Source organism: Streptomyces sp. NPDC058620 (assembly GCF_042717135.1).
Classification (GTDB): Bacteria; Actinomycetota; Actinomycetes; order Streptomycetales; family Streptomycetaceae; genus Streptomyces.
This window is the reverse complement of record NZ_JBHXQO010000026.1, coordinates 1-49,420: the sequence shown is the minus strand read 5'-3', so window position 1 is coordinate 49,420 and position 49,420 is coordinate 1. Positions and strand designations below refer to the sequence as shown.

Annotated in this window: 52 protein-coding genes; 22 read left to right on the top strand and 30 right to left on the bottom strand. The window is 71.4% G+C overall.

Translation table 11 applies throughout. The features are described 5' to 3' along the window. Positions 1-160 precede the first annotated feature (160 nt). The 7 genes from ACFWSK_RS22825 to ACFWSK_RS22795 all read right to left on the bottom strand — a co-directional run bounded on the left by ACFWSK_RS22825 (position 161) and on the right by ACFWSK_RS22795 (position 8,455). Positions 161-1,801: an ABC transporter ATP-binding protein gene (locus ACFWSK_RS22825; protein ID WP_383789160.1), complete on the bottom strand. Its 1,641-nt coding sequence runs from the start codon at positions 1,799-1,801 to the stop codon at positions 161-163. Next, on the bottom strand, positions 1,798-2,787 hold the full coding sequence (locus ACFWSK_RS22820; protein WP_383789237.1) for an ABC transporter permease: 990 nt from the start codon (positions 2,785-2,787) through the stop codon (positions 1,798-1,800). Before ACFWSK_RS22820 ends, ACFWSK_RS22825 begins: the two co-directional genes overlap by 4 nt. 5 nt (positions 2,788-2,792) lie before the next feature. After that, the gene (locus ACFWSK_RS22815) at positions 2,793-3,782 is read right to left on the bottom strand and encodes an ABC transporter permease (RefSeq protein ID WP_383789158.1); all 990 of its coding nucleotides are present in this window, start codon (positions 3,780-3,782) and stop codon (positions 2,793-2,795) included. Between the two features lie 2 nt (positions 3,783-3,784). Continuing rightward, positions 3,785-5,512 carry an ABC transporter substrate-binding protein gene (locus tag ACFWSK_RS22810; protein ID WP_383789156.1) on the bottom strand — a complete coding sequence of 576 codons (1,728 nt, stop codon included), beginning with the start codon at positions 5,510-5,512 and terminating at the stop codon, positions 3,785-3,787. 211 nt (positions 5,513-5,723) lie between these two features. Continuing rightward, positions 5,724-5,819, bottom strand: coding sequence for an Ms4533A family Cys-rich leader peptide (locus tag ACFWSK_RS22805; protein WP_328905709.1), 96 nt, complete (start codon positions 5,817-5,819; stop codon positions 5,724-5,726). A gap of 123 nt (positions 5,820-5,942) precedes the next feature. Continuing rightward, entirely contained in the window at positions 5,943-7,505 is a 1,563-nt protein-coding gene (locus ACFWSK_RS22800; RefSeq protein ID WP_383789153.1) for a DUF3152 domain-containing protein, read from the bottom strand. Continuing rightward, on the bottom strand, positions 7,490-8,455 hold the full coding sequence (locus tag ACFWSK_RS22795; protein WP_383789151.1) for an alpha/beta fold hydrolase: 966 nt from the start codon (positions 8,453-8,455) through the stop codon (positions 7,490-7,492). Before ACFWSK_RS22795 ends, ACFWSK_RS22800 begins: the two co-directional genes overlap by 16 nt. 110 nt (positions 8,456-8,565) lie before the next feature. Here ACFWSK_RS22795 and ACFWSK_RS22790 point away from each other — a divergent pair, with 110 nt between their 5' ends. The 4 genes from ACFWSK_RS22790 (at position 8,566) to ACFWSK_RS22775 (ending at position 10,446) form a co-directional block, all read left to right on the top strand. Next, complete coding sequence (locus ACFWSK_RS22790; protein WP_383789149.1) at positions 8,566-8,781, top strand: hypothetical protein; 216 nt, start codon at positions 8,566-8,568, stop codon at positions 8,779-8,781. Between the two features lie 168 nt (positions 8,782-8,949). Beyond that, positions 8,950-9,591 (top strand): TetR/AcrR family transcriptional regulator, encoded by a 642-nt coding sequence (locus tag ACFWSK_RS22785; protein ID WP_173315720.1) that lies wholly within the window; start codon positions 8,950-8,952, stop codon positions 9,589-9,591. A 153-nt stretch (positions 9,592-9,744) separates the two neighbouring features. After that, entirely contained in the window at positions 9,745-9,972 is a 228-nt protein-coding gene (locus tag ACFWSK_RS22780) for a DUF3107 domain-containing protein (protein ID WP_173315718.1), read from the top strand. Positions 9,973-10,173: 201 nt separating this feature from the next. After that, positions 10,174-10,446 carry a hypothetical protein gene (locus ACFWSK_RS22775; RefSeq protein WP_383789146.1) on the top strand — a complete coding sequence of 91 codons (273 nt, stop codon included), beginning with the start codon at positions 10,174-10,176 and terminating at the stop codon, positions 10,444-10,446. A gap of 25 nt (positions 10,447-10,471) precedes the next feature. Here ACFWSK_RS22775 and ACFWSK_RS22770 read toward each other — a convergent pair whose 3' ends face one another. After that, positions 10,472-11,215 carry a ferritin-like fold-containing protein gene (locus tag ACFWSK_RS22770; RefSeq protein WP_383789143.1) on the bottom strand — a complete coding sequence of 248 codons (744 nt, stop codon included), beginning with the start codon at positions 11,213-11,215 and terminating at the stop codon, positions 10,472-10,474. A gap of 439 nt (positions 11,216-11,654) precedes the next feature. Between ACFWSK_RS22770 and ACFWSK_RS22765 the strand changes: the two genes are divergently transcribed. Both ACFWSK_RS22765 and ACFWSK_RS22760 read left to right on the top strand, forming a co-directional pair. Then, positions 11,655-13,700: a DEAD/DEAH box helicase gene (locus ACFWSK_RS22765; protein WP_383789140.1), complete on the top strand. Its 2,046-nt coding sequence runs from the start codon at positions 11,655-11,657 to the stop codon at positions 13,698-13,700. 104 nt (positions 13,701-13,804) lie between these two features. Next, on the top strand, positions 13,805-14,653 hold the full coding sequence (locus tag ACFWSK_RS22760) for an alpha/beta fold hydrolase (protein WP_383789138.1): 849 nt from the start codon (positions 13,805-13,807) through the stop codon (positions 14,651-14,653). A 70-nt stretch (positions 14,654-14,723) separates the two neighbouring features. Here ACFWSK_RS22760 and ACFWSK_RS22755 read toward each other — a convergent pair whose 3' ends face one another. Further along, on the bottom strand, positions 14,724-15,635 hold the full coding sequence (locus ACFWSK_RS22755) for an NYN domain-containing protein (RefSeq protein ID WP_383789135.1): 912 nt from the start codon (positions 15,633-15,635) through the stop codon (positions 14,724-14,726). A gap of 210 nt (positions 15,636-15,845) precedes the next feature. On the opposite strand from ACFWSK_RS22755, the gene ACFWSK_RS22750 reads away from it, so the two are divergent. After that, positions 15,846-15,998 (top strand): hypothetical protein, encoded by a 153-nt coding sequence (locus ACFWSK_RS22750; RefSeq protein WP_383187436.1) that lies wholly within the window; start codon positions 15,846-15,848, stop codon positions 15,996-15,998. 79 nt (positions 15,999-16,077) lie between these two features. Here ACFWSK_RS22750 and ACFWSK_RS22745 read toward each other — a convergent pair whose 3' ends face one another. From ACFWSK_RS22745 to ACFWSK_RS22730, 4 genes are all read right to left on the bottom strand, one after another. Further along, positions 16,078-16,683, bottom strand: coding sequence for a MarC family protein (locus tag ACFWSK_RS22745; protein ID WP_383789132.1), 606 nt, complete (start codon positions 16,681-16,683; stop codon positions 16,078-16,080). A gap of 144 nt (positions 16,684-16,827) precedes the next feature. Continuing rightward, complete coding sequence (locus ACFWSK_RS22740; RefSeq protein WP_383789129.1) at positions 16,828-17,694, bottom strand: PHP domain-containing protein; 867 nt, start codon at positions 17,692-17,694, stop codon at positions 16,828-16,830. An 86-nt stretch (positions 17,695-17,780) separates the two neighbouring features. Continuing rightward, a complete protein-coding gene (locus tag ACFWSK_RS22735) occupies positions 17,781-18,425 on the bottom strand; it encodes a DUF6758 family protein (RefSeq protein ID WP_383789127.1) in 645 nt (214 codons plus the stop codon). Between the two features lie 296 nt (positions 18,426-18,721). Further along, the gene (locus tag ACFWSK_RS22730; RefSeq protein ID WP_383789124.1) at positions 18,722-19,306 is read right to left on the bottom strand and encodes a suppressor of fused domain protein; all 585 of its coding nucleotides are present in this window, start codon (positions 19,304-19,306) and stop codon (positions 18,722-18,724) included. Positions 19,307-19,716: 410 nt separating this feature from the next. Between ACFWSK_RS22730 and ACFWSK_RS22725 the strand changes: the two genes are divergently transcribed. Both ACFWSK_RS22725 and ACFWSK_RS22720 read left to right on the top strand, forming a co-directional pair. After that, a complete protein-coding gene (locus tag ACFWSK_RS22725; protein WP_383789122.1) occupies positions 19,717-20,832 on the top strand; it encodes a magnesium and cobalt transport protein CorA in 1,116 nt (371 codons plus the stop codon). Between the two features lie 13 nt (positions 20,833-20,845). Further along, the gene (locus ACFWSK_RS22720; protein ID WP_383789119.1) at positions 20,846-21,367 is read left to right on the top strand and encodes a hypothetical protein; all 522 of its coding nucleotides are present in this window, start codon (positions 20,846-20,848) and stop codon (positions 21,365-21,367) included. Positions 21,368-21,388: 21 nt separating this feature from the next. Here ACFWSK_RS22720 and ACFWSK_RS22715 read toward each other — a convergent pair whose 3' ends face one another. Next, complete coding sequence (locus ACFWSK_RS22715; RefSeq protein WP_383789117.1) at positions 21,389-22,150, bottom strand: hypothetical protein; 762 nt, start codon at positions 22,148-22,150, stop codon at positions 21,389-21,391. A 177-nt stretch (positions 22,151-22,327) separates the two neighbouring features. Between ACFWSK_RS22715 and ACFWSK_RS22710 the strand changes: the two genes are divergently transcribed. The 3 genes from ACFWSK_RS22710 to ACFWSK_RS22700 are packed head-to-tail and all read left to right on the top strand — an operon-like array spanning position 22,328 to position 25,329. Continuing rightward, positions 22,328-23,602, top strand: a complete 1,275-nt coding sequence (locus ACFWSK_RS22710) for a magnesium transporter MgtE N-terminal domain-containing protein (RefSeq protein ID WP_383789114.1) — start codon at positions 22,328-22,330, stop codon at positions 23,600-23,602. After that, a complete protein-coding gene (locus tag ACFWSK_RS22705) occupies positions 23,592-24,152 on the top strand; it encodes a DUF1003 domain-containing protein (protein WP_383789111.1) in 561 nt (186 codons plus the stop codon). The genes ACFWSK_RS22710 and ACFWSK_RS22705 overlap by 11 nt, the downstream gene beginning before the upstream one ends. A 43-nt stretch (positions 24,153-24,195) precedes the next feature. Beyond that, positions 24,196-25,329 (top strand): Mrp/NBP35 family ATP-binding protein, encoded by a 1,134-nt coding sequence (locus ACFWSK_RS22700; protein ID WP_362835586.1) that lies wholly within the window; start codon positions 24,196-24,198, stop codon positions 25,327-25,329. A gap of 89 nt (positions 25,330-25,418) precedes the next feature. On the opposite strand, the gene ACFWSK_RS22695 is transcribed toward ACFWSK_RS22700, so the two are convergent. The 5 genes from ACFWSK_RS22695 to sigE form a co-directional block, all read right to left on the bottom strand. Then, positions 25,419-26,078, bottom strand: a complete 660-nt coding sequence (locus ACFWSK_RS22695) for a hypothetical protein (RefSeq protein WP_383789108.1) — start codon at positions 26,076-26,078, stop codon at positions 25,419-25,421. A gap of 175 nt (positions 26,079-26,253) precedes the next feature. Continuing rightward, a complete protein-coding gene (locus ACFWSK_RS22690) occupies positions 26,254-26,718 on the bottom strand; it encodes a sec-independent translocase (protein WP_383789105.1) in 465 nt (154 codons plus the stop codon). A gap of 110 nt (positions 26,719-26,828) precedes the next feature. Then, positions 26,829-28,634: a trypsin-like peptidase domain-containing protein gene (locus tag ACFWSK_RS22685; protein ID WP_383789103.1), complete on the bottom strand. Its 1,806-nt coding sequence runs from the start codon at positions 28,632-28,634 to the stop codon at positions 26,829-26,831. Between the two features lie 90 nt (positions 28,635-28,724). Further along, positions 28,725-29,729: an anti-sigma factor family protein gene (locus ACFWSK_RS22680; RefSeq protein ID WP_383789100.1), complete on the bottom strand. Its 1,005-nt coding sequence runs from the start codon at positions 29,727-29,729 to the stop codon at positions 28,725-28,727. Continuing rightward, the gene (sigE, locus tag ACFWSK_RS22675) at positions 29,726-30,487 is read right to left on the bottom strand and encodes an RNA polymerase sigma factor SigE (protein ID WP_383789097.1); all 762 of its coding nucleotides are present in this window, start codon (positions 30,485-30,487) and stop codon (positions 29,726-29,728) included. The genes ACFWSK_RS22680 and sigE overlap by 4 nt, the downstream gene beginning before the upstream one ends. Positions 30,488-30,665: 178 nt before the next feature. Between sigE and ACFWSK_RS22670 the strand changes: the two genes are divergently transcribed. Further along, the gene (locus tag ACFWSK_RS22670; protein ID WP_383789095.1) at positions 30,666-31,331 is read left to right on the top strand and encodes an O-methyltransferase; all 666 of its coding nucleotides are present in this window, start codon (positions 30,666-30,668) and stop codon (positions 31,329-31,331) included. Positions 31,332-31,478: 147 nt separating this feature from the next. On the opposite strand, the gene ACFWSK_RS22665 is transcribed toward ACFWSK_RS22670, so the two are convergent. Continuing rightward, complete coding sequence (locus ACFWSK_RS22665) at positions 31,479-31,646, bottom strand: DUF3117 domain-containing protein (RefSeq protein ID WP_003966491.1); 168 nt, start codon at positions 31,644-31,646, stop codon at positions 31,479-31,481. Positions 31,647-31,962: 316 nt separating this feature from the next. Between ACFWSK_RS22665 and ACFWSK_RS22660 the strand changes: the two genes are divergently transcribed. Further along, the gene (locus tag ACFWSK_RS22660) at positions 31,963-32,775 is read left to right on the top strand and encodes an enoyl-CoA hydratase/isomerase family protein (RefSeq protein ID WP_383789092.1); all 813 of its coding nucleotides are present in this window, start codon (positions 31,963-31,965) and stop codon (positions 32,773-32,775) included. Here the strand turns inward: ACFWSK_RS22660 and ACFWSK_RS22655 are convergent. Both ACFWSK_RS22655 and ACFWSK_RS22650 read right to left on the bottom strand, forming a co-directional pair. Continuing rightward, positions 32,772-33,362 (bottom strand): DNA-3-methyladenine glycosylase I, encoded by a 591-nt coding sequence (locus ACFWSK_RS22655; protein ID WP_383789089.1) that lies wholly within the window; start codon positions 33,360-33,362, stop codon positions 32,772-32,774. The genes ACFWSK_RS22660 and ACFWSK_RS22655 overlap by 4 nt on opposite strands. Further along, the gene (locus ACFWSK_RS22650; protein WP_383789234.1) at positions 33,359-33,742 is read right to left on the bottom strand and encodes a DivIVA domain-containing protein; all 384 of its coding nucleotides are present in this window, start codon (positions 33,740-33,742) and stop codon (positions 33,359-33,361) included. Before ACFWSK_RS22650 ends, ACFWSK_RS22655 begins: the two co-directional genes overlap by 4 nt. Positions 33,743-33,834: 92 nt before the next feature. Here ACFWSK_RS22650 and folP point away from each other — a divergent pair, with 92 nt between their 5' ends. Next, the gene (folP, locus tag ACFWSK_RS22645) at positions 33,835-34,707 is read left to right on the top strand and encodes a dihydropteroate synthase (RefSeq protein ID WP_383789087.1); all 873 of its coding nucleotides are present in this window, start codon (positions 33,835-33,837) and stop codon (positions 34,705-34,707) included. Between the two features lie 51 nt (positions 34,708-34,758). On the opposite strand, the gene ACFWSK_RS22640 is transcribed toward folP, so the two are convergent. Beyond that, positions 34,759-35,544 carry a TIGR00730 family Rossman fold protein gene (locus tag ACFWSK_RS22640; protein WP_383789085.1) on the bottom strand — a complete coding sequence of 262 codons (786 nt, stop codon included), beginning with the start codon at positions 35,542-35,544 and terminating at the stop codon, positions 34,759-34,761. Between the two features lie 85 nt (positions 35,545-35,629). Next, positions 35,630-36,709 carry a succinyl-diaminopimelate desuccinylase gene (gene dapE, locus ACFWSK_RS22635; RefSeq protein WP_383789083.1) on the bottom strand — a complete coding sequence of 360 codons (1,080 nt, stop codon included), beginning with the start codon at positions 36,707-36,709 and terminating at the stop codon, positions 35,630-35,632. Positions 36,710-36,769: 60 nt separating this feature from the next. Here dapE and ACFWSK_RS22630 point away from each other — a divergent pair, with 60 nt between their 5' ends. Continuing rightward, positions 36,770-37,705: a hypothetical protein gene (locus tag ACFWSK_RS22630; protein ID WP_383789081.1), complete on the top strand. Its 936-nt coding sequence runs from the start codon at positions 36,770-36,772 to the stop codon at positions 37,703-37,705. A 276-nt stretch (positions 37,706-37,981) separates the two neighbouring features. Continuing rightward, positions 37,982-38,431 carry an ATP-binding protein gene (locus ACFWSK_RS22625; protein ID WP_383789079.1) on the top strand — a complete coding sequence of 150 codons (450 nt, stop codon included), beginning with the start codon at positions 37,982-37,984 and terminating at the stop codon, positions 38,429-38,431. Between the two features lie 81 nt (positions 38,432-38,512). On the opposite strand, the gene dapC is transcribed toward ACFWSK_RS22625, so the two are convergent. Together dapC and fdxA are read right to left on the bottom strand one after the other, a co-directional pair. Continuing rightward, entirely contained in the window at positions 38,513-39,610 is a 1,098-nt protein-coding gene (dapC, locus tag ACFWSK_RS22620; RefSeq protein WP_383789077.1) for a succinyldiaminopimelate transaminase, read from the bottom strand. A 153-nt stretch (positions 39,611-39,763) separates the two neighbouring features. Further along, complete coding sequence (gene fdxA, locus ACFWSK_RS22615; RefSeq protein ID WP_156692533.1) at positions 39,764-40,084, bottom strand: ferredoxin; 321 nt, start codon at positions 40,082-40,084, stop codon at positions 39,764-39,766. Between the two features lie 117 nt (positions 40,085-40,201). On the opposite strand from fdxA, the gene ACFWSK_RS22610 reads away from it, so the two are divergent. Both ACFWSK_RS22610 and ACFWSK_RS22605 read left to right on the top strand, forming a co-directional pair. Beyond that, positions 40,202-41,203: a GNAT family N-acetyltransferase gene (locus ACFWSK_RS22610; protein ID WP_383789075.1), complete on the top strand. Its 1,002-nt coding sequence runs from the start codon at positions 40,202-40,204 to the stop codon at positions 41,201-41,203. A 17-nt stretch (positions 41,204-41,220) separates the two neighbouring features. Next, the gene (locus ACFWSK_RS22605; RefSeq protein WP_383789073.1) at positions 41,221-42,081 is read left to right on the top strand and encodes a transglutaminase-like domain-containing protein; all 861 of its coding nucleotides are present in this window, start codon (positions 41,221-41,223) and stop codon (positions 42,079-42,081) included. A gap of 5 nt (positions 42,082-42,086) precedes the next feature. Here ACFWSK_RS22605 and ACFWSK_RS22600 read toward each other — a convergent pair whose 3' ends face one another. Both ACFWSK_RS22600 and ACFWSK_RS22595 read right to left on the bottom strand, forming a co-directional pair. After that, entirely contained in the window at positions 42,087-43,751 is a 1,665-nt protein-coding gene (locus ACFWSK_RS22600) for an amidohydrolase (protein ID WP_383789071.1), read from the bottom strand. Positions 43,752-43,801: 50 nt separating this feature from the next. Continuing rightward, complete coding sequence (locus ACFWSK_RS22595) at positions 43,802-45,235, bottom strand: purine-cytosine permease family protein (RefSeq protein ID WP_383789069.1); 1,434 nt, start codon at positions 45,233-45,235, stop codon at positions 43,802-43,804. A 175-nt stretch (positions 45,236-45,410) separates the two neighbouring features. Here ACFWSK_RS22595 and ACFWSK_RS22590 point away from each other — a divergent pair, with 175 nt between their 5' ends. After that, a complete protein-coding gene (locus ACFWSK_RS22590; RefSeq protein WP_383789068.1) occupies positions 45,411-46,016 on the top strand; it encodes a TetR/AcrR family transcriptional regulator in 606 nt (201 codons plus the stop codon). Positions 46,017-46,051: 35 nt separating this feature from the next. Beyond that, positions 46,052-46,453, top strand: a complete 402-nt coding sequence (locus ACFWSK_RS22585; protein WP_383789065.1) for a nitroreductase/quinone reductase family protein — start codon at positions 46,052-46,054, stop codon at positions 46,451-46,453. 18 nt (positions 46,454-46,471) lie between these two features. Here ACFWSK_RS22585 and ACFWSK_RS22580 read toward each other — a convergent pair whose 3' ends face one another. Beyond that, complete coding sequence (locus ACFWSK_RS22580) at positions 46,472-47,269, bottom strand: MBL fold metallo-hydrolase (protein ID WP_383789062.1); 798 nt, start codon at positions 47,267-47,269, stop codon at positions 46,472-46,474. A 129-nt stretch (positions 47,270-47,398) separates the two neighbouring features. On the opposite strand from ACFWSK_RS22580, the gene ACFWSK_RS22575 reads away from it, so the two are divergent. Then, complete coding sequence (locus tag ACFWSK_RS22575; RefSeq protein ID WP_383789061.1) at positions 47,399-47,860, top strand: hypothetical protein; 462 nt, start codon at positions 47,399-47,401, stop codon at positions 47,858-47,860. Positions 47,861-47,998: 138 nt separating this feature from the next. Here the strand turns inward: ACFWSK_RS22575 and ACFWSK_RS22570 are convergent. Continuing rightward, positions 47,999-49,420: hypothetical protein (locus tag ACFWSK_RS22570; protein WP_383789058.1), on the bottom strand; the 1,422-nt coding region annotated here is incomplete at its 5' end.

Sequence of the window (49,420 nt, the reverse complement as noted above, 5' to 3'; positions counted from 1 at the left end):
CGGCGGGGGTGGGGGCCCCGCGCGCGGCCCCGCCCGTCCCGGGCCCGGGGGGGGCGGCGGGGGGGGGGCCCCCCCCCCCCCACCGAAAGGGGTGAACCGTCGTAACTTTCCTGCTCCCGTGGCGTTCCGTCGCGATAAGGAGTCGTTGAGTTACTCAGGGTCAGGCTGCGGCCAGCTCCTTGCGGGCCTTCCGGCGCACCGCCGCTAGCCCCGGATCGAGCGCGGGCACGGCGGCCAGGAGCTGTTCGGTGTACGCGTCGCGGGGATTGCCGTACACCTCGTCGGCCGGCCCCTGCTCCACGATCCGGCCCTGCCGCATGACCGCGACCCGGTCGCTGACCTGCCGTACGACCGCGAGGTCGTGGGCGATGAAGACGAGTCCGATGCCCAGCTCGCGCTGGATTTCGGCGAGGAGCGCGATGACCTGGGCCTGGGTCGTGACGTCGAGCGCCGATACCGGCTCGTCGCAGACGATCACCTTGGGTCCGGCGGCGAGCGCGCGGGCGATTCCGACCCGCTGGCGCTGGCCGCCGCTGAACTCGTGCGGATAGCGTTCGTACCGGTCGGGGTCGAGTCCGACCCGCTCCAGCAACTCACCCACCCGGGCCCGGATGCGCTCCTCGTCGCCCTCCCCCGCCGCCCGGAGCGGGTCGGCCACGGATTCGCCGATCGAGCGCCGCGGGTTGAGCGAGGACACCGGGTCCTGGAAGACCATCTGGAGGTCCCGCCGGTACGGGCGCATCGCCTTCCCGGACAGCGAACCGATCTCCGTCCCGCCGTAACGGAGCCGCCCGGAGCTCGGGTCGAGCAGCCGTACGAGCATCCGCCCGAGCGTCGTCTTGCCACTGCCGCTCTCGCCGACGATGCCGAGGGTCTCGCCCGCGTGGACGGTGAGCGAGACCCCGTCCACGGCGGCGACCCGGTCGCGTCCCCGGCCGAACTCGCGTCGCAGGTCAACCGCTTCGAGCAGGGGCACCGCGTCGGCGTCCGCCCGGGGGCGAGGGACGGGCGTCACCCGTGGCGCGTCCACCCGCGGCACCGCCGAGAGCAGTTCCCGGGTGTACGGCTGCCGGGGCGCGCCCAGCACCTCGGCGACGGGGCCGCGTTCGACCTCCCGGCCCGCCCGCATGACCAGCACCTCGTCGACGCTCTCCGCGGCGACGCCCACGTCATGGGTGACCAGCAGAAGCCCCATGCCCGTCTCGTGGCGCAGGCCGTGCAGGAGGTCCAGGATCTGGGCCTGCACGGTGACGTCCAGGGCGGTGGTCGGTTCGTCGGCGATCAGCAGCCGCGGCTCGCAGGCCAGGGCCATCGCGATCAGGGCGCGCTGCCGCATCCCGCCGGAGAACTCGTGCGGCCGGGAGTGTGCCCGCCGGGCCGCGTCTGGGATGCCGACCCGGTCCAGGACCTGCACGGCCCGCGCCCGGGCCGCCCGCCTCGTAGCGGAGGTGTGCACCCGGTAGACCTCGGCGATCTGGTCGCCGACCGCGTAGTACGGGTCGAGCGAGGACAGCGGGTCCTGGAAGACCATGGCGGCCTGCGCCCCCCGCAGGGCCCGCAGCGCACGGTCGTCCGCGGCGCCCACGTCCGTACCCGCGACGCGGACCGTTCCGCAGACCCGGGCCCCCGTGCCGCGGTGCAGGCCCAGCAGGGCGTACGCGGAGGCGCTCTTGCCGGAGCCGGACTCGCCCACGACGCCGAGTGCGGCGCCCGCTTCCAGGGTGAACGAGAGGCCGTCCACGGCCCGTACGTCACCGAAGTCGATGGTGAGGTCCTCGACCTCCACCAGGGGCTGTGTCATGACAGGACCACCCGTCGGTCGGCCAGCGCGTACAGCAGGTCCGCGAGGGCATTGGCGAGCACCACGAAGAAGCCGGTCACCAGCACCATGCCGACGACCACCGGCAGGTCGACGACCTTGACGGCGTGGACGAGTTCGCGCCCGATGCCCGGAATCCCGAAGAGCGACTCGGTGAGCACCGCGCCGCCGAACATGGTGCCGACGTCGAGGGCGCTGAGCGCGATCACGGGCGCCAGCGCCCCGCGCAGCGCGTGCCGCCCGATGATGGCGCGTTCTGCGACCCCGTAGGCGCGGAAGGTGCGCACATGGTCGTCGGCGAGCGTCTCCAGCATCGAACTCCTGGTCAGCCGCGCGTACTTGGCGGCCTCGATGAGCGTCAGCGACACCCAGGGCAGCAGCAGCCCCCAGGCCCACTGCTCGGGGTTCTCGGTGAAGGGCACGTACGTCGGCGACGGGAGCCACTGGAGCGTGGAGCAGAAGACGATGATGAGCAGCAGCCCGATGACGAAGACGGGTGTGGCGGTGCCCGCGAGGGTCAGCCAGGTCAGCACCCGTTCGGTGATCCGGCCCCGCCGCCACACGGACAGCACGCCCGTTCCGACGCCGAGCACGACGTACCCGGCGAAGGCGCCGATGACGAGCGACCCGGTGGCGGGCAGCTTGGCCAGGATCAGCTGGGTGACCTGCTGATCGCTCTGGTACGAGACGCCGAGGCAGGGCGCGGAGCAGTGCTCGGTGCCGGTGCCGGTGGAGAAGTCGCGACCGGCGACGAGGCCCTGGAGGAAGTGCCCGTACTGCACGTACACCGGGTCGTTCAGCCGTAGTTGCTCGGTGACCTGGGCGACCTGGGCGGGTGAGCAGCGTGGGCCGCAGGCGATCTGGGCGACGTCACCGGGGGCGACGTAGAAGATCGCGTACAGGAGGACGGTGAGCGCGAGGAGCACGAAGACGGCGCCCCCGAGCCTGCGGAGTACGAATCCGGTCATGGGAGTCATGAGGACTGTTCCTTCTTCCGTCCGGTGCCGACCCGCAGCCGCGACGCGGCACGCGGGTCGAGTGCCGTGCGCACGCCCTCGCCGAGGACGGTCAGCGCGAGCACGGTGACGAAGAGCAGCCCGGTGGGGAGCAGCAGATAGGTGGGGGCCGCCTGGTACCAGGTGTCGGCCTCGGTGAGCATCTGGCCCCAGGACGGGGTCGGCGGTTTGATGCCGACGCCGAGGAAGGACAGAGCCGCCTCGACGACGATGTTGGCGGGGAACATCAGGGCCGCGTAGGTGATGACGGGCGCTGCGAGCGAGGGCAGGAGCTCGCGCCTCGCGATGCTCCAGGTGCCTCGTCCGCCGAGCCGGGCCGCCGAGACGAAGTCGAGGGACTTCAGGGCGAGTGCCTGGGCCCGCACGATCTTCGAGGTGCCGGCCCAGTTGATCCCGCCGATGACGAGGGCGATCAGGACGGGCCGGGGGAAGGACTCCGGGACGATGGCGAGGAGCGCCAGCGCGGTCACCATGATCGGCAGGGCGACGTTGATGTCGGTGATCCTGCTGAGGACCTGGTCGACCCAGCGGCTGCCGAGGGCGGCCGCGAGTCCGATGACGAGTCCGATGGCGACCTGGAGGACGGTCGCGACGACGGCGACGCCGAGCGAGACGCGTGCCCCGTAGACGATGCGCGCGAACAGGTCGCGGCCGGTCTGGGGTTCGACGCCGAGCCAGTGTTCCGCGCTGATGCCTCCGAAGGAGCCGATCGGCACGCCGCCGGCCGCCGAGTCGACGAGGTCGGGGTGGTACGTGTTCGGGTCCTGGCCGGCCAGCGCGGTGAGGAGCGGCGCGGCGAGTGCGACCAGGACGAGCAGGAGGACCACGGCCGCCGCGGCGGTGGCCGCGCGCTGTGCGCGCAGCCGCCGCCAGAACAGCCGGGCCCCCGAGGCGGGGGCGGCGACCGGCGCCGCTCCCGCCTCCTGGACCAGAAGTGCCTCGGACATGGTTACTTGACCGAGACCTGGGAGATGTCGAGGACGCCGGTCCAGTCGCTGATGACGACGTTCTTGACGTCCTGGCCGTAGAGCCGCTTGTAGACCGGGTGGAAGAGCGGCACGGTCAGCGCCCGCTCACCGATCTTCTTGTCCAGCGCGCCCCAGCGCTCGGCGGCGGCGCTCAGGTCGGTCAGCTTGTTGATCTCGTCGATCTCCTTGTTGACCGAGGCGTCGTTCAGGAAGCCGGTGTTGAAGTTGGCGCCGTTCTTCACGATCTGCCGGCCGTCGAAGATCGGCGCGAGGAAGGGGCCTCCGGAGGGCCAGTCGGCACCCCAGTGGGCGAGGAAGAAGCCCGGCTCCTTGTCGGCGCTGTGGATGGTGTCGGAGTAGTCGTTGCTCTCGAGACCCTGCAGTTCGACGGTGATCCCGGCCTTCTTGAGCGCGGCCTGGAGCGCCGTGGCGATCTCCGGGCTGGTCTCGAAGTCCTTGTCGTTGGAGTGGGTGAGGGTGACGGTCAGGCCCTTGGGGTGACCGGCCTCCTTCAGGAGTTCCCTGGCCTTCTCCGCGTTACCGGTCTTGCCTGCCGGGAAGTGGTCGTACGGCGTGTATCCGAAGGACTTCTGGTTGGGCAGATAGGTCGTGGCGGGCTCGGCGAGCGAGGACCCGCCGGCCGCGTTGACCACCGAGGAGCGGTCGACGGCGTACGCGATCGCCTGCCGCACCTTCGGGTCGTCGAACGGCTTCACCTTCGGGTTGAACGCGATGTAGTTCGTGTAGCCGAAGCGGCCGGTGCCGACGCGTGACGCGAGCGCCTTGTCGCCGGTGACCTTGGCGAGCTCGGCGGGGCCCAGGTTGGTGTCGGTGGTCACGGCCGCGGCGTCGGCGCCCTGGGACGCGGAGAGCCGCTGGTTGATGACCGCGGAGTCGAGCCCGGAGCGCACGTCGATCCGGTCCGGATACGCCTTGCGCTCCTCGTCCGTCGCCGCCGACCAGTGCGGGTTGCGCTCCAGGACGAGGCGCTCGCCGTCGTTCTCGTTCGTGACGACCTTGTACGGCCCCGACGAGACCGGGTGCTCCTCGTACTTCGTGCCGGTGTCCTTGGCCTTCGGTACGGGGGTGGTCTGGGTCTGGGTCGCCAGGTAGGGGAATTCACCCTCGGGCTTGTTGAGACGGAAGACGATGGTCCTGGCGTCCGGCACCTCGATGGAGTCGAGGCCCTTCTTGTCCTTGTACGGGCCCTGGTAGTCGGCTCCGCCGATCAGCCAGTCGCGCAGGTACGGGGCGCCGCCGGAGAGCTCGGCGGCGAACGAGCGCTCGATGCCGTACTTGATGTCCGCGCTGGTGATCGGGGTGCCGTCCTCGTACTTCAGCCCCTCCTTGAGGGTGTACGTCCAGACGGTGGCGTTCTCGCTGGGCGTGCCCAGGTCGGTCGCGAGGTCGGGGACGACCTTCGCACCGGCGGCGCCGTCCTCGCGGTTGCGGGTGGTGAGCGTACGGAAGACGAGGGAGGGGACGTTGCCGCCGCCGGAGGTGTAGAGCCGGGCGGGGTCGAAGTCCTCCTGCGGGTTGCTGTTCAGGACGGTGAGCGTGCCGCCCTTCCGGGGCTTGCCGTCGGCGCCCGATTCGCCGTCGCTCCCCTTGCTGTCCTGGGGCCCGGCGCAGGCAGCGACGCCCACAGCCAGGACCAGACCGACGGCTGCCGCTGCCACGCGGCGCGATATGACGGACGTTTGACGCATTGGAAGATGACCTCTCGGTGTACTGCTGGCAGGAATGAGGAAGGGTCCTTGCGCAGGCGACAGCGAGAAGTACGGGACAGAACACCGAAATGCCGCGCCTGCGGGCGGAATACGCCCAGGCGCGGCAGTCATGAATGGCCGAGGAACCGGAAAGGATCCGGGAAGATCCCAAAATGGTCCGGAAAAGGGCCGACGCGCGCTCGGGCAGGCGTCAGCGACAGAGAACGTCGGCTACGCAGATTCCGGTCACGCCGAGGAGCGCCAGCTCAATGGCGGCGCGCTCGGAGGTGACAGGACTGCGTGACATGCCGAGAAATATGAACGACCCGGTCGCCGATGTCAACGCGGAATGAGACGCCCGTCCCACCATCCGGACAGAGTGCGGATGCGGGGCCCTGAGCGGCCGTCACCGGCGAGGAGCGTGGCAGCCTCAATCGCCTGGATGCGCCCAGGGGTTGGGGCGGCACTTGATTCCGCCGATCTCCAGCGACTTGGTCTGCTGCTGCATCACCGGGGCCAGCTCGCCAGGGGTCTCGCAGTTCACGTGCCCGTAGCCCAGCCGGTGGCCGATCTCGTGGTTGATGAGCATCTGACGGTAGGCCATGAGCTTCTCCGGACCGAAGGTCGACGATCCCTGGGCCCAGCGGTAGGCATTGATCATCACGCGTTCGGTCGCGGCCGAATCGCAGGAGACGTTGTCCTGCATCGTGTCCAGGCCCGATTTCGCACACCAGGCTCCGGTGGTCCCCGGACTGGCCAGGGTGATCACGAAATCGGGTTCGCCCGAGGAGATCCGCTCGAATGTCATGGCACCGTTGTGTGCCCAACTACGGTCGTCGTTCAGCGTCTTCTGCACGGCGTCGGCGAAGAATCCGCTGTCGAGGCCGAGCCCCTTTTCGACATCGATCCGATAGCGGTACTTCTTTCCCTTGCCCGGCGCCTTCGCCAGTCCCGGAACCGCTTCGAATTCCCCGTCGGCCGCGAGCCCGGGAGCGAGCGGATAGGGCTTCGCCATCTTCTGCGCGTACGAGAGGGGCTTGACCTTGAGCACCTTCGGCTGCGGCGTGGGCCGGGTGTCGGAGCGGGAGGCGTCCTTGCTGCCCTCGCGGTCCACTCCGGCGGCCTGCGAGGCGATGTCCCGGTCGGCGTCCGTGTCCTGGGCGACCTGCCCGGCCACCACGACGGCGAGCACGGTCGTGACGGCGGCGGCTGCGATCCCGGTGAAGGTACGCCCCTTCCCGCCCTTGCCCGGTACCGCGTCCTCGGCCTCGGCCGCACCGTCCGGGAGCGGCCGGCTGTCATCCCATTCGGTGACCGAGACGTTCGGGTCGGCGGGCGGCGGGGAAGCCGGCGGGGCGCCGTCGAACGCGTCGACGAACTCCCGTCGGGGCCCGGGGACCGATGATGCCCCGGCCGCCGTGGGCCGCATCCCGGTGCGCCGGTCGGCCGCGCGCTGCGCCGCCTGCTGGGCCGACACCTGCCGGGCCACCGCCTGCTGGGCGGACACCTGCTGTGCGGGGTACTGCCCCGTGCCGGACATCTGCTGTGCCGTGGACCCGGTGCCGGACATCTGCGGCGGACGCCCTCGCGGCGCCCCGCCGCGGGCCGCTCCGGCGAATCCCGCCGGTCCGGGGGGCCCCGCCTGCCCCGGCCCTGCCGCCCGGCCCTGCCGCCCGGCGCCCTGCCACTCGCCGGACCGCTGCTGCGGCCCGGTTCCCCAGCCGCCGCCGGCCTCGCGCTGCTCGGGGTGACCTCCGCGTACCTGCGGCACGCCGTGGAACGGTGAATGACCGTCACCCCCGGCCGGCGTGGCGGCTCCGCGCCTGCGCCGTCCGTTGCCGGCCCCGGACGGGGCTGCCCCCGCCGGAGCGGCCCTTGACGGGCCCGTCCCGGGATCGCCGTCGGCGTTCCCGGCGCTCGTGCTGCCCTGGCTCTTGGCCTCGGGCCCCTTTCGGCTGTGTCGTCCCACGCCCCGGATCAGCTCCCGCCGCATTCGTCGAGCAGGTCCCGGAACGCCTGGGCGACCGTCTCCGGGTACTCCATCATCGCCACGTGCCCGGCCTCGGGCAGTGTCACCAGCCGGGCGTCGCGGAAGGCCGCGGACGCCCTGCGTGCCATCCGGTACGAGACGAGTTGGTCCCGTCCGCCGTACACCAGCAGGGTCGGTGCGAGCACCCGCTCGGCCTGGCGCCACAGTCCGTGCTGTCCGCCCAGTGTGTAGGCATCGACGATGCCCCGGGCCGAGCGCGTCGTGGCGTCCCAGAAGTACGGCAGCCCCAGTCGGCGCTCCATTTCCGCCACCGCGTGACGGAATCCTTCTTCGGAGACCCGTGCCGGATCGCCGTAACAGAGTGCCATGACACCGCGGGTGCGTTGTTCGGCGGTCCAGTCCTTCGTGAGCCGGGAGAAGAGGGAGGCGATGCCCGGAACGGCCAGCAGCGCGGTCGGCACGGCCGACCGCTGGACCCGGAGCTCCGGCAGCGCGGGCGAGATCAGGGTGAGGGTGCGCACCAGGTCGGGGCGGACGGCCGCGACCCGGGTGGCGACCGTGCCGCCCAGGGAATTGCCGAAGAGGTGGACCGGCCCGCGTCCCTCCGCGTCGAGCAGCCGGATCACGGCGCGCGCGTGCCCGGATACCGAGTAGTTGCCGTCGTCCGGCGGCGGCGAGTCCCCGAAACCGGGGAGATCCAGCGCCTGGCTGTCGGTCACGTCCTCCAACAGCGGCATCAGCGCCGACCAGTTCTGGGAGGAGCCGCCGAGCCCGTGGACGTAGAGGGCGGGATCGAGCCCCGTACGCAGCGGCGGCCGGGAGCGGACGGCCAGGGTGAGGCCCGCCAGCGTGACGGAGCGCAGTTCCTCCCCCTCGGCGACCCTGACGGCACTGACCGTGGGAGCGGCCGCGGCAGCGGCGGCTCGGATACCCGGCAGCTCGGTCGAAGACATGCGGCAATGTTACGAGACGATCACGCGCCGGTTCATGTGTTCGCGGTCACAGACCGCATAGCGGCTCGGCGGGGTTGCTCCTAGGCTGCAAGGGAGGGAAGGGAGACACCATGACGGTCGACCCCGGCGACCCGGACACGTTCGATGACGTCCAGCCCGACGAACCGGACCACGAGACCCCCGATGCCGATGCCGCTGAGCAGCATGCAGACGTCCAGCCGCGGAGCGACGACCCTCTTGCGAGCATCGACCGGGACAGGGCGAACGAGGCGGATGCCGCGGAGCAGATGCGTGTTGTCCCTCTGGACGAAGACGATTACCGGTAATACGCCCCGCTTTGCTCTCTGACTCCACACATCTGTGGCTATCGCAGTCGTCCGGTCCGTGAAATTCTGCGTCCGCGCCGCGCACACCCGGGTTACCCAAAAGTACGATGGCCGCACGGCGCAGCGTGCATGGAACAGCTGTGCTTGAACACAATTTTGGGAGGCGGCGTGACAGCCATCGAGCAGACAGAGGCAGCGCGCCCGCGGGGCACTCGCCTGCCCCGCCGTGCCCGACGCAATCAGTTGCTGGGCGCCGCGCAGGAGGTCTTCGTCGCGCAGGGCTACCACTCCGCCGCGATGGACGACATCGCCGAGCGCGCGGGCGTCAGCAAGCCAGTGCTCTACCAGCACTTCCCGGGCAAGCTGGAGCTCTATCTGGCCCTGCTCGACCAGCACTGCGAGTCGCTCCTCCAGGCGGTGCGTACTGCGCTGGCCTCGACGACGGACAACAAGCTGCGCGTCGAGGCGACGATGGACGCCTACTTCGCGTACGTGGAGGACGAGGGCGGGGCCTTCCGGCTGGTCTTCGAGTCCGACCTGACCAACGAGCCGGCGGTACGCGAACGGGTCGACCGGGTCTCGCTCCAGTGCGCCGAGGCCATCTCGGACGTCATCGCGGGTGACACGGGACTGTCCAAGGACGAGTCCATGCTGCTCGCTGTCGGCCTGGGCGGTGTCTCCCAGGTGGTGGCCCGTTACTGGCTCTCCAGCGGCTCCAGCATCCCCCGCGACACGGCGGTGCAGCTGCTGACCTCCCTCGCCTGGCGGGGCATCGCGGGATTCCCGCTGCACGGCATCGAACAGCACTGACCCGCCGCGAGCCGGGCCGGACCCCCGTGATCACCTCCGGTGTTCGCTGCGGGCGTTGCCGGTCGGGCCGTGGTCGGTCCCCTCACCGGGCTAATGTGTGCTGCGTACGGCGCGGTTCACCGCGCAGAGACTGACCGTCGGAGGGACATAGCCGTGGAGGTCAAGATCGGGGTGCAGCACACGCCCCGGGAGATCGTTCTGGAGAGCGGGCTTTCCGCCGAAAAGGTCGAGAGCGCGGTCGCCGAGGCGCTCGCCGGCAAGGCGCAGCTGCTCAGCCTCACGGACGACAAGGGCCGCAAGGTTCTGGTGCCGGCCGACCGGATCGCGTACGTGGAGATCGGCGAGCCCAGCACCCGGCGTGTGGGGTTCGGCGCGCTCTAGGCGCGACGCGAAGCACAGAAGGAGCGGCCCGGCGGATGTCCGCCGGGCCGCTCCTTCGTGCCGTGCGCGTTCACCGGGATGCGCCGTCGGCCGTCCCCCGGAGGTGTTCCCGCGGACTGCGGGAGGATTGCGTTCCGCGGGCCCCGGGTAGTACCGCCTACGACCGATTTGCCCTCCCCGCAACCCGCGAGGTGATCCTCTGTGATCTGGGAAACCTTCGGCTCCGTCGTGCTCGGACTCGTCCTCTCCTGGGCGGCGCTCCGCTCACTGCCGGACCGGCTCCCGCCCGTCCGTGCGGTCTTCGTCACCGGCGCACTGGGAGCCCTGTTCGGCGCGTTTCTGACGCACTCGGCGCTGGGGGCGGGCCATCTGCTGGCGACCCTGGCCGGTGCGGTGTTCGTCGGGACGGTGACGCTGTCCCTGCTGATCCGCCCGCGCAGCCGCCGTCTGGCCCGTTCGGCGGCGGCCCAGTAGGGCCGGGCCCCGCCGCGCGGGCGGCTTACGCCGCGAGCCCGAGGGCCGCCATCCGCTTGGTGTGCGCCTCGGTGATCCTGGAGAACATCCGGCCGACCTCGGCCAGGTCGAATCCGTCGGCCACTCCGCCGACGAGCATCGTCGACAGCGCGTCACGGTCGGCGACCACCCGCTGGGCCTGCGAGAGCGCCTCGCCCATCAGCCGGCGGGCCCACAGCGCGAGACGTCCGCCGACCCTCGGCTCGGCCTCGATGGCGGCACGCACCTTCTCGACGGCGAAGTTCCCGTGCCCTGTGTCGTCGAGCACGGCCAGGACGAGGGAACGGGTGTCCGTGTCGAGCCGGGCCGCGACCTCCCGGTAGAAGTCACTGGCGATCGAATCGCCCACGTACGCCTTGACCAGGCCCTCCAGCCAGTCCGACGGCGCGGTCTGGCGGTGGAAATCGTCGAGCGCCTTCGCGAACGGCTCCATGGCCGCCGTGGGCTCCTCGTCGATCGCCGTGAGCCGCTCGGTCAGCCGCTCGAAATGATGGAATTCGGCGGAGGCCATCTTTGCCAGCGCCGCCTTGTCACCGAGTGTGGGAGCGAGTTTGGCGTCCTCGGCGAGTCGCTCGAAGGCCGCCAGTTCCCCGTAGGCCAGTGCGCCGAGAAGATCGACGACAGCGGCGCGGTACTGCGGCGCGGCGGACGCGGTGGCCCAGTCCTGGGCGGCGATCCCGGTGAGTGCGGGGGCTTCATTGGCGTTGTCAGGCGTCTCCATGGAGCGCACAATAGCCGCCCGCGGGAGAGGCGTATGGGCCCGGTCGACCACGGACGTCACACCGTTCCGATGAATTCGCCCAACACACATGCGCGAATCCGGGGTACAGTGGTATTGCGCTTACTGAGCATTTGACTGTGCTCGGAGCGCTTTTGAATGAGGATGCCCGGTCGGTGGCCCGATCGGCTCCGACCCGACAGCCCTCCACGCGGGGCGTACGACACGTACGACCGCAGATGAGGGGCCCCCTCAGCGGCACGAGCGCTCGAGCGACGGCAGTGGTCCCGCGCCACCCGGCCCATCCACGGCCGGATGACCAACCCCGGCACGGTACGACCCCCAGCGTTCGCCTCGGACCGCGTCTCACAGAAGAGGCAGCACCCTGACTACGTTCCGCGACCTCGGAATCCTTCCCGAGACGGCCGAAGCCCTTGAGGCAGTCGGCATCATGTCCCCCTTCCCCATCCAGGAGATGACGCTCCCCGTAGCGCTCTCCGGCTCCGACGTCATCGGCCAGGCCAAGACCGGCACCGGCAAGACGCTCGGCTTCGGTCTCCCGCTCCTGGAGCGCGTCACCGTCCCCGCCGACGTCGAGGCCGGGCGTGCCGCGCCCGACAAGCTGACCGACGCGCCGCAGGCCCTGATCGTCGTTCCGACCCGTGAGCTGTGCCAGCAGGTCACCAACGACCTGCTGACCGCCGGCAAGGTCCGTAACGTCCGCGTCCTCGCGATCTACGGCGGCCGTGCGTACGAGCCGCAGGTCGAGGCCCTCAAGAAGGGCGTCGACGTGATCGTCGGCACCCCGGGGCGTCTCCTCGACCTGGCGGGCCAGCGCAAGCTCGACCTTTCGCACATCCGTGTGCTCGTCCTCGACGAGGCCGACGAGATGCTCGACCTGGGCTTCCTGCCCGACGTCGAGCGCATCATCACGATGCTGCCGCCGAAGCGCCAGACGATGCTGTTCTCGGCGACCATGCCGGGCGCCGTCATCAGCCTCGCGCGGCGTTACATGTCGCAGCCGACGCACATCAACGCCACCTCGCCCGACGACGAGGGCACGACCGTCAAGAACACCGCGCAGTACGTCTACCGCGCGCACAACATGGACAAGCCGGAGATGCTCTCCCGCATCCTCCAGGCCGAGGGCCGCGGCCTCGCGATGGTCTTCTGCCGTACGAAGCGCACGGCGGCCGACATCGCCGAGCAGCTGGCGAAGCGCGGTTTCGCCTCCGGCGCGGTCCACGGCGACCTCGGCCAGGGCGCCCGTGAGCAGGCGCTGCGCGCCTTCCGCAACGGCAAGGTGGACGTCCTCGTCTGCACCGACGTCGCCGCGCGAGGTATCGATGTCGAGGGTGTCACCCACGTCGTCAACTACCAGTCGCCCGAGGACGAGAAGACCTACCTCCACCGCATCGGCCGCACCGGCCGCGCGGGGGCCAAGGGCATCGCGATCACGCTGGTGGACTGGGACGACATCCCGCGCTGGCAGCTGATCAACAAGGCGCTCGACCTGAAGTTCCCGGACCCGGTCGAGACGTACTCCACGTCGCCGCACCTCTACGAGGAGCTCAGCATCCCGGCCGGCACCAAGGGTGTCCTGCCGCGTGCCGAGCGCACCCGTGCGGGTCTGCGGGCCGAAGAGCTCGAGGACCTCGGCGAGACCGGTGGCCGCGGCCGCAAGTCCGCCGCATCGGCCCCGGCGCCCGTCCGTGAGGAGCGCCCGGCCCGTACGCCGCGCCAGCGTCGTCGTACGCGTGGTGGCAGCACGCTCGAGGAGGGCGCCGCCACGGTGCCCGCCCCGGCCACCGAGGCCGTTGTCGAGCCGGCCGACGCCGATCCGGCGGAGCCGCGCACGCCGCGCCGCCGTCGCCGTGCCCGCGTCGGTGCCCCCGAGGGCGTCGCCGAGGCAGCGGTCGCCGTGGCCGAGGCCGCACCGGTCGCCGTCGAGGACGTGGCGGAGCCCGTGGCCGAGGAGAAGCCACGCCGCCGCCGTGCCCCCCGTGCGACCGCCGCCGAGCCGGTGGCCGAGACGGTGACGGAGACGGTGACGGAGGCCGCCGCGCCCAAGACGAGGGCCACCCGGAGCAAGGCCAAGGCGGAGGCGGCGGCGGACTTCCAGACCGTCGCGGCGGACGCCGTCGCGGCCGCCGAGCCGGTGACCAAGCCGCGCCGCCGCGCCCGTGTCGTCAAGCCCGCGGTCGACGAGGTCGACTTCCAGATCGCCCCGCCGACCGAGCCGGTGACGGAGACGCGCCGCCGGACGCGCCCCGCCGCCAAGCCGAAGACGGAAGCGGTCGTGGAGGCCCCGGCCGCCGAGGGCGAGACGAAGCCGCGCCGCCGCCGTGCCCCCCGTGCGACCGCCGTGAAGGCGGAGGCCGCCGAGGCAACCGCGCCCGCAGTGGCCGAGGGCGAGTCCGAGGCCCCCGCGAAGCCGCGCCGCCGCCGTGCCCGCACGACGACGGCGAAGGCCGAAGCCGCCACGGCCGAGAGCTGATCCACCGCACGACACGAGGGGCCGGGTACTCCGCACCACGCGGAGCACCCGGCCTCTCGTACGTGTGCCCCGGCCGCGCCGCCGACCGGCGATAGCCTCGTCCCATGAGCCGGCCACCCACCTTCACTCCGCCGCCCTGCGCCCGCGCGCACACGCTGCGTACCGCGCGCGGGGACTTCGCCGTGCTGGACGCAGTACCGCGTACCGAGGCGCACTCCACCGCGCTCCTGCTGCCCGGTTACACCGGCAGCAAGGAGGACTTCATCGCCCTGCTCGAACCGCTCGCCGAGGCCGGTTACCGTGTGGTCTCCGTGGACGGCCGCGGGCAGTACGAGTCGACGGGGACGGACCGTCAGGAAGCTTACGCACAACCGGAGTTGGCCCGCGATGTGCTGGCGCAGGCGGAGGTGCTCGGTGCCGCCGGACACCGCATCCACCTGCTGGGCCACTCGCTGGGCGGTCAGGTCGCCCGCGCCGCCGTACTACTGGACGCCTCCCCCTTCCGCTCACTGACCCTCATGTCCTCCGGACCCGCAGAGGTCGCCCCCGGCCAGCGGGACAGGATCAAGATGCTCGGCGACGCACTGCGCACGCTGACCATGGCGCAGGTGTGGGAGGCCATGCGCGCCCTCGACCCGCCGCAGGACGCCGACACCGGCGACGGCGAGGACCTGCGCCGCCGCTGGCTGAGCCACAGCCCCGCGCAGCTCCTCGCCACCGGCGCCCAGCTGTCCGTAGAGCCGGACCGGGTCGCGGAGCTCGCCGCCCTGCCCCTGCCCGTCCACGTCGTGTCCGGGGAGAGCGACGACGTCTGGCCCGTGGACCGGATCGACGACATGGCCCGGCGGCTGGGCGCCCGCCGCACCACCATCGCGGGCGCCGAGCACTCCCCCAACACCGCGCGGCCCCTGGAGACGGCGGCGGCGCTGGTCTCGTTCTGGGACAGCCACTGACCCCGCGCCCACGACGGCGAACGGCCACCTGACGCCCCCCATGACCGGGAGCGTCAGGTGGCCGCCCGGCTCAGTACTGCGACTGCAGGTGCTGCCAGAAGCCGTCGCGCAGGGCGCGCCGCAGGTGGGCGTGGCCCCGCAGGGAGTGCTGGAGCAGCCGCTCGGCCTCCACCAGCAGGTCCTGGTCGACGGAGCCCGGCAGATAGGGATGACCGGGCAGCAGGTCGGCCAGGGACTCACGGCCACGGGCCGAGAGCCAGGTGGCGGCGATCTGCGCGCCCACGAAGCGGACGCTCTCGCGCGAGGGCGCCGGGCTGTCGTCCTCGTACGTGGTGACGGAGCGCCGTGTGACGTAGGGGCGGCAGAAGTCGAGGTCGAACGTGCGCGTGCTGTCGACCTCCCACAGCAGCGGCTCTGCCTGGTTGCGCCCCTCCCCCGCCTCGATGCCCCAGAGGTGGACGCGGGCCCCGTACCCCTGCGCCGCCTCGACCGCCGACACCAGGTCCTCGTCCCCGCCCACGAGCGCCGCGTCGCTGATGGCACGGTGCCTGGCGAGTGATTCGAGATCGGTGCGGATGAGTGAATCGACGCCCTTCTGCTGGTTGTTGGCGTTGAGGTTGCCCAGCCTGACCTTGACGTCGGGGAGTTCGGCGATGGACTGCTGCTCGACGTTGTGGATACGGCGCCTGGCCCCGTCGTACCAGTAGACGCGCAGCAGCCTGCTGTCCGCGAAGATAGTCCGCGCCTTGTCGATGAATGCCTCGATCATCCCTTCCGCGTCGAGGTCGAAGTTGCGGCGGTCCTCCGTACCGGTGACGAGCAGTCCGGCCGCGGCGTACACATATCCCGCGTCCACGAAGATCGCGTGGGTCGAGGGAGTCTTCGACACCTCCGCGAGCACGCGCGTGAGCAGTGCGTTGGTGCGCTCCAGGCACTCGCGGATATCGGCCTGGCCCTCCGTCTGCGCGTCCGCTTCGTTCATGCGGACCTCGTCGGCCGCGGCTGCGCAGCTGCTACCTGGTAGTTAGACATCCAAAAAATTTCCTTAGCGTAGGGAATGTTTGCAGAAGGCAAGCCGTTGTACCCCTTGTGGAGCGCGGGACACCATGCCTTGTGCTCCTCATCCTTGCGGACGGGTAGCCCCGTCCTGACAGCAGTTCTCCAGCAGGAGGATCAGACGAAGGGAAGCCATATGCGCTTCGAGATCATGCGACTCGACGATGTCGACGGTACCGCCGTGGACAGCACTGTCGTGGACGCCGCCTCCGTCAACCGGATGGTGCAGCAGGCCGCAGCCATAGGCCAGCGCATCTACATCCGGCCGGCCGACAGTTCGGCCTCGTAACGCCTGACACAGCATTACGCCGCTAAAGACGAGCGCCCCCGTACGGAAGGACCGTACGGGGGCGCTGTGGTGTCCGGGTTCAGGCGTTCTGGATGACCTGGGTGACACCGTTGATGATCTGCTGGACGGCGATGGCCGAGAGCATCATCCCCGCGAGCCTGGTCACCAGCACCACGCCGCCGTCCCTGATGACGCGGATGATCAGCAGCGAATAGCGCATCGCGAGCCAGAGCACGACGTGCATGGCGACGATGGCGGTCCAGACCGAGATCTGACCGGCCGCACCGTCGGCGTTCTGAACCGCGAGGATCACCGAGACGATCGCACCGGGGCCGGCGAGCAGCGGCATGCCCAGCGGTACGAGCGCCACGTTGACGTCCTTGGTCTGCGTGGGCTCGTCGGTCTTGCCGGTGAGCAGGTCCAGCGCGATGAGCAGCAGGAGGAGTCCGCCCGCGATCATCAGCGCGGGGACGGAGACATGGAGATAGTCGAGGATCTGCTGGCCGAGCAGACCGAAGACGGCGATCACGCCGAAGGCGACCGCGACGGCCTGGAACGCCATTCTGCGCTGGACCTTGGCGGGCCTGCCGGCGGTGAGGGCCAGGAAGATGGGGGTGATTCCGGGCGGGTCCATAATCACAAAAAGCGTGAGAAAAAGGGATCCGAAGACAGCGACGTCGAACACAGTGAGCCTTGCGAGTGGGGAGCGGGTCGAACAGGAGGGGCGCGGCCCGGCGGCAGGGGTGAAGACAGCCGTGAGCGGCCGTGGTGGCCGGGCGCGCGAAGGTGTGACGGGACTGCGGGGAGTACGGCGCGGACGCCGCGTGCCTTACGGGCGGCGGGGTCCGCCGGCGCCCGGCACCGGGAAGGCTCCCGCCGCGCGCCGGGTGATCTCGCCGTAGATCTCGGGGTCGGTGGTGTATTCACCGAGCTGCACGGTCTTGCGGGTGCCGTGGTAGTCGCTGGACCCGGTGGTCAGCAGCCCCAGGTCGCCGGCGAGTCCGCGCAGCCGGGCCCTGGTGGGCGCGTCGTGGTCCATGTGGTCGACCTCGATGCCGTCGAGCCCTGCCGCGGCGAGCAGCGCGATCGACTCCTCGGGCACCACCTCGCCGCGCTTCACGGCCAGGGGATGGGCGAAGACGGTGACGCCGCCCGCGGCCTTGACCAGCCGGATGGCGTCGAACGGGTCGAGTTCGTGCTTCTCGGCGTACGCGCGTCCGCCGTTCGCGAGCCACTCGGGCGTGAAGGCGTCGGAGACGGTCTCGACGACGCCGAGGTCGACGAGCGCGGTGGCGATGTGCGGGCGGCCGACCGAGCCGTCCCCGGCGATGGCCGCGACCTGCTCCCAGGTGACGGGGACACCCAGCTCCTGGAGCTTGAGCACCATGGCCTGTGCGCGCGGCACCCTGTCGTCCCGTACCAGCTCGCGCTCGCGGGCCAGTTCGGGCTCGTGGGGGTCGAAGAGGTACGCCAGCATGTGCAGGCTCACTCCGTCGATGCGGCAGGAGAGCTCGGCGCCGGTGACGAGGGTGAGGCCGTCGGGCAGGGCCGCGACCGCTTCGGCATGGCCCGCGACGGTGTCGTGGTCGGTGAGGGCGACGACGTCCAGACCCGCGGCGGCGGCGTTGGCCACCAGCTCGGCGGGGGTGTCCGTGCCGTCCGACGCGGTGGAGTGGGTGTGCAGGTCGATGCGCACGACGCTTACTCCAGTGCTCGCAGCCGGACAGGGGGACGCTCAAGGATAACCGGCGCACGCACTCCCCCGGTCGGCCGTCCGGCCCGTCAGGGCGGAGTGAGCAGGCGCGGGGTCAGCGCGCCGCACGGCACGAGATCCACTTCCGCACCGGCGTCGCGCAGATCGGTCAGGACGAGCTCGTCGTACATCAGGAGCCCGGACTGTTCGGGCCAGACGATCGCCCAGAGCCACAGCCCGCGCGCCTCGCCCGCGAAGACGGCCCGGTCGTCCGGGGTCCCCTTGACGTGCCAGAGCGGTGTCGGGCGTCCGGCGGCGTGCACCTTGGCCTCGGGGGCCCCGTCGACGCACAGCCGCGGGCCGGGGTCGGGGCCGTCCAGGCCGGCGTACCGCGCGCCGAGCCCGACACCGAGCTCCTCGGCGACGAGCAGCAGTTCACCGAATCCGCCGAGCGGACCGGGACCCGAGCAGGCGACGACGGTGGCGCGCCCGCCGCTGCGGTCGTCCCCTGCCGAGGCCACGCCCGTGAACAGCCAGCCCACCGGCAGCGGCCAGGGCATCCACACCGGGACCTGAGCCCGGTGCACCACGACTCCCAGCGACTCGACGCTGGGTGGGATCACCGGCTGCATCGGGTGCACCTGGCCGTGCACGGAGCACTGCCAGGAGTCGGCAAAGAGACCGGGCGCCCTGACCCGGCCACCGCACTTCGGGCAACTGGGTTCGCCCCTCATAGCGTCCAACGGTCCTCTCCGGTGGTCGCCGCGTCAAGGACGATCACCCGTCCGCAGCGTGGCCTTGACCGGGGAAAATAGATGCGTTTTACACTTATTAGATTGCCTAACTCATTCCGCGCATAAGACATCGAGCCGACGGAGAGCAAGAGAGCCGTGCGGGGAGTGGACCCCTCCGACGGCGGCACGGCCTTCGCCAACCGACCGCCGCGGCCCTCCCTTTGCTCCCCGCCCGCGCCTCCCCCTCCTGGCCGCGGGCGAGGTCTGTGCCGTTCGTCTCAGTCCGGTGCGACGCCTCAGTCGAGCGCCACGGACGTACGCAGCGGATCACGCAGATCCGTGCCCTGCGACAGCCACCGCTCCTGAAGCTCCTGCGCACCCCTGACCCGCTTCCAGGCGGCCTCGTTGTGCGTCATCGGCAGAAGCGGCAGGAAGTGCACCGGGTCCATCGGCTCGTCCAGCTCCAGGTCTTCGACCAGCCCGCCGGGCTCGGCGACCAGGACGGAGCTGAAGGGCGCTCCGGGCCACAGCGGCTGCCCCACGTCGAGGGAGGCGCCGGGCGCCACGATCAGCCCCTCGACCTGCGGGGACGCGGCCAGCACGGCCAGCGGTCGCAGCACCTGGTCGGTGTCGGCGAGCCCCACCCGTACCGACAGGATCAGCTCGGCGCGCGGACCCTTCACCGGGTCGGCAAGGGGCGAGGTGGGGTCGGCCATCGGCTGCCCGGACATGCCGAGCGTGGCGTACCGCACCACGTCGCCGTCGATGAAGCGGAGAACCTCGATACGGTCCGTACCGAGGAAGGTCACGTCGGCGCGTGCGTCCGGTTCGCCCAGGGCGGTACGGAGCCGGGCCTCGACCAACGCAAGAATTTCTTCCATGCCGCGAGCATAGGACGCGTCAGAAACGGGCAAAGAAAGGGATTGACCCCGAGTCGGCTGGTAGCCTGGCCGCCAGCCGGGACAGCACGCAGAAGCGTTGCTCTCTCAGTCCCGGCACACGTCGTCCCTCACGGGGGACCGGCCGGAGGAGGTGGGGACTGTCATGGATCCAAGTCGACCGTGCAGTACCAGCCGCTCTTCCGCCCGACGCCTTCCCTCTGTCTCCTGAAGCCTTCACGGTCCAGGCCAACGGCAGTTCGCGCGACGGAAGAGCCCCTCGTTTTTGCCTGTCTGTAGCGAACGCCGTCATCGCGCTGCCGCGGTGCCGCCCGCTTTGCGGACGTAGTGACACGTCCCCATTCCGGGCTGTTCCACGTGCCCGCCGACGGCCCTCCGTGAAGGAGCCAGCCATGTCGATGATCCGTGACCTGCGCGCCGCCGTGCGCCCGTCCCTGCGCAAGAGCAACGCCCCCTACAACAGCTACGACACGACCCGCGACCCCTCCGCCTCCAGCGCGGTCGTCGACTGCGCGGTCTATCGCGACGGACGGCGCCAGGAGGCGGCCGGCTGCCAGACCCCGCACGAGGCGATGCTCCGGGTGCGCGAGGACGGCGGCTTCGCCTGGATCGGTCTCCACGAGCCGACGGAGGAGGAGTTCGCCGGTATCGCCCGGGAGTTCGGCCTCCACCCGCTGGCCGTCGAGGACGCGGTCCACGCACACCAGCGCCCCAAGCTGGAGCGGTACGACGACACGCTGTTCACCGTCTTCAAGACCATCCACTACGTGGAACACGCCGAGTTGACCGCGACCAGCGAGGTCGTCGAGACCGGTGAGGTCATGTGCTTCACCGGCCGGGACTTCGTCATCACGGTCCGGCACGGCGGTCAGGGTTCACTGCGCGCCCTGCGCCACCGTCTCCAGGACGACCCCGAGCTGCTGGCCAAGGGCCCGTCGGCCGTGCTGCACTCCATCGCCGACCACGTCGTGGACGGGTACATCGCGGTGGCGGAGGCGGTGCAGGACGACATCGACGAGGTGGAGATCAGCGTCTTCTCCACCCCGGCGAAGGGCAGCCCGCGCGGTTCGGACGCGGGCCGGATCTACCAGCTGAAGCGTGAGGTGCTGGAGTTCAAGCGGGCCGTGTCCCCGCTCCTGCGCCCGATGCAACTGCTGAGCGAGCGGCCCATGCGGCTGATCGATCCGGACATCCAGAAGTACTTCCGCGACGTGGCCGACCACCTGGCCCGGGTGCAGGAGGAGGTCATCGGCTTCGACGAACTGCTGAACTCGATCCTCCAGGCCAACCTCGCGCAGGCCACCGTCACGCAGAACGAGGACATGCGCAAGATCACGTCCTGGGCGGCCATCATCGCCGTACCGACGATGATCTGCGGGGTGTACGGCATGAACTTCGATCACATGCCTGAGCTTCAGTGGACGTACGGCTATCCGATGGTGATGGGCGTCATCGGCGTCGTCTGCTTCTCCATCCACCGCACCCTCAAGCGCAACGGCTGGCTCTAATAGAGTGCGCGCCATGACTGCTGCTGCTGACGTGCTGCTGGGCCGGGCTCTTGTCGAGGAGGCCACCAAGAAGTCCGGGCTCATCTGGGTCCGGGGCACCGGCCACGCCAGGGCCCTGTGGCACGTCTGGCACGAGGGCGCCGCCTACCTGGTCGGCGACGGCCCCGGCGAGCAGCCGCTCCCGGACGGGCTCACGGACGGGGCGGCGGCCGAGGTCACCGTGCGCAGCAAGGACAAGGGCGGCCGGCTCGTCGTCTGGACCGCCGCGGTGACCGAGCCGGCGCCGCGCTCAGAGGAGTGGGCGGCGGCGGTCGCCGAGCTCAAGGGCAAGCGGCTGAACGCGCCGGACGCCGAGCTGATGACCGAGCGCTGGGCGCGCGAGTGCCGCGTGCTGCGGCTGGAGCCCGGCGAGTCCCGGACGGAGCTGCCCGACTCCTCGCTGGCCGCGGTGCCGCTGCCGACCGGGGCGACGACCAGGCGGCCCGTGCCCGCCGCGCTCCCCCGGCTGCTGCTGAAGCGGCGCCGGAAGAGCTGACGGGACTCCAGGCCCCGGCCCTCAGCTGGAGGACTTGGGGAGCTGGCCGCCGTAGTCGACCGTCTCCTCCTCGGGCGGCGGCTGCAGGGTGAAGGGCCTGCCCCAGTCGGCGAGCGTGACCGTGCCCCCGCCTCCGCCGCGCGCGACCCGTACGGGGTACGGGGTGCCCTTCAGCGAGACGTCGAGCGCGCCGCCCTCACCCTTTCCGCCCATGATCTGCACGGTGGGGACCCCGGCGACCTTGTCCCGGTCACCCTTGTTGACCTCGCCCTGCAGGGCGAGCAGGCCGTCGAGCAGGATCTTCTTGTCCGTGAACCCGCGCAGCTGCTTGTACGTGGGGTCGCCCTCGGGCACCTTCACGTACTTGCCCTGGAGCTTGTCGGCGGCGGCCTGATCGCTCTTCTCGCCCTTGTCGCTCGTCTCGGGGTTCCAGAAACCGGCGTCGGCCTTGAGGAAGAGCTCGTCGCCGATCCGCAGCAGTGCGAAGGTGTTCTTCTTCGAGGTGACGGAACCCGTGCCGCCCTGGGCGTTGAGCTGCATGTTGAGCCGGTACGTGCCGCCCTTGCTGACCAGGGTGCCCGCGAGACGTACCGCGTCCGCGGAGTCCGCGGCAGCTCTGGTCTTCTTGTCGATCTCCGCCGCGCCGAGTTTGCCGATGCCGTTGGTGCCCTTGTCCGGGTCCTCTCCGGCGCACGCCGTGAGGGCTGCGGTCAGCCCCGCACAGAGCACTGCGGCGAGGACGGTCCGGTGATGGGCCCGGACGGCCGGGGCAAAAGAGGTCACGGGCGCACTGCCTCTCATCTGCGTGTCGGGGGTGGCAGACGGCAGCGTACCCGTGCCGACTACGCCTCTTCGCAGAGAGCCGTACGGACGGCCCGCCGGGGCGCCGCGGAGCGGTACGGGCTAGCCTGATCCCGGCATAAGGGTGCATTCACAACAGAGTCGGAGGAGGTGCACGGGATGGTCGCGGGCGCTCCCAGGATCTTCGTCTCACACCTGTCCGGTGTGCCCGTCTTCGACCCCAATGGGGACCAGGTCGGCCGGGTCCGTGACCTCGTGGCGATGCTGCGGGTCGGCGGGCGCCCGCCGCGGTTGCTCGGCATGGTCGTCGAGTTGACGAGCCGGCGGCGGATCTTCCTGCCGATGACCCGGGTGACGGGCGTCGAGTCCGGTCAGGTCATCACGACCGGCGTGGTCAACATGCGGCGCTTCGAACAGCGCCCGACCGAACGTCTGGTCCTCGGCGAGTTCCTCGACCGCCGGGTCCGGCTGGTGGAGACCGGCGAGGAGGTGACCATCCTCGACGTATCGATCCAGCAGCTCCCGGCCCGCCGCGACTGGGAGATCGACAAGTACTTCGTACGCAAGGGGCGCGGCGGTGCGCTGCGGCGCAAGGGCGAGACCCTGACCGTCGAGTGGTCGGCGGTCAGCGGCTTCTCGCTGGACGAGCACGGGCAGGGCGCCGAGAGTCTGGTGGCCACGTTCGAACGCCTGCGGCCCACGGATGTGGCCAACGCCCTGCACCATCTGTCGCCGAAGCGCCGTGCGGAGGTCGCCGCCGCGCTCGACGACGACCGGCTCGCGGACGTCCTGGAGGAGCTCCCCGAGGACGACCAGGTGGAGATCCTGGGCAAGCTCAAGGAGGAGCGGGCCGCCGACGTCCTGGAGGCCATGGACCCGGACGACGCGGCCGACCTGCTCTCCGAGCTGCCCGAGGAGGACAAGGAGAGGCTGCTGGCACTGATGCGTCCGAACGACGCGGCGGACGTGCGGCGCCTCATGGCGTACGAGGAGCGGACGGCGGGCGGTCTGATGACGACCGAGCCGATCGTGCTGCGGCCGGACGCCACGGTCGCCGACGCGCTCGCCCGGGTCAGGCAGTCCGACCTGTCCCCCGCGCTGGCCGCGCAGGTGTACGTCTGCCGCCCGCCGGACGAGACCCCGACGGGCAAGTACCTCGGCACGGTGCACTTCCAGCGGCTGCTGCGCGATCCGCCCTTCACCCTCGTCGGCTCGATCGTCGACAGTGACCTCGTACCGCTGTCTCCGGACACCCCGCTGCCCGTCGTCACCAGCTACCTGGCCGCGTACAACCTCGTATCGGTGCCTGTCGTGGACGTGAGCGGATCGCTGCTCGGCGCGGTGACCGTGGACGACGTGCTCGACCACCTGCTGCCGGAGGACTGGCGCGAGGCCGACTTCCTCGGCGAGGAGGGGATCGCCCGTGGCCGGTGAGGAGCGCCCGAGGGCGGCGTCGACGGGCTCCTCGGGCCTCGTGCGCCCACCGCGGCCCCGGCTCGACCAGCCGAAGTCCCCGCGGCGCCGTCTGCTGCCTGAGTACGACCCGGAGGCGTTCGGCCGGTTCTCTGAGCGCATCGCCCGTTTTCTGGGCACCGGACGGTTCCTCGTCTGGATGACGCTGATCGTCATCCTGTGGGTGGTGTGGAACATCTCCGCGCCCGTGGGGCTGCGGTTCGACGAGTACCCGTTCATCTTCCTGACCCTGATGCTGTCGCTCCAGGCCTCGTACGCGGCCCCCCTGATCCTGCTCGCGCAGAACCGGCAGGACGACCGCGACCGGGTCACCCACGAGCAGGACCGCAAGCAGAACGAGCGCTCCATCGCCGACACCGAGTACCTCACCCGGGAGATCGCCTCGCTCCGGATGGGCCTCGGCGAGGTCGCCACGAGGGACTGGATCAGGTCGGAGCTGCAGGACATGGTGAAGGACATGGAGGACCGACAGGTCCTCTCGCAGGTGGAGAGTGACGAAGGCGACCGTTGACGGGTTACCCGGGCGTAGGGGCATGCGCCGTAACATCGTCGGTATGGCTACGGAAGACGCGGTGCGTGAAGCACTGGCGACAGTGAACGACCCGGAGATCCACCGTCCGATCACCGAACTCGGCATGGTGAAGTCCATCGAGATCGACGCGGACGGTGTTGTCGCTGTCACGGTGTATCTCACGGTCTCCGGCTGTCCGATGCGCGAGACCATCACCAACAACGTGACCGAAGCGGTGGCGCGCGTCGAAGGCGTGTCCCGCGTCGAGGTCACGCTCGACGTCATGAGCGACGAACAGCGCAAGGAGCTCGCGAGCTCGCTGCGCGGCGGCACGGCGGAGCGTGAGGTGCCGTTCGCCCAGCCCGGCTCGCTGACGCGGGTCTACGCGGTGGCGTCCGGCAAGGGCGGCGTCGGGAAGTCCTCGGTGACGGTGAACCTGGCGGCGGCGATGGCCGCCGACGGGCTCAAGGTCGGCGTCGTGGACGCGGACATCTACGGGCACAGCGTGCCGCGCATGCTCGGCGTGGACGGCAAGCCCACCCAGGTCGAGAACATGATCATGCCGCCGTCGGCGCACGGCGTGAAGGTCATCTCCATCGGCATGTTCACGCCGGGCAACGCCCCGGTGGTGTGGCGCGGTCCGATGCTCCACCGCGCGCTCCAGCAGTTCCTCGCCGATGTGTACTGGGGCGACCTGGACGTCCTGCTGCTCGACCTGCCGCCGGGCACCGGTGACATCGCGATCTCCGTGGCCCAGCTCGTACCGAACGCCGAGATCCTCGTCGTCACCACCCCGCAGCAGGCCGCGGCCGAGGTCGCCGAGCGGGCCGGCTCCATCGCCGTGCAGACCCACCAGAAGATCGTCGGTGTCGTCGAGAACATGTCGGGCATGCCCTGCCCGCACTGCGACGAGATGGTCGACGTGTTCGGTTCGGGCGGCGGTCAGCGGGTCGCCGAGGGTCTGACGAAGACCGTCGGTGCCACGGTGCCTGTGCTCGGCTCCATCCCGATCGACGTACGGCTGCGCGAGGGCGGCGACGAGGGCAAGCCGGTCGTCCTGTCCGACCCGGACTCCCCCGCCGGAGCCGCGCTGCGCTCCATCGCGGAGAAGCTGGGGGGCCGTCAGCGCGGCCTGTCCGGCATGTCCTTGGGGATCACCCCGCGCAACAAGTTCTGAGCCGTGACGCGTAAGGGGGCGGCCTCCTCGGAGGCCGCCCCCTTACGCGTCCACGCGTTGTCCGCGGCCGGCCGCTCAGCCGGACGAGGTCAGCTGTACGACGCGATGTCGGTGACCACCGAGAAGCCCAGCCCGTAGGCACTCATCCCGCGCCCGTACGCCCCGATGTGGACGCCGTTGTGCGCCGAACCGGCCAGCACCCAGCCGAACTCGGACTCGCGGTAGTGGAACTCCACCGGCACACCGTCCACCGGGAGCGACAGCGTCGACCACGGCGCGTTGCCGAGATCGTCGGCGAGCTCGAAGGCGGTCTCGGTCTGCTGGTCCAGCCAGTCGTCGCGCAGCGCGTGGTCGAGCTGCGGAGGCCAGGTGTACGAGAGCAGGCCCGACCCGGCGAGCCAGGCCGCCGAGGAGACCGTGGTGGCGTCCAGGACGCCCGTACCGTCACCGCTGCGGCGCACCGGGCTCGCGGCCACGGTCACGACGACGGCGAAACGCTCCTTCTCCGCGCCCGCGTCGGACCGGACCGAGGGCTCGTCGCCGTGCCCCGTGGAACCGTGCTGCACCGTGCCGTCCGCCGCGGTGCCGACCTGCATCAGCCAGCGCGGCCCCGCGAACGCCTCGTCCAGCCCGTACCAGGGGAACGGTGCCTGGAGATAGCCGTCAACCGTACGCCGGGCCGCCGGCACCCCCTCTGCGGTGACTGTGCTGGGCGCACCATCCGCCCCTACCCGACTCGTCGTCTCCATCTGCCCGGCCGCCTCCTCGATCTGTCAAAGATCCGGAGCGGCCCGCCCCTTCACGGGGTGGGACATCCTCGCAACCGGACAGATGGAGAATAGCCATAGCGTCCGGACGAGTCGGGATTGGCCGGTCTTCGAGCCTGTCGCCGGCTCAGAGATCCGACCGGGTACGTCCTTCGGCTCAGGTGGCGTCGGCGTCGAAGGGAGGACGTTCGTCCTTGGCGGGCTCCGCGGGCTTCTTCAGCAGGTCGGGGGTGGCCGCCGAACCGGCTGCGGCCTTCGCCGGTCCGTTCACGGAACCGCTCGACGACACGCTCTCGCGGCCGTTCACCGCGTCGGTGACCTCGGCCATTTCCTTGCGCAGGTCGAAGCTCTCGCGGATCTCCTTCAGCCCCAGCTCGTCGTCGCCGTCCATGAGCTGCTTGCGGACGAACGTCTTGGGGTTGAGGTCCTCGAACTCGAAGTCCTTGAACTGCGGGCCGAGCTCGGAGCGGATGTCTTCCTTCGCGCTGTCCGAGAACTCACGGATCTTGCGGATGGTGCGGGTGACGTCCTGGATGACCTTCGGCAGCTTCTCCGGACCGAAGACCAGCACGGCGAGAACCACGAGCGTCAGCAGCTCGAGTGCGCCTATGTCATTGAACACCTTGTTGCTCCTCGTGTTCTCCGCGTGTTCTCCGCCACCAGGTCGAATGAGGCCCGGAGTCGCTCCACGGTACCCGTCGAAGCTGTCCGGGCGGTACCTTCCGGTGGCCGTTACGTGCCGCTTGCCGAGCCGAGCGTCACCGTCAGGGAGAGGTCTTCGCCGCCACGGGTCAGCTTGAGGCCGAGCCGGTCTCCGGGGCGGTGGGCGCGGATCTTGACGATGAGTTCCTCGCCGCTGTGCACCCGCGCGCCGTCCACCTCGGTGATGATGTCGCCCGGCTTGATACCCGCGTCCGCACCGGGGCCGCCCGATGTGACGGCGGAACCGCCGTCGGCGCCCTTCGTCCCGACCTTGGCTCCGTCGCCGGCGTACTTCATGTCCAGCGTGACGCCGATCACCGGATGGGTGGCCTTGCCGGTGTTGATCAGTTCCTCGGCGACGCGCTTGCCCTGGTTGATCGGTATCGCGAAGCCGAGGCCGATGGAGCCGGACTGGCCGCCGTCCAGACCGGCGCCGCTGTCGGCGGCCCGGATGGCGCTGTTGATGCCGATGACATGCGCGTGGGAGTCGACGAGCGGACCACCGGAGTTGCCCGGGTTGATCGGGGCGTCGGTCTGGATCGCGTCGACGTAACTGACGTCGGTGCCGTCGCCCTTCTCGCCGCCCGCGGTGATGGGCCGCTCCTTGGCGCTGATGATGCCGGAGGTGACCGTATTGGACAGGTCGAAGGGCGCGCCGATGGCCACCACCGGGTCACCGACCTGCACGTTGTCGGAGTTGCCCAGCGGCAGCGGCTTGAGCCCGGAGACTCCCGTGACCTTGACGACGGCCAGGTCGTAGCCGCTGTCCTTGCCGACGATCTCGGCGCTCGCGGTCTCCCCGCCGCTGAACGTCACGGTGATGTCGCCGTTGGCGCCCGCGGGGGCGACGACGTGGTTGTTGGTGAGGATGTGTCCGTCGCCGTCGAGGACGAAGCCCGTGCCCGTGCCCGACTCGCCCGTGCCGCTGACGTGGAGGGTGACCACGCTGGGCAGGGCGCTGGCGGCGATCCCGGCGACGCTGTCGGGGGCCCGGCCGCCGCTGTCCCGTCCGGCCTGCGGGAGCTCGACGGTGGTCAGACCGCCCGTGCGCTCGACATACGCGCCGATTCCGCCGCCGATGCCGCCCGCGACCAGGGCGAGCAGCACGGCCCCGACGAGGACGGAGCCGCGCCGGCGCTTCCCGCGTCCGGTGCCGGGGCCGAGGGGCGGGCCGGCGGCGCTCAGGGGCTGGCGGGGCGCACCCCACGGGTCGTACTGGAGCCACTGCGAGGACGTGGGCGGCTGGGGGTGCGGCGCCTGGGGCTGCTGAGACTGCTGGAGACCGGGCTGCAGGAGGCCGGGCTGCTGGAGCTGCGGCGTCCCGGGCTGCGGCGTCTGCTGGAGGCCGGGCTGCTGGCCGTGGACCTGCGGCTGGTGCGCGTGCGGAGGCGCGAAGGCGGGGCCTGGGCCGGTGGCGATCCCGTGGCCGTTCGTCCCCGCGTAGGGCGGCGGTACGGGCGTGCCGTGGGCCGGGGTCGCGACGGGGCGCTGCACGGGCGGCGCGGGGGCCCAGGGGCCGGGCCCGCCGTAGGGCGGGGTGCTGTACTCGTCCGGCGCGTGCAGCGGCTGCGCGCGAGGGGCGGGTGCGAGCGGTTCGCCGGCGGGCGGCCCGGTCGGTACGGCGGGTATCCCCCAGGTCGCTTCCTCGTCCGGTGCGGGAACGGCGGGCGCGGCGTCCTGGATCACCGGTTCGGCGGGCGACGCCTCGACGGGGCCGGTGGCGCCCGTCGTGTCCTCGGCGGGAATGGCGTCCTCCAGCTCACTGTGGCCGGTGCGTGCCGTCGTGGGACGGCTCCACCACTTCGCCTTCGGCCCGGTGGGCTTCCCGTCGTCCATGTTCTCCCCGCAACTGGCCTCTGCACGTCCCCACAGGGGCGTCCCTCCCGGAATTCAACCAGGTTTGCGAATCTCTGCGCAGGGTCCCCGTCAGCGCCGGGGGTAAAGGGGCAGTGCGTGATCGGAGGGAGCGGGGAAGGCCGAGGCCGTCGCAGCGGGCTCCGGGGGCTGCGCGGCAGCCTTGGCGCCGGCCGACGGAGTGAGCAGCGGACTGATCTCCGTCGGGCGTATCAGCGGGGGCAGCGACACGTTCAGCACGGGGAGCGCGAACGCGTGACCGGCGAAATGCGAGGTGTTGAGCAGGTACGGAGCCGTGGCGAGCACCGGCGGTCCGACCGGCGGCGCGGCGGCCGACAGGGAAGGTGAGGCCGAAGGCGACGGGGGCGACGAGGCGGGACGGTCACCGCTCACGGCAAGAGCACCGCCTCCACCACCGCGGCGGCCGGCCACCTCGTTGCCGCCCTCGGCCCGGGCTTCGGCATCGAGGGGCGTGACATTGCTGCCGGTGCCCTCGGCGCGGAACGGGGACTCGGGCGTGGAGTCGAGGGGAAGCGTGCCGCCCAGTGCGATGGCGGCGAGCGAGACGGCGCTGGCCGCGGCGAACGCGAACCTGCCCCGCCATGGCGACCGGTCGGCTTCCCGGCTCACCTCGTGTATCCGGAAGGAGGAACCGGAAGCGCCACCGGGAAGGACGGCGGCGGAGCCGTGCACGGCGGGGAGGTAGCCGAAGCCGTCGAGCGGTCCGGAACGGGACGGGGTGTCCGTGCGGCCCCCGGAGTGCCGCGTCGCCGGGAACAGTCCGTCGGCGAAGCGTCCACCGCCGCCGAACGGACCACCGGGACCGGCGTCGCCGCCGGGACCCCCGGGAAGACCCTGCAGACGGGCAAGGAAGCCTTCGGAGGGCGAAGGAGGGGCGGACTGTGCGAACACACTCTTGAGGCGCCGCTGGGCGTCGGCCTCGGCCTTGCACTTGCAGCAGGTCGCCAAGTGGGCCAGGACCCGGTCACGGGCGTCGTGTTTCAGCTCACCGTCGACAAGCGCGGCGAGCCGGTCCCCCAGGTGCTGTTCCGCGGGGGTCGGTCCTGTGCCACTCACGCCGGTCCGACCTCCCCTGCCAGGACCGCGTCCGCCAGGGAACGCTGCTCGGCGCGGGCCTCGGGCGAGCGGTGCTTGAGGGCCTTGCGCAGGTGCGAGCGGCCGCGGTGGATGCGGCTGCGCACGGTGCCGAGCTTCACGCCGAGTGTCGCGGCGATCTCCTCGTACGAGAGCCCCTCGATGTCGCAGAGCACGACCGCCGCACGGAACTCGGGCGCGAGGGTGTCCAGCGCCTGCTGGACGTCCGCGTCGAAGTGGGTGTCGTTGAAGACCTGCTGCGGGGACGGCTCACGGCTCGGCAGCCGCTCGGCGGCGTCGTCGCCGAGGGAGTCGAAGCGGATCCGCTGCTTGCGGCGGACCATGTCCAGGAAGAGATTGGTCGTGATGCGGTGCAGCCAGCCCTCGAAGGTGCCGGGCGTGTACGTCGAGAGCGACCGGAAGACACGGACGAAGACTTCCTGCGTGAGGTCCTCGGCATCGTGCTGGTTGCCCGTCAGCCGGTAGGCAAGGCGGTACACGCGACCGCTGTGCGTGCTGACGATCTCTTCCCATGAGGGCGGGGTCCACGCCTGGGGTTCCACATCCGAGGCGAACGTCGCGGTGGGTGCGGAAGCGCTGGAAGAACGGTCAGCGAAGTTGGTCACGGATTTCGGCTCACCCGCCGACCCGAGCAAGCGCCGCAGCACTCCTCTCCGGTCCACAGGCGCAGCCGCACCTCCCCTGTCGGCTCTGGTGGTGTCCAGTGGAGCCCCTACCATAGCCACCTCGCCCGTTAGCTCCGGATAAGCCTTTTTCCTGTTGGGGACGGGGCCGGACCGGCCTCGTGGCGCGTGATTCCGGGCCCGATGCGCGGGCCCGGTCCAGGCGCTTTCCCCTGTCCTTGCATAACGCCCGGTCCCATCTGCGGGTTCCCGGGTTCAGCGGATACAGTCACCGTTGCGCCAACTACGGGGTCAGGAGAGGGTCATTACCGCCAACCGGCAGACGAGCTGGGCGTTCGCCGACGCCTTTGTCGCCGAGGACGAAGCTCTGCGCTGGGCCCGGGAACGGGCCCGCGAGACAGGGCTCCGCTCGGTGTCCCCGGGCACCGGTGCCGCACTGCGCCTTCTCGCTGCCACCGCGGACGCCAAAGCGGTGGCCGAGATCGGCACCGGCACCGGCGTGTCCGGCATCTATCTGCTGAACGGGATGCGGCCGGACGGCGTACTGACCACGGTCGACCCCGAGCCGGAGCGCCAGCAGTTCGCCCGCCAGGCTTTCCGCGCGGCCGGCTTCGCCACGAACCGGGCCCGTTTCATCCCGGGGCGCGCCCTGGATGTGCTGCCGCGCCTCGCGGACGGGGGTTACGACCTCGTTTTCTGCGACGGTGACCGGCTGGAGAGCCTCGACTGCCTCGCTGAATCGTTGCGCCTGCTGCGACCGGGCGGTCTGGTCTGTTTCGAGGGCATGTTCGCGGACGGCCGTACGGTCGACTCCGCGGCCCAGCCCGCCGAGGTGCTGCGGCTGCGTGAACTGCTGCGTGCCGTCCGGGAGAGCCAGGAACTGATGGCGACGCTGCTGCCGGTCGGCGACGGGCTGCTCTGCGCGGTCCGGCGCGGCTGAGCGGGTCCGGACCGCCCGTCCGGTCCCGCGGGGCCGGACGGTGCCGCACAGCCAGGTGGTGCCCCGGTCCGTACGGCCTTCTCGCACGACTGCCCCGGCACGGAATCCGTGCCGGGGCAGTCGTGAAGTGAATTAGGCGTCTCTGCGTCAGCCGACGACCTTCTTGAGGGCATCGCCGAGTGCATCGGCTTCGTCCGGCGTCAGCTCGACGACAAGCCGACCGCCGCCTTCGAGCGGAACGCGCATGACGATGCCCCGCCCCTCCTTTGTCACCTCGAGCGGGCCGTCGCCCGTCCGCGGCTTCATGGCCGCCATGCTCGTTCCCCTTCCTGAAACCAGCTCATCGCAACCGGCGGCCCCATGACAGGCGCTGCCTCACCGGCATCGAACACACATTGCTTCCTGGCCATTATCCCGCATCAAAGACCCCGATGACCAACATCAGTCGGCATCGCTTGCGCAACGCGCTCTCTCAAAACCACCCAATACGGCAATCCGGCTGCGATACTGCGCCGCCTTCGGGCCCCAGGTGAGAGCCAATCGTTAGACGCAGGTCACATGCCCGCGCTGCCCGAAGTCGGCCATGCTTGCCTGGACAGGCGCAATCCCGGAGCCGTAAGGGGACATCAGAATGGCCGACACCATGGCGGACACCGTGCTCATGGACGTGAGCGACGGACTCGCGACGATCACCATCAACCGTCCCGACGCGATGAACGCCATGAACACCGAGGCCAAGGTCGCCCTGCGCGAGGCGCTGCGGGAGGCGGCGGCCGACAGCGCGGTGCGAGCGGTTCTGCTCACCGCCACCGGGCGCGCCTTCTGCGTCGGCCAGGACCTCAAGGAGCACGTCTCCAAGCTCGCGGAGGCCAGTGGGCCGGGCGGCGGGAACGCACTGAGCACCGTGCAGGAGCACTACAACCCCATCGTCCGGGCGCTCACCGAGATGGAGAAGCCCGTGGTCGCCGGCGTCAACGGGGTCGCCGCCGGAGCGGGCTTCGGGTTCGCGCTGGCCGCCGACTACCGCGTGGTGGCGGACACGGCGGCGTTCAACACGTCCTTCGCGGGTGTCGCCCTCACCGCCGACTCCGGTGTCTCCTGGACGCTGCCCCGGCTGATCGGCGGGAGCCGCGCCGCCGACCTGCTCTTCTTCCCGCGCTCGATCTCCGCGCAGGAGGCGTACGACCTCGGCATCGCGAACAAGGTCGTGCCCGCCGCCGACCTGGCGAAGGAGGCCGCGGCGGTGGCCCGCGCCCTGGCGGACGGCCCGACGGTGGCGTACGCGGCGCTCAAGGCGTCCATGGCCTACGGCGCGGCTCACACGCTCTCGGAGACGCTGGAGAAGGAGGACGAACTCCAGACCCGCGCGGGCGCGTCGGAGGACCACACGATCGCGGTGCGGGCCTTCCTGGCCAAGGAGCGCCCGAAGTACCTGGGCCGCTAGGCCGTGTCCTCCTGGCGGGAGACGCAGTCGGCGAGGTGGTCGTTGACCAGGCCGCATGCCTGCATCAGGGCGTAGGCCGTCGTGGGGCCGACGAAGCGGACCGAGCGCTTCTTGAGCTCCTTGGCGAGCGCCGTGGACTCCGGGGTGACCGCCGGCACGTCCCCGAGCACGCGGGGGGCGGGGCGGGTCGCCGGGTCGGGCGCGTACGACCAGATCAGCGCATCCAGTTCGCCTTCGCCCCAGCCCGCGAGCACCTGGGCGTTGGCGAGGGTGGCGTCGATCTTCGCCCGGTTGCGGATGATGCCGGCGTCGGCGAGGAGCCGTTCCTTGTCGGCGTCGGTGAACTCCGCCACCGCGGGGATCTTGAACCCGGCGAAGGCGCTGCGGAAGCCCTCCCGGCGGCGCAGGATCGTCAGCCAGGAGAGACCCGACTGGAACGCCTCCAGGCTTAGCCGCTCGAACAGGGCGTCGTCGCCGTGGACGGGCCGGCCCCATTCGGTGTCGTGGTAGGCGAGGTAGTCCTCCGTGGACAGACCCCAGGGGCAGCGCAGGCCGCCGTCCGCGGCCGGTTCGGCTCCGGTGCTCATCGCTGGTCCTCCTCGCCGGGGTACGGCCCGGGCTCCTGGTCCGGCCGCTTGAACAGATCCGGGCCGGCGACCGCGGTCGCCTGGGCTCCGGCGAGCGCGGACTCCAGCTCGGCGATCCGGGCGTCGCGCTCGGCGAGCTCGGCGCCGAGCCGGTCCAGGGCCTCGTCGACATCCACCATGCGGTAACCGCGGGCGGCCATCGGCAGGCGCAGCGCCTCGACATCCGCGCGGCCGACCGGGCGCGTCGCGGGCAGCGGGTCGACGAGCCGCTCCGGCGGTACGTCCCGCAGGACGGGGCTGCCGCCTCCGCCGACCACCGCGAGCGTGACCGCGGCCACCACCACGACCATCGTGAGCAGCAAGAACCAGAACACGCGCATCTCCCCGGGGGCGGAAATCTGTCCGGCTCCGATCGTGCCATGCGCCACTGACAGTTAGGGTCGCAGGCGACCTACTGAGGAGGAAACACGGGATGCGAAGCGGCGCGCTCAGGCTCGGGCGGCGGGAATTCGGTCCGCACGATCCGGTGATCATGGCGATCGTGAACCGGACCCCCGACTCCTTCTACGACCGGGGCGCGACGTTCCGCGACGAGCCGGCGCTCACCCGGGTCGAGCAGGCGGTCGCGGAAGGTGCCGCGATCATCGACATCGGCGGGGTGAAGGCGGGGCCCGGTGAGGAGGTCACCGCCGCGGAGGAGGCCCGCCGTACGGTCGGTTTCGTCGCCGAGGTGCGGCGGCGTCACCCGGACGTGGTGATCAGCGTGGACACCTGGCGGCACGACGTGGGCGAGGCCGTCTGCGAGGCCGGCGCCGACGTCCTGAACGACGCGTGGGGCGGCGTCGACCCGAAGCTGGCCGAGGTCGCCGCGCGGTACGGAGCGGGGCTGGTGTGCACGCACGCGGGCGGCGCGGAACCGCGGACCCGGCCGCACCGGACCGAGTACGAGGACGTGATGGCGGACATCCTGCGGGTGACCGTGGGGCTGGCCGAGCGGGCCGTGGAGCTCGGGGTGCGGCCGGACGGGATCATGATCGACCCCGGTCACGACTTCGGGAAGAACACCCGGCACTCGCTGGAGGCGACGCGCCGGCTGGGCGAGATGGCGGAGACGGGGTGGCCCGTACTCGTATCGCTGTCCAACAAGGACTTCGTCGGGGAGACGCTCGACCGTCCGGTCAGGGAACGGGTGATCGGCACTCTGGCGACGACGGCGGTGTCGGCGTGGCTGGGCGCGCGGGTGTACCGGGTGCACGAGGTGGCGGAGACGCGGCAGGTGCTGGACATGGTGGCGTCGGTGGCCGGGCACCGGGCGCCGGCGGTGGCCCGGCGGGGTCTGGCCTAGGGGCCCTGCTCCGGTGCTCCGCCCCGCAGCCGGGGCGGAGCACCGCCGTCCCTACCGGCCGACCTCCTTGGTCACCATCATGACCGCCTCCTCCACGTCGTCCGTGACGTGGAAGAGCAGCAGGTCCTTCTCGGATGCCTTGCCCTGGGCCACCACCGTGTCCCGGAGCCAGTCGACCAGGCCGCCCCAGTACGCCGTGCCGAACAGGACGATCGGGAAGCGGGTCACCTTGCCCGTCTGGACCAGGGTCAGTGCCTCGAAGAGTTCGTCCAGGGTGCCGAGGCCCCCCGGCAGGACCACGAAGCCCTGGGCGTACTTCACGAACATCGTTTTTCTGACAAAGAAGTAGCGGAAGTTCACGCCGATGTCGACGTGCGGGTTGAGGCCGGACTCGTAGGGCAGCTCGATGCCGAGCCCGACCGAGACACCGTTCGCCTCCCGCGCCCCCTTGTTCGCGGCCTCCATCGCTCCGGGCCCGCCGCCCGTGATCACCGCGAAGCCCGCGTCGACCAGTGCCCTGCCGAGCGCCACGCCCGCCTCGTACTCCGGGCTGCCGGCCGGTGTCCTGGCCGATCCGAAGACGCTGATGGCGCTCGGCAGTTCGGCGAGAGCGCCGAATCCCTCCACGAACTCCGACTGGATGCGCATGACCCGCCACGGGTCGGTGTGCACCCATTCGGAGTCGCCCTCGGTGTCGAGCAGCCGCTGATCGGTCGTACCCGGCTGTACCTGCTCCCTGCGCCGCAGCACGGGGCCGAGCCGTTGTTCCTCAGGCATGACCGCACCTTCGGGGACCTGCGCGCCCTCGGGAATCCGTGCGTCCTCCGGGTTGCCCATGATCTGCTCCCTCCGCCGACCTGCAATGTGCCTGTGTCGGATCAGCGTAGATCGGCGGAGGTTACGCGCAGGGGAATGCCGTTGGTCAGCTGGTGAGCCAGGAGCGGAGGCGGTCCTCGCAGTGGGTGATCAGGGCGGTCTCCACGCGCTCGTCGCGCTTGTGGGCGAGGAGCGGGTTGCCGGGGCCGTAGTTCACCGCGGGCACGCCGAGCGCCCCGAAGCGGGAGACGTCCGTCCAGCCGAACTTGGGCCGGGCCGTGCCGCCGACCGCCTCCATGAACGCCGCGGCGGCCGGGTGCGAGAGGCCGGGCATCGCCGCGCCGGAGTGGTCGTCGATGACGAACTCGGTGACGCCGCAGTCCGCGAAGACCTCGTGGACGTGCGCGACGGCGTCCTCGGGGCTGCGGTCGGGGGCGTAACGGAAGTTGACCACGACCGTGCAGGCGTCCGGGATGACGTTGGTCGCGACGCCGCCCTCGATCCCCACGGCGTTGAGACCCTCGCGGTACTCCAGCCCGTCGATGACCGGCCTGCGGGGCTCGTACGCGGCGAGGCGGGCCAGGATCGGGGCCGCGGCGTGGATGGCGTTGGACCCCATCCAGCTGCGCGCCGAGTGCGCCCGCTCCCCCGCCGTACGCAGGAGGACCCGCAGCGTGCCCTGGCAGCCGCCCTCGACCTGGCCGTCGGAGGGCTCCAGCAGGATGGCGAAGTCGCCTTCCAGCCAGTCGGGGTGGGCCTCGGCCACGTGACCGAGGCCGTTGAGGTCCGCGGCGACCTCCTCGTTGTCGTAGAAGATGAACGTGAGGTCCCGGCCGGGCTCGGGGACGGTCGCCGCGATCCGCAGCTGGACGGCGACGCCCGACTTCATGTCGGAGGTTCCGCATCCCCACAGGACACCGTTCTCGTCCAGCCGGGACGGAACGTTGTCGGCGATGGGGACCGTGTCGATGTGCCCGGCCAGTACTACGCGCTCGCCGCGGCCCAGGTTCGTCCTGGCCACGACGTTGTTGCCGTACCGCTCCACGGTGAGGTGCGGGAGGTCGCGCAGCGCCTCCTCGATCGCGTCGGCCAGGGCCTTCTCGTTCCCGCTGACCGACGGGAAGTCGACCAGCCGAGCTGTGAGTGCGGGGCCGTCCAGGGTGAGGTCGAGCTTGCTTTCCGCCATGCCCACGACCCTAAGGGACGCCCCCGTCGCGCCGCCCGGTCCCTCCAGTACCGTGGCCCCGTGCCCCGGACCGCGACTTCCGCCAGCTCCCGCCCGGGCCGTGGCCGCTTCCTGCGCCTCACGGCCGCCTTCGCCGTGCTCACGGCCCTGGCCGGCTACCTGGCCGTGCAGTACGTCTCAGGCAGCAAGGGGTCGCCGCGCTGCGTCGTCAGGTCGGCCGACGGGCCGAAGGGTGCGGGGCACACCTACGAGATGAGCCCCGAGCAGGCGTCCAACGCCGCGGTGATCTCCGCGGTCGGCACGACGCGCGGGATGCCGGAGCGAGCGGTGACGATCGCGCTCGCCACCGCGCTCCAGGAGTCCGCGCTGCGCAACATCCAGCACGGCGACCGGGACTCACTCGGGCTCTTCCAGCAGCGCCCCTCGCAGGGCTGGGGAACCCCGAAGCAGATCATGGACCCGGTGTACTCGTCCGGGGAGTTCTACGACCACCTCGCCGAGGTCCCCGGCTATTCGCGGCTGCCGCTGACCGTCGCCGCGCAGCGCGTGCAGCGCAGTGGCTTCCCGCAGGCGTACGCGAAGCACGAGCCGGACGCCGCGCTGCTGGCGGCGGCGCTGACCGGCCGCGCGCCAGCCGCCCTGGACTGTTCGCCGGACACGGCGGCCGCGACCGCTCCCGGTGACGCCGCGCGGGTGCGGGCCGAACTGGTGCGGTCCTTCGGCAGGAACGTGCTCCCGGAGGCGCTCGCCGCGGGGGCCGAGGCCACGGGGACGGTGGCGGTGCCCGTGCGGCCGGCCGTGAAGTCCGACGACGGCTCGGCGGCGAAGCGCGGCTGGGAGCTGGCGCACTGGGCGGTCGCCCGGGCCGGGGCACTGCGGATCGACCGGGTCTCCTACGCGGACCGGGTCTGGGTCGCCGGTGAGGGCTGGCGCACGGAACGCGCGGAGCAGGACGAACCGGGCACCGGCGAGGTCCGGATCCGGCTCGCTCAGTAGTACGGGCCGTCCCCCGTACGGACCTTCCGGCCTGTCACCCGGCCGTCTCTTCGCCTCTCTTCTCCTCCGGACTTCCGCCCGCTCCGATTCCCTTGCGCGCACAGGGAAGTGACGGTTCGTCCGGCGGCTGCGTAATGCAATGTTTGCCCGGGTTCTTCCCCTGCGGATTATCGGACGCATTACTCAGTCTTTACCTCGGAGCACCGCAACCTTCCCCGCCCCCGGACCGGTTGTCAGTGCGTCCGATCACTGCTTGAACACCGCCGAAGGAGCATCATGTCCCTCCCCCTGACCCGTCGGATCGCCCGCGCCGCGCTGCTGATCGCCGCAGGTGCGGCCCCCGTGGTCGGTGCGGCCGGCGCAGCAGGTGCCGCGGGGCTCCCGCAGACCCCGAACCTGGGCGGCCTGACCTCCCTGGACGGTGCCGGCCTCGGCAACACCATCGACGGCGCATCCCAGCAGGGCACCCAGGCCGCGGGCGAGACCGGCGGCAAGATCGTCGGCACGGCCGTCCCGGCCGCCGGCCAGACCGTCGGCAAGGCGGGCGCCGTCGCCGCCCCTGCCGCCCAGGAGACCGCCGGCCGGACCGCGGGCCACGCCGGAGAGGTCCTCGGCTCGGCCACCGGTTCCGCGACGGAGGGCGGCCTGCCCACCGACGCCGTGGGCGGCGGCCTGCCGACCGAAAGCCTGGGCGGGCTGCCCGTTCAGGGCCTGCCGCTCAACTGACCCCCTCGCTCAGCACAGCACCACGCGAAGGGCCTCGGGAGTGCGCACTCCCGAGGCCCTTCGCCGTCGTGTGCCCGGCCGTCAGGACAGCCGCTTGACGGCCGCCGCCACCCGCTCGTCGGTCGCCGTGAACGCGACCCGCACGAAGCGGTCACCGGCCGGTCCGTAGAAGTCGCCCGGCGCCACCAGGATGCCGAGCTCCGCGAGGTACGCCACAGTCTCCCAGCACGGCTCGTCGCGCGTCGCCCACAGGTAGAGGCTCGCCTCGCTGTGCTCGATCCGGAAGCCGTGGGCCTCCAGCGCCGCACGCAGCGCCGCACGCCGCTCCGCGTACCGCACGCGCTGCTCGGCGACATGGGTGTCGTCACCGAGCGCGGCGACCGTGGCCGCCTGGACCGGGGCGGGCGCCATCATCCCGCCGTGCTTGCGGATCAGCAGCAGCTCACCGAGGACGGCCGCGTCACCCGCGATGAACGCGGCGCGGTACCCGGCGAGGTTGGAGCGCTTGGAGAGCGAGTGGACGGCGACGATGCCCTCGTACGTACCGCCGCAGACGTCCGGGTGGAGCACGGAGACCGGCTCGGCCTCCCAGCCGAGTTCGAGGTAGCACTCGTCGCTGAAGACCAGCACGTCGTGCTCTCGGGCCCAGGCGACGATCCGGATCAGCTCGTCCCTGGACAGGACGCGGCCGGTCGGGTTGGACGGCGAGTTGAGCCAGAGCAGCTTGAGCCCGGCCGGGTCAAGCTCGGTCGGGTCGTCGTACGCGACGGGCTCGGCGCCGCAGAGCCGGGCACCCACCTCGTACGTCGGGTAGGCGAGCCGCGGGTAGGCCACCTTGTCCCCGGCGCCGAGGCCGAGCTGGGTCGGCAGCCAGGCCACCAGTTCCTTGGAGCCCACCACCGGCAGGACGTTCTCGTGCGCCACGGAGACCGCGCCGAGGCGCCGTTCCACCCAGCCCGTGAGGGCGTCACGCAGCGCCTCGGTCCCCCACACCGTCGGATAGCCGGGGCTGTCGGAAGCCGCGACGAGCGCCCGCTGGATCAGCTCGGGCACCGGGTCGACGGGCGTGCCGACGGACAGGTCCACGATGCCGTCCGGGTGGGCGGCGGCGGTCGACTTGCAGGGCGTGAGCTTGTCCCAGGGGAAGACCGGGAGACGGGAGGAGACTGCGGCAGGCACGGGTCTCTGCTTTCTCGTGTTTCTCGTACGTGGGTCACGAGCGGGTACGGACCCGCAGCGGCACGAGGGGCGGGCCGGAGCGGGCCGGAAAACACCGCGGCCCCGCACGGTGACAAGCCGTACGGGACCGGGCGGCGCCTGTGCGGCCGCTGCTCAGCCGTTCTGCGGCGGCAGCGCGGCGATGAACGCGTGGTCGCGCTCGATGAGACCGAGCTTGGAGGCGCCACCGGGCGACCCGAGGTCGTCGAAGAACTCCACGTTGGCCTTGTAGTAGTCCTTCCACTCCTCCGGGGTGTCGTCCTCGTAGAAGATGGCCTCGACCGGACAGACCGGCTCACACGCTCCGCAGTCGACGCATTCGTCCGGGTGGATGTACAAGGACCGCTGGCCCTCGTAGATACAGTCGACGGGGCACTCTTCGATGCAGGCCTTGTCCTTGACGTCGACACAAGGCTGCGCGATGACGTAGGTCACGCTGTCGTTCCTCCTCGGTAGGGCGTTGGCTCTCGCGCGGGAGCGCGGCGTCGTCGATGCCCGCACCTAGTATCTCCGTTCCCGGGCACGAACCGAACAGGAGGGGCGGACAGAGCTGTGGAATTCACCATGGGCGGACGGCTTGAGGTCCGCATCACCCCCGCTGACGTGGGAAAACGCGTATCCGTGCGTCGTCGATCAGCCAACCCCGGCGCTGGCTTGAAGTTCACTGACGCGGTCGGGGTTCTCACATCATGGGACGATCATGTGCTCACGATCACACCGAAGAGTGGGGAAACCGTCCACATCGCGGAATCGTCTCTGGTAGCAGGAAAGGTCGTGCCGTCCGCCCCGGCCCGCCGCCGCGGCCCCGCGGCCTCGTTCGAGGAGCTGGCCCGGATCACCGCGCGGGCCTGGCAGCCGCTGGAGAGCGAACCGCTGGGCGACTGGCGGCTGCGTGCCTCGAACGGGTTCACCCGGCGCGCCAACTCCGTGCTCCCGCTGGGCGACCCGGGCCTTCCGCTCGACGCGGCGCTCGACCGTGTCCGCCAGTGGTACGCGGACCGTCGGCTGCCCGCGTACATCCAGACCGCGACCGGCGCCGAGGGCACCCAGGAACGGCTGTGCGCGGAGCTGGAGCTGCGCGGCTGGCGGCGCGAGGTGTCCGCCGAGGTGCGTGTGGCGGCGCTGGCACCGATCGGTGACCGGGACGCGGACACCGGGCAGGTCCGGCTGAGCCGCGGGACCGACGCGGCGTGGCTGTCCGGGTACCAGCGGTTCGGGACGCCGGGGCCCGAGGTGCTCGCGGTCCTGAACAGCGGGCCGTCCGTGTGGTTCGCGACCGTGCCGGGCGACGCGGGGAGCGACTCCCCGGCGGCGATCGGACGGTGCGTGGTGGACGGGCGCTGGGCCGGTTTCATGGCGGTCGAGGTGGGGGCCGGGCACCGGCGCCGCGGGCTCGCCACGGCCGTGATGACCGCGCTGGCCCGCAGGGCGCTGGACGAGGGGGCGTCGGCGGCCTGGCTCCAGGTGGAGACGGACAACGGCGCGGCCGGTGCGCTGTACGACGGCATGGGCTTCGCCGCCCATCACCACTACCACCACTTCCGGTCGGCGTAGCGGGGTACGGGCCGGACATGGGCACTCAGGAATCGGACGAGGGCGGACGCCGACGGCAGTTCGCCGACGAGGCACGCGCCGAACGGCCGGATCTCGCACTGCTCTGCCTGCTGCTGGGCGCCGAGGCGCTTCCGGCTGCGTCGGCGGACACCGCGGGCCCGGACCCGTACGGCATCGACGCGGCGCAGATCGAACTGGACCGGCTGGCCGGGCTGCTGCCCTACGGGGCGCGCGGCGCCCGCTCCTGGGCGTCGGTGCTCGCCGGACTGCTCGGGGAGCGCTGCGGCTTCGCCGGCTCGGCCCGCGACTACGAACGGCTGGAGTCCTCGGTGCTCCAGCAGGTGCTGCGCCGGCGGCGCGGGCTGCCGATCCTGCTCTCGGTGGTCTGGATCGAGGTCGCCAGGAGGGCGGGCACACCGGTGTACGGGGTGGCACTGCCCGGCCATTTCGTGGTCGGTTTCGGTGATCCGGAGGAACGGGTGCTGGCCGACCCGTTCGCCGGAGGCGCACCGATGAGCGGGCAGGACGCGGAGCTGATGGTGGCCGGGGCGACCGGAGGGACGCTGGAGCCGTCGATGCTGGTGCCGGCCAGGCCGCTGGAGATCGTGCTGCGCATCCTGAACAACGTCCGGGCGTGGGCGGCGGCCCGCCCCGAGCGCACGGACGTGGCGCTGTGGGCGCTCGAACTGTCGCTGCTGCTGCCCTCCCATCCGGCGAGGCTGCGCTACGAGCGCGCCCAGCTCCTCGTACAGCGCGGGGAGTTCCTGCGCGGGGCGGCGGAGATGGACGCGTACGCGGAGGTCGTCGAGGCGGTCGAACCGGCGACGGCGGACGCGGTCCGGCGCCGCGCCCACGCGGCGCGGGCGCGGCTGAACTAGGGTCTCTACGAGGCCCTGTGCACGATGTCGCCGCCGACCACCACCGTCTCGGCGACCGTGCCCGGGATGTCCTCGGGGGCGGCCCGCAGGATGTCGCGGGACAGCACCACGAAGTCGGCGAGCTTACCGACCGTCAGCGAGCCCCTCTCCTCCTCCAGGAAGTTGGCGTACGCGGAGCCCATCGTGTAGCCGTGCACCGCCGTCCCGACGTCGACCGTCTCACCCGGCTGCCAGGCTTCCCCGCCGCCGAGGGGGCGCCGGGTGACCGCGGTGTAGATGCCGACCATCGGGTCCATCTCGGCGACGTTCCAGTCGCTGGAGAAGGCGAGGACCGTGCCGGCCTCGTGCAGGCTGCGCATCGGCCATGCCTTGTGCCAGCGGTCCGGCCCGACGTTCTCCGCCCAGTCCTGGCCCGGTCCGGCGATCTCCGGTGCGCAGTGCCTCGGCTGCATGCAGGCGACCACGCCCAGCTCCGCGAAGCGCGGTACGTCGGCGGGGTCGAGGCACTCGACGTGGACGACCTGGTGGCGGGCGTCGCGCGGTCCGTTGACCGTACGGGCGTGCTCGACGGCGTCCAGGACCGTACGGATGCCGCGGTCCCCCGTCGCGTGCACGAAGCACTGGAAGCCGCGTGCGTCCAGGCCGGCGAGCAGCCCGGCGAACTCCTCGGCCGGGTAGAAGGTCTCGCCCCGGTGGTGGCCGCAGCCCGCGTATGGCTCCAGCAGCGCGGCGGTGCGGGGCTCGACGACGTCGTCGATGTAGAGCTTGAGCGGGCCGACCCGCAGCCGGTCGCCGTCGAACCGTCGTGCGGCGGCCGCGAAGTCGTCGAGGTCCGCGGCGGTGGTGCCGCGGGGGTGGAAGAGCGCGGCCACGATCCTGGAGCGCAGCCTGCCCTCGGCGCGGGCCCGCTCGAACAGGGCGAGGTCGTCGAGGGAGTTCTGGGGCTCGACGACGGTCGTGATGCCGAACCCGATCGCGTCGTCGAGGCTCTTGGCCAGGCGGCCGTACTGGCGGTCGGGGGCGGCCCACGGCACGCCGAGCCCGCGCAGTGCCCTGTGCCCGTCGCGGGAGAGCCCCTTGACCGCGAAGTCCTTCACGAAGCCGGTGGGTTCGCCGGTGACCGGGTCGGTTTCCGCCTCGCCGAAGGGAAGGCTCGTACGGTTCCTGGTGATGCCTAGGCGGCGCAGGGCGGCGGTGTTCAGCCAGGCGGTGTGGACGTCGTAGCTCAGGACGAAGGCAGGGGTGTCGCCGGTCGCGGGGTCCAGGTCGGCCGCCCTGGGCATCCGGCCGCCGGGAATCGCGGAGTAGTCGAACGCCTCGGCCTCGATCCACCCGGCGTCCGGGTGGGCCGCGTGCCAGGTACGGATGCGCTCGTGGATGCCGTCCAGGGTCCGCACCCCGGCGAGCTGCACGCAGGCGCCGTCGGAGCCGAGGCGGACGTGGTTGTGGGCGTCGATGAAGCCGGGCAGGACCAGCCGCCCGCCCGCGTCGATCAGCTCCGTGTCCGGGCCCGTCCAGTCGGCCGCGCCGGTGTCGGGACCGAGCCAGACGATCCGGCCGTCGAGGACGGCGAGCGCCTGAGCCTCGGGCAGCGCGGGGTCGACGGTGTGGATGCGGGCACCGGTCAGGACCAGGTCGGCGGGGGTGGCGGGGGCGGTTCGGCGGTTCATCGGGGTTCGGGCTCCAGTGGTGGTACGGGGGGTTCGGGCAGTACGGGTGTTCAGGGGCGGAGAGGTCGGGCGGGCCGGACGGCCGTGCCGCGGCGGGCGAGCGCCCAGTGGACGAGTCCGGAGACGACCGCGCCGAGCAGCGTGAGGTCGGCGCCGCCCAGCGGGGCGACCAGCGGACCCGTCCAGAGCTCCGAGTCGCAGGTGAGCGCGGCGAAGACCATGCCGGCGAGGAGGGCGGTCATGCCTGCCGGGCGGTAGCCGGCGCGGTACCAGTACGCCCCCTCGCGCCCGGTGTGCAGGGCCTCGGTGTCGTACCGGCAGCGGCGCAGCAGCATGTCGGCGAGGAAGACGCCGCCCCAGGGGGCGAAGACGATGATCAAGAGGGACAGGAAGGACAGCAGCGACTCGGTGAAGTCGGTGAGGAACAGGGCCCCCAGGGAGCCGAGCGCGGTGACGGCGGCGCTGATGACGATGGCCTTCGCCCGGTTCCAGGGGATGCCGAGGACCTGGAGGTTCAGGCTCGACGAATAGAGCGTGATGATCGAGTTGGTGACGGAGCCGCCGAGGACGAGAGCCAGGAAGAGCGGCTGGAACCAGCCGGGCAGCAGCGCTTCGGTTCCTGCGACGGCGTCGGTCATGTCCGTCTGCGTGGCGGCGGCGACACCCGCGATGCCGAGGGCGACCGAGGAGAGGAAACCTCCGAGCGCGCCGCTCCAGGTGATCGAGCGCAGCGAGGTGGTGCGCGGCAGGTAACGGGTGTAGTCGGCGGGCATCGGCAGGTACGAGAAGGGGCCGGCCAGCATCACGACGAAGGCCAGGCTCCAGCCGGAGGCCCCGGGGGCGGCCGACGGGGCCGCGGTGTCCGTGCCGGGCAGGACGAAGACCAGCAGGGCGGCGAAGCCGACGGCCAGGACATAGGCCATCCAGCGCTCGGCGAACTGCACGGTCGCGTGCCCCCACATGGCCACGACGAACGTCAGGGCGAGAGTGATGAGCAGGGCGAGGGCGCGGGCGGCGTCACCGCCGTGCCGGCCGAACTCGGTGAAGAAGACTTCGAGTGCGAGGGTGCCGACCACCGTGTTGACGATGGTGTAGCCGATGCTGACCACCCAGTTGAGCACTCCGGCGGGGAAGTTGCCGCGGACTCCGAATGCCGCGCGGGAGATGACGAGGGTGGCGGTGCCGGTGCGGATGCCGCTGAGACCGGCCGCGCTGATGGCGAAGAAGGACAGGCCGCTGACGACCACGACGGCGGTGGCCTGCCAGAAGGAGAGTCCGAAGGCGACGGCGAGGGCGCCGTTGATCACGTACGTGAAGGTGAGGTTGGAGCCGAACCAGAGCCAGAAGAGGTCCTTGGCACTGCCGTGCCGCTCCTCGTCCGGGATGGGGTCGATGCCGTGCTTCTCGACCCGGAACACCTCGTCGCCCGCGACCGCGGTGCCCCTGGTGCCGGCCGTGCCGGTGGCTGTCCGTGGCTCGGTCATGCGCCTCGCCCCTCCCCTGTAATCTTGAATGGCGTTCAAATAAGTTGAACGGCATTCAAGATGCGCTGTGTCCGCCCGGACGTCAAGACCTCCGGCGGGAATCCCTGGGGACGGGCGGATAGGGTCGGGCGAAGACGGAGGACGTCGGGGACGTAGGGGACGAAGGGCGAAGCGGGTGGCGGGAGCGGCACGACGGCGCGACGGGCACATCGCCCAGGAGCGGATGCTCGAGGAGGCCATGACGGCCATCGCCGAGGACGGCCTGGCGGCACTGACCATGTCCGCCCTCGCCGAGCGCCTCGGCACCAGCGGCGGCCACATCCTGTACTACTTCGGCAGCAAGGACCGGCTGCTGCTGGAAGCCCTGCGCTGGAGCGAGGCCGCGCTCACCGAGGAGCGCAGGGCCCTGCTGTCCCGCCGGGTGACGGCGGAGCGCAAGCTCGACCTGTTCCTGGAGCTGTACCTGCCCCGGGGGCCGCGCGATCCGCGGTGGACGCTGTGGATCGAACTCTGGGCGCGCATCCCGGCGAGCGAACCGCTGCGCAGGGCCCAGGAGGAGATGGACCGGGCGTGGCAGGAGGACCTGGAGTCGCTGCTCGCCAAGGGGGTCGCCCGGTCGGCGTTCTCCGCCGCCCTCGACATCCCGTCCCGCGCCTCGGAACTGCTGGCGCTGCTGGACGGCTTGAGCACCCGGGTGGTCCTGGGGCAGCGTGAGTCCGACCGGGGCATGGCCCTGGCATCGGCGCGCTCGGCAGCGGCCCGCCTGGTCGAACGCGCCTGAGAACGAAGCCGGTCGGAGATCGGGAAGGATCACGCATGCCGCGCTACCGCGAGTTCAGGTTCCGGGCCGTCACGGCCCTCCAGAGGCACGTCGTCAACCCGCTCTCCACCCGGCTGCCGACGCAGTGCCTCCTGGAGACGACGGGGCGGACGTCCGGACTGCCCCGGCGCACCCCGGTCGGCGGACGCCGCGCCGGGCCCGCCTTCTGGATCGTCTCGGAGTTCGGCGAGAAGGCTCAGTACGTGCGGAACATCCAGGCGGACCCGCGGGTCCGGGTCCGGATCGGAAGGCGGTGGTACACGGGCACCGCCCACCTCCTTCCGCAGGACGATCCCCGGGCACGGCTCCGGAAGCTGCCGCTGTTCAACAGCGCCGCCGTCCGTGCGGTCGGGACGAACCTGCTGACGGTCAGGATCGACCTCGACGAGCTGGACTGAGCCGGACAGCGCCCCTGGCTACCCGGCCTCCGCCCGGCCCAGGGCGAACGTGCTTCCCGGAGCCGCGTGTCCGACCGGACCGTCGTAGGACCTCCGCGCACGTGACACCGCGTCCCCGGGGGTCATGCCGGGACCGACGTGGGTCACCACGAGCCGGTGCGCACCCGCGCGGCGGGCGGTCTCCCCGGCCTCCTCGGGCGTGTGGTGCACCCGCGGCTCGCCGGCCGGCACCGTGCTGCTGTCCGCCTCGCACAGCAGCACGTCGCATCCGGCGGCCAGCCCGACCAGGGACGCGCAGGGCGCCGTGTCTCCCGAGTAGACGAGCACGCCGCCCCCGTCCGCACCCTTGTCCTCGATCCGTACGGCGAAGGCGGGCATGCCGTGGGCGACCTCGGCACTGGTGAGTTCGAGGGGACCGACGCGCACCCGGTGCCCGTCGTGCAGTTCGTGCACCTCGAAGGCCGACTCGATGGGGCTGCGCCGGGCGGAGTTGGTGAGGAAGTGCGCCAGCCGGTCGGCGATGCCGGTCGGGCCGTACAGCGGGATGGGCGCGGGGAGACGGATGCCGGAGTAGAGCGCGGCGTAGAAGGCGGTGAGCAGGTCGGCCGTGTGGTCCGCGTGCAGATGCGAGATCCAGATGGCGTCCAGCTGCTCGAACGCGATGTGCCGCTGGAGTTGGGCCAGCGTGCCCGTGCCCGCGTCCATCCACACATGCGTGTCCCCGGCCGAAAGCAGATATCCGGAACAGGCGTTGTCGGCGCTCGGGAAGGGCGTCGCGCTGCCGAGGACGGTGAGACGTGCATCGTTTCCGGCCATCGGCGGATTGTACGCACGACCGACGACCCGGACCAGGTGCGCACCGTGCGGACCCGACGCGGCCACGGCGTGCTCCTATGGCTAAAGTCATGTGCTTGTTCGAATCCGGGCACTACGGAGGGGGAGGGCGTGTACACGCAACTCAGGGAAACGGCCACGGAGTTGGCCAATGTCCTGTGGCGGGAGCACACCGTGTACCGGGAGCGGGGCGGGGGCTTCGTCATTCGCGGTGAGCACGTCCAGCGCTGGATCAGCCTCGCTCCCACCGGGGGCCGGAACGAGGCCCTCGTCCGGGTCGGCCGCATCCTCGAAGGGGGGACCACCGCCCCGGCACGCTCGGAGCAGATCGTCAGGCTCGACGCCGGGACGAGCGAACTGGCGGCGACCTGCCGCCGGTTGCTGGCCGACGCCGCCGTCGAGCCGAGCCGGCCGGTACGGGCTCAGGCCACCGGGCCCGACCGGGGCGGAAGCAAGGGGCGGAAGGGACGCAGGCCGCGCCGGGCGCGGCACACGAGTTTCACTTCCTGGGTCGTCATCGTCTGCGTCGCCGGCGTCGTGGCCGTCTTCGCCTACGCGTCCGCGACCCGGTAGCCGACGCCGCACCGCTCCCGGCCGGACCGCTCCCGGCCGGACCGCTCGGAGTGCGGCCACCGCACCCCCCACTGCCTCGACGACACCCCCGGCCGGAAGTCCGGCCGGGGGCGCTCGTACGGGTGCTGCGGGGGCCCGTCAGCCGTTGCCGGTCAGATCGATCGTGACGGTCCGCTCGGCCTGCGTCCTGCCCACCAGGGCGGTCTTCATGGCCTGCGCCACGTCGTCCGCACTGACCTGGTGCTTCTTGCCGTCGCCCTTGACGGCCATGACGCCGTCGAAGACACCGTCGAGCAGCGTGTTGATCGCCTGCTTGTCGTAGTGGTCGACCAGCCTGCCGTCGATCGGCTTCATCGACAGGATCTGCGGCAGGGACCGCGCCGGGCCGAACTGGATCTCCTTGGGTCCGGCCTTGATGGTGATGAGGCCGGACATCGCGGGCTCGGCGAACTCCTTCATCGCCCGGTTCAGTTCGGCCTGGGTGATGCTGGGTTCACGGCCGGCCACAGGCAGTTCCACGACGCCCGCCGTGCCGGTCTGGACCTGGGCGCGGTAGGCATCGCGTACGGAGATCAGCGACTGGTTGACGTCCAGCGTCTTGCCCGTCCTGCCGGGGACCGCGATGGCCTTGTTCGGCTCGAACTTGATCGTGCCGTCCTGTGCCGTGCCGGAGATGCCCGCGAGGTCGGTCAGCGCGACTCCGAGCTTCTCCTCGTCGACGGGGATCACCGGGTCGGCCGGACGCTCTCCGCCGAACAGGGAACCGATCACCGAGACCGGGTTGTAGTCGCTGCCCGCCGCCTCGCGGACGGTCTCCTGGCTGTCCAGGGTGAGTCCGGCCTTCTGCGGGACGAGCTTCGCCGTCTTGCCGTCCACGGACAGCTTGAGGGGGGCCGTTGCGCGCTCGCCGAGAGCCGCCTCCAGCTTGGTGACCGCTTCCTCCTTCGTCCCGCCGCCGATGTCGACACCGAGGACCGTGGTGCCCTTGGGCACCTCGGAGTGGTTCAGCAGCAGCCCCGCGCCGTACGCGACGCCGGCCAGCACGACGACGCCGACGCCGAGCAGGACCAGCTTGGAGCGGCCCTTCTTCACGGGTGCGGCCTTCGGGGCGGGACGGGGCGCGGGGGTCGGCGACATGGCGCCGGGACCGGCGGGTCCGCTGCCCATCGCGGCATCGGTCCGCGCGCCGCCCGGCCCGCCGGGGCCGGGCGGGAACGGGGAGCGGGCGTCCGTCGGAATGACAGGGATGCCGCTGGTCAGCGTGTCACCGGAGACATGGCCGCCGGGGCCGGGCTCGGGGACCGGCGGCTGCGGCGTGAGGATCGCCGTGTCGTCGGACATCCGCGGCGGTACGCCCCCGGGGCCGGGCGGGAACGCCGAGCGTGCGCCCCCCGGACCGCCGGGGCCCATGCCGTGGACTCCGTCGAGGTTCGGGGTGAGGGACGAGCTGCCGGTGACGGGGCCGGTCGTGGGGCCCGCCGGGCCCGGCGTACGCACGCCGAGGTTCGGCGTGGACCGCGGGCCGCCCGGCGTGCCGGGACCGCCCGGGCCACCGGGGCC

Coding starts and splice junctions, on each gene's coding strand:
- ACFWSK_RS22730 (WP_383789124.1), bottom strand. CDS start 19,306: ATGGAAGAAATTCTTGCGTTGGTCGAGGCCCGGCTCCGTACCGCCCTG.
- ACFWSK_RS22685 (WP_383789103.1), bottom strand. CDS start 28,634: ATGGACGACGGGAAGCCCACCGGGCCGAAGGCGAAGTGGTGGAGCCGT.
- ACFWSK_RS22725 (WP_383789122.1), top strand. CDS start 19,717: ATGTCGATGATCCGTGACCTGCGCGCCGCCGTGCGCCCGTCCCTGCGC.
- ACFWSK_RS22665 (WP_003966491.1), bottom strand. CDS start 31,646: ATGGCGGCCATGAAGCCGCGGACGGGCGACGGCCCGCTCGAGGTGACA.
- ACFWSK_RS22810 (WP_383789156.1), bottom strand. CDS start 5,512: ATGCGTCAAACGTCCGTCATATCGCGCCGCGTGGCAGCGGCAGCCGTC.
- ACFWSK_RS22750 (WP_383187436.1), top strand. CDS start 15,846: ATGCGCTTCGAGATCATGCGACTCGACGATGTCGACGGTACCGCCGTG.
- ACFWSK_RS22790 (WP_383789149.1), top strand. CDS start 8,566: ATGACGGTCGACCCCGGCGACCCGGACACGTTCGATGACGTCCAGCCC.
- ACFWSK_RS22795 (WP_383789151.1), bottom strand. CDS start 8,455: ATGTCTTCGACCGAGCTGCCGGGTATCCGAGCCGCCGCTGCCGCGGCC.
- ACFWSK_RS22580 (WP_383789062.1), bottom strand. CDS start 47,269: ATGGCCGGAAACGATGCACGTCTCACCGTCCTCGGCAGCGCGACGCCC.
- dapE (WP_383789083.1), bottom strand. CDS start 36,709: ATGGCGGAAAGCAAGCTCGACCTCACCCTGGACGGCCCCGCACTCACA.
- ACFWSK_RS22760 (WP_383789138.1), top strand. CDS start 13,805: ATGAGCCGGCCACCCACCTTCACTCCGCCGCCCTGCGCCCGCGCGCAC.
- folP (WP_383789087.1), top strand. CDS start 33,835: ATGCGAAGCGGCGCGCTCAGGCTCGGGCGGCGGGAATTCGGTCCGCAC.
- ACFWSK_RS22600 (WP_383789071.1), bottom strand. CDS start 43,751: ATGAACCGCCGAACCGCCCCCGCCACCCCCGCCGACCTGGTCCTGACC.
- ACFWSK_RS22765 (WP_383789140.1), top strand. CDS start 11,655: ATGTCCCCCTTCCCCATCCAGGAGATGACGCTCCCCGTAGCGCTCTCC.
- ACFWSK_RS22825 (WP_383789160.1), bottom strand. CDS start 1,801: ATGACACAGCCCCTGGTGGAGGTCGAGGACCTCACCATCGACTTCGGT.
- ACFWSK_RS22695 (WP_383789108.1), bottom strand. CDS start 26,078: ATGGAGACGACGAGTCGGGTAGGGGCGGATGGTGCGCCCAGCACAGTC.
- ACFWSK_RS22720 (WP_383789119.1), top strand. CDS start 20,846: ATGACTGCTGCTGCTGACGTGCTGCTGGGCCGGGCTCTTGTCGAGGAG.
- ACFWSK_RS22655 (WP_383789089.1), bottom strand. CDS start 33,362: ATGAGCACCGGAGCCGAACCGGCCGCGGACGGCGGCCTGCGCTGCCCC.
- ACFWSK_RS22800 (WP_383789153.1), bottom strand. CDS start 7,505: ATGCGGCGGGAGCTGATCCGGGGCGTGGGACGACACAGCCGAAAGGGG.
- ACFWSK_RS22605 (WP_383789073.1), top strand. CDS start 41,221: ATGGGCACTCAGGAATCGGACGAGGGCGGACGCCGACGGCAGTTCGCC.
- ACFWSK_RS22805 (WP_328905709.1), bottom strand. CDS start 5,819: ATGTCACGCAGTCCTGTCACCTCCGAGCGCGCCGCCATTGAGCTGGCG.
- ACFWSK_RS22595 (WP_383789069.1), bottom strand. CDS start 45,235: ATGACCGAGCCACGGACAGCCACCGGCACGGCCGGCACCAGGGGCACC.
- ACFWSK_RS22650 (WP_383789234.1), bottom strand. CDS start 33,742: ATGCGCGTGTTCTGGTTCTTGCTGCTCACGATGGTCGTGGTGGTGGCC.
- ACFWSK_RS22735 (WP_383789127.1), bottom strand. CDS start 18,425: ATGAGGGGCGAACCCAGTTGCCCGAAGTGCGGTGGCCGGGTCAGGGCG.
- sigE (WP_383789097.1), bottom strand. CDS start 30,487: ATGGTAGGGGCTCCACTGGACACCACCAGAGCCGACAGGGGAGGTGCG.
- ACFWSK_RS22585 (WP_383789065.1), top strand. CDS start 46,052: ATGCCGCGCTACCGCGAGTTCAGGTTCCGGGCCGTCACGGCCCTCCAG.
- ACFWSK_RS22640 (WP_383789085.1), bottom strand. CDS start 35,544: ATGGGCAACCCGGAGGACGCACGGATTCCCGAGGGCGCGCAGGTCCCC.
- ACFWSK_RS22625 (WP_383789079.1), top strand. CDS start 37,982: ATGTCCCTCCCCCTGACCCGTCGGATCGCCCGCGCCGCGCTGCTGATC.
- ACFWSK_RS22820 (WP_383789237.1), bottom strand. CDS start 2,787: ATGACCGGATTCGTACTCCGCAGGCTCGGGGGCGCCGTCTTCGTGCTC.
- ACFWSK_RS22700 (WP_362835586.1), top strand. CDS start 24,196: ATGGCTACGGAAGACGCGGTGCGTGAAGCACTGGCGACAGTGAACGAC.
- ACFWSK_RS22710 (WP_383789114.1), top strand. CDS start 22,328: ATGGTCGCGGGCGCTCCCAGGATCTTCGTCTCACACCTGTCCGGTGTG.
- ACFWSK_RS22755 (WP_383789135.1), bottom strand. CDS start 15,635: ATGAACGAAGCGGACGCGCAGACGGAGGGCCAGGCCGATATCCGCGAG.
- ACFWSK_RS22815 (WP_383789158.1), bottom strand. CDS start 3,782: ATGTCCGAGGCACTTCTGGTCCAGGAGGCGGGAGCGGCGCCGGTCGCC.
- ACFWSK_RS22660 (WP_383789092.1), top strand. CDS start 31,963: ATGGCCGACACCATGGCGGACACCGTGCTCATGGACGTGAGCGACGGA.